Below are 56,545 nucleotides of genomic sequence, written 5' to 3' on the forward strand. Positions count from 1 at the left end.
CCGCCCCACACCACCGGCCACACGGCCGAAGCCCTGCCGTGGGGCGGGGACACGGCGGAGTGTCCCCGCAGGACGAGCGCGCAACCCAGGCCGCGCAGCACACCACGGCCGCCTCGCGCGAGCCGAGGAGACACTCCGGCGGGGCACCGCCCCACACCACGCAGCCCCGCCGACGATTGAGGCGCGGGGCCCGGGGCAGAGCCCCGCCACCACCGGCGGCAGCCACGGCCACGGCGCCAGCCGGGCAACAGCTAGCCGACGACCGGAAGCACCGCCGACACCCGGAAACCCCCCGCATCCGTCGGCCCCGACACGAACACCCCGCCCAGCCCCAGCACCCGCTCCCGCATGCCGACCAGCCCGTTCCCCCCGCTGGGAAGCCCCGGCTCGGCCGCCTTCCCGTCACACGGCCCGTTCTCCACCTGCATGGCCACCTCCCCCGACCGGTGCGCCAGCCGCACCACGACCCGCGCCCCCGGCGCGTGCTTGTGGCAGTTGGTGAGAGCCTCCTGCACCACGCGGAACGCCGTCTGCTCGACCTCCGCCGCGTACTGCGCCCCCTCGCCGTGGACCAGCATCTCCACGGCCATGCCCGCCGCCCGCGACTGCCCCACCAGCGCCTCCAGCTCGCCGAGCGAAGGCCCGTCCTCCACACCCCCCGCGAACGCCACCGCCGCGACGGCCGGCGCGAGCACCGGAGCCGGGACCGGCTTCGGCGGCGCCCGCAGCACCCCGAGCATCTCGCGCAGCTCCGTCAGCGCCTGCCGCCCCATGTCCCCCACCAGAGCCGCGTTCTTCGCCGCCCGCACCGGATCCTTGACCGCCACCGCCTCCAGCGCGGCCGCGTGCACCACCATCAGCGACACCCGGTGGGCCACCACGTCGTGCATCTCCCGGGCGATCCGGGTGCGCTCCTCCGTACGGGCCCACTCGGCCCGCTCCTCCGCGCGGTCCGCCAGCAGCGACAGCTCCCGCTCCAGCGAGTCGGCCCGCTCCTGCAGGCTCTCCATCAACCGCCGCCGGGCCCCGATGTAGAGCCCGAACAGCACCGGCGGCACGGTCAGCGCCACCGCGACGAACACGGACAGCACGACCACCAGCGTCGGGTCGGCCTCCACGTCCCCGCGGGTGCGCATGTACATCACGACGAAGGTCGCGGCCAGCGACATCGAGGCCAGCGTCGCCGTGATCCGCCGGGGCACCTCCGAGGAAGCCAGCGTGTACATCCCGACCACCGCGAGCAGGAACCCCATCGCGGCCGGCGACACGGCGATCCCGACGAGCACCACCGCGATCGGCCACCGGCGCCGCAGTACGAGCGTGGCCCCCACCACGAACCCGAACAGCACCCCGACCACCGTCGGCAGCCCCGCCTCCGCGGCGAAGGGCACACCCTCCCAGGCGCACTCCAGGGCGGACGCCCCGCCGAGCGCCGCGTCCCACACGGCATCCCGCCGCCGCGCCCACCACAAAGGCGGACCGGCCCGGCCTTCCACATCCCCCGTTTTGGTCATGCCGTCCAGCGTACGGGCGGCCCGCGCGGCGGCCCGGGGAAATACCACGCCACCGGAAGGACGGGGACGGGTACCGTCGCGGTGAGGGCAGGTGGTACGGCATAGTAGGGACGGCCAGCTTGATCGGTACGCCGAAATGTCCGATTGGGCCACATCCGCTATCCCCTGTGGTGTAATTGGCAGCACTGAGGCTTTTGGTGCCTTATGTCCGGGTTCGAGTCCTGGCGGGGGAGCTGATCGACTCCGGGTCCGGACCTTCACGGTCGGGACCCGTGTTCATTCGGGGGCACCGGCACCCCGGTATCCTTCACGGGTCCACCCCCGAAGCCGAAGGGCATCCCCGTGAGCGCCAACCGCCCGGCAGCCGTCGTCGTACTCGCAGCGGGTGAAGGCACCCGCATGAAGTCGGCGACTCCCAAGGTTCTCCACGAGATCTGCGGGCGCTCGCTCGTCGGTCACGTCGTCGCCGCCTCCCGTGAGCTGGACCCCGAGCACCTCGTCGTGGTCGTCGGGCACGCCCGGGAGCAGGTCACCGCGCACCTGGCCGGCATCGACGCCGACGTCCGCACCGCCGTCCAGTACGAGCAGAACGGCACCGGGCACGCCGTCCGCATGGCCCTCGAAGAGCTCGGCGGCGGCATCACGGGCACCGTGATCGTCGTCTGCGGCGACACCCCGCTGCTGACCGGGGAGACCCTGGCCGGGCTCGCGCGGACGCACGAGGCCGACGGCAACGCCGTCACCGTGCTGACCGCCGAGGTGCCGGACTCCACGGGCTACGGGCGCATCGTCCGCGACGCCGGCGGCGCCGTGACGGCCATCGTCGAGCACAAGGACGCCTCCGACGCCCAGCGTGCGATCCGCGAGATCAACTCGGGCGTCTTCGCCTTCGACGGCGCCCTGCTCGCCGACGCCCTCGGCAAGGTCCGTACCGACAACAGCCAGGGCGAGGAGTACCTCACCGACGTCCTCGGCATCCTGCGCGAGGCCGGGCACCGCGTCGGCGCGGCCGTCGGCAGCGACCACCGGCAGATCCTCGGGATCAACAACCGCGTCCAGCTCGCCGAGGCCCGCGCGCTGCTGAACGCGCGCCTGCTGGAGCAGGCCATGCTCGCGGGCGTCACGGTCGTGGACCCGGCCGGCACGTTCGTGGACGTGACCGTGACCTTCGGGCAGGACGCGATCGTGCACCCCGGTACGCAGCTGCTGGGTGCGACGCACATCGCCGAGGGCGCGGAGGTCGGTCCGAACACCCGGCTGAAGGACACCCACGTGGGCGCGGGTGCCCGGGTGGACAACACCGTCGCCGAGAGCGCGGTCGTGGGCCCGCAGGCGAGTGTGGGTCCGTTCGCGTACCTGCGGCCCGGTACGAACCTCGGCGCCAAGGCCAAGGCGGGTACGTACGTCGAGATGAAGAACGCGACGATCGGTGAGGGCACCAAGGTCCCCCACCTGTCGTACGTGGGTGACGCGACGATCGGCGAGTACACGAACATCGGCGCCGCGAGCGTCTTCGTGAACTACGACGGCGAGCACAAGCACCACACCACCGTCGGCTCACATTGCAAGACGGGCTCGGACAACATGTTTGTGGCTCCCGTCACCATCGGGGACGGCGCCTACACGGCGGCCGGCTCCGTGATCACCAAGGATGTGCCGCCCGGCGCCCTGGCCGTGGCCCGTGGCCAGCAGCGGAATATCGAGGGCTGGGTGGCCCGTAAGCGTCCGGGCAGTGCCGCTGCCACGGCGGCGCAGTCGGCGGCCCCGGAGGACGCCGAGCGCCCCTGAGGTGAACTGACCGGAAACACGTACGCCCGCGACGGCGTACCGTGATAGGTGCACGCAATTCGGCTGGCTCACCGTGTGCGGGACGGACGCACATGGGGGCGAGCAGCTTCAACACGTCTGAGGAGACTGTGCTGTGACCGGGATCAAGACGACCGGCGAGAAGAAGCTGATGCTCTTCTCCGGCCGCGCCCACCCCGAGCTGGCCGAGGAGGTTGCGCACCAGCTGGGCGTCGCCCTCGTGCCGACCAAGGCTTTCGACTTCGCGAACGGTGAGATCTACGTCCGCTTCCAGGAGTCGGCTCGTGGCGCGGACTGCTTCCTGATCCAGAGCCACACGGCTCCGATCAACAAGTGGATCATGGAGCAGTTGATCATGATCGACGCGCTGAAGCGTGCGTCGGCCCGCTCGATCACCGTGATCATCCCGTCCTACGGGTACGCCCGTCAGGACAAGAAGCACAAGGGCCGTGAGCCGATCTCGGCGCGTCTGGTCGCGGACCTGCTGAAGACCGCGGGTGCTGACCGGATCCTGACGGTCGACCTGCACACGGACCAGATTCAGGGCTTCTTCGACGGCCCGGTGGACCACCTCTCGGCCCTGAACGTCCTCGCGGACTACGTGGGCGCCAAGGTGGACCGCACCAAGCTGACGATCGTCTCCCCGGACGCCGGCCGCGTGCGCGTGGCCGACCGCTGGTGCGACCGGCTGGACGCGCCGCTGGCGATCGTGCACAAGCGCCGTGACAAGGACGTCGCGAACCAGGTGACCGTCCACGAGGTCGTCGGTGAGGTCAAGGGCCGCGTCTGCGTCCTGGTCGACGACATGATCGACACCGGTGGCACGATCTGCGCCGCGGCCGACGCGCTGTTCGCGCACGGCGCGGAGGACGTCATCGTGACGGCCACGCACGGCATCCTGTCGGGCCCGGCGGCCGACCGTCTGAAGAACTCCAAGGTCAGCGAGTTCGTGTTCACGAACACGCTGCCGGACCCGTCCGACCTGGAGCTCGACAAGATCACGGTGCTGTCGATCGCCCCGATGATCGCGCGTGCGGTGCGCGAGGTGTTCGAGGACGGCTCGGTCACCAGCCTCTTCGAGGAGCAGCAGTAGAGCCTGAGGTGACCGCTCCGCGGTAGATCCTTTTGGTGCGGCCTTCCCCGCCGGGTACACTCCTTGAGTTGCTCGGCGAGGGAGGCCGTACCTGTTTTCCGGTACGGATGCTCCGTTATCGACGCGCTCTTCGTAGCAGGCCGTTTCGGCCGGGTGACTTCCGTTCTGTTCCGTCACCCCACGAGGAGTGAGCATGTCCGAGGTCAAGCTTTCCGCCCAGCTCCGTGACACCTTCGGCAAGGGCTCTGCCCGCCAGGCCCGTCGCGACGCCCTGGTTCCGGCCGTCATCTACGGTCACGGCAACGACCCGAAGCACGTCAACGTCGAGGGCCACGGCCTGCTGCTGGCGCTGCGTACCCCGAACGTCCTGATCTCCCTGGACATCGCGGGCGACGGCACCGAGCTGGTCATCCCGAAGGCCGTGCAGAAGCACCCGCTGAAGCGCACGATCTCCCACGTCGACTTCCTGATCGTCAAGAAGGGCGAGAAGGTCACCGTCGACGTTCCCGTCGTGACCGAGGGCGAGCTGGCTGCCGGCGGCAACCTGCTGGAGACCCTGCTGGCGAGCGTTTCCGTCGAGGCCGAGGCCACCCACATCCCGACCGAGATCACCGTCTCGATCGCGGGCCTGGAGGCCGGTGCGACCGTGCACGCCTCCGACCTGGTCCTGCCGGCCGGCACCTCCCTCGCCGTCGACGGTGAGACCCCGGTCCTGCAGGTCGTGGCCCCGCAGGCCGAGGAGCCGGCCGCCGAGGCCGCCGAGGGCGAAGAGGCCTGAGCCTCACCCCGTCCCCTCAGCAGTTGCTGACCGACCGCCGTCCGGCTCCACTGGAGCGGGACGGCGGTCGTCTTCGTAGAGGAACCGAGGAGCTTTAGATGTCTGACGACGCGGCGCCCTGGCTGATCGTGGGCCTGGGGAACCCGGGGCCCGAGTACGCGGGCAACCGCCACAACATCGGGTTCATGGTGGCTGATCTGCTGGCGGAGCGGATCGGCGGGAAGTTCAAGGCGCACAAGGCGCGGGCGCAGGTGGTGGAGGGCCGGATGGGTCCGCCGGGGCCGGCGAACCGCCGGGTGGTGCTGGCCAAGCCGATGACGTTCATGAACCTGTCCGGCGGGCCGGTGACGGCGTTGCGCGACTTCTACAAGGTGCCGCTGGAGCGGATCGTCGCGGTGCACGACGAGCTGGACATCGACTACCCGACGCTGCGGCTGAAGCTGGGCGGCGGGGACAACGGGCACAACGGTCTGAAGTCGATGACGAAGTCGATGGGCGCCGACTACCACCGGGTGCGGTGCGGGATCGGGCGCCCGCCGGGCCGGATGCAGGTCGCGGATTTCGTGCTGAAGGATTTTTCGTCCACGGAGCGCAAGGAGCTGGACTGGTTCGTGGACCGGGCGGCGGACTCGGTGGAGTGCCTGGTCCAGGAGGGCCTGGAGCGGGCCCAGTCGACGTACAACTCCTGACGGGCTACATCTCGTCGAGGCGCGACAGGTCGATGCTGATGTCGAAGGGTTCGTCGGCCTTCACCTCCGTGCGGAACATGCCCGCGTGCACGTATGAACTGGTCTGCTGGTCCAGGAGGTATACGTGCACTACCGGGCGGTCCTCCGCACCGGCCATCTCCACACGCCAGAAGTTTGGGATGCCAGCCGCGGCATACTTGATCGGCTTGGTGCTCCGGTCACGCGCCTCGGAGTCCGGTGACACGACCTCGACAGCCAGGACCACGTCCTTTGCAAGGTACGAGGTCTGCCGGGGGCCGGTCACCGACGCGGCCAGAACTACGGATACATCGGGCTCGGGTCCGTTGCGCCTGTCCAGGATGACGGTCATTTCGCGCCTGACCCTGAGGTGCGGTGGAACGCTCTCACGCAGACCGGCGACCAGCAGATCGATCATGTCTGCGTGAAAGTTCCGCTGCGGACTCACGAAAACCAGGCTCCCGTCGATCAGCTCGGTGTGCGGCGGGAGGTCCGGCAGCGTGAAGAGGTCGTCCACGGTGTACCCGTCCGCCGGAGGACGGGGCCAGGTGTACTCGGCGGTCATGGCTGCTCCCATGGACGGCATTTTGCTCCTGGGAACCCACGGTAGCGCCCGGTATCCGTGTCCGTCATCACAAAGGGTGACGGGCACGGATACCGGGGCTCGGTGTCAGCCGGTGTTGCGCAGGCCCGCGGCGACGCCGTTGACGGTGAGGAGCAGGGCGCGGGAGAGCAGCGGGTCGGCTTCCTCGCCGCGGGCGGCCGCCGCGCGCTGGCGGGCCAGCAGGGAGACCTGGAGGTAGGAGATGGGGTCCAGGTAGGCGTCGCGTACGGCGAAGGTCTGCTGGAGCACCGGGTTCGAGCCGAGGAGCTCTTCGGCGCCGGTGATGCGCAGGACCTCGCGGACGGTGAGCTCGTGTTCGGCCTCGATGCGGGCGAAGACGTGCTTGAGGTGGTCGGGCACGAGGGTGTCGACGTAGTGGCGGGCGATCCGCAGGTCGGTCTTGGCCAGGGTCATCTCGACGTTGGACAGGAAGTTGCGGAAGAAGTGCCAGCGTCCGCCCATCTCGGTGAGGACGTCCTCCTGGCCGGCTTCGCGCAGGGCCTTGAGACCTGATCCGACGCCGTACCAGCCGGGCACGATCTGGCGGGACTGGGTCCAGCCGAAGACCCAGGGGATGGCGCGCAGACCGTCGAGGCCGGCGCCGGAGTCGGGGCGGCGGGAGGGACGGGAGCCGAGGTGGAGGTCGGCGAGCTGGTCGACGGGGGTCGCGGCGAAGAAGTACGAGGGCAGGTCGGGGTCTTCGACGAGTGCGCGGTAGGCGGCGTGGGCGGCGTCGGAGACGACGTCCATGGCGGCGTCCCAGCGGGTGAGGGCCTCGTCGGACTGGCGGGGGGCGGTGTGCAGGGCGGAGGCCTGCAGGGTGGCCGCGACGGTCAGTTCGAGGTTCTCGCGGGCCAGCGACGGGACGAGGTACTTGTCGGAGATGACCTCGCCCTGTTCGGTGACCTTGATCTCGCCTTCGAGGGTGCCCCAGGGCTGGGCGAGGATGGCGTCGTGCGAGGGGCCGCCGCCGCGGCCGACGGTGCCGCCGCGGCCGTGGAAGAGGCGCAGGCGTACGCCGTAGCGGTGGGCGACGTCGCGCAGTCGGCGCTGGGCGCGGTGGATCTCCCACTGGGAGGTGGTGATGCCGCCGAACTTGGAGGAGTCGGAGTAGCCGAGCATGACCTCCTGGACGTCGCCGCGCAGGGAGACGAGGCGGCGGTAGGAGGGGTCGGCGAGCATCTCGTCGAGGATGACGTCGGCGGCGCGCAGCTCGTCGGTGGTCTCCAGGAGGGGGACGATGCCGATCTTGGCCCAGCCGCCGTGGAGGTCGAGGAGGCCGGCTTCGCGGGCGAGGACGGCGGCGGCGAAGACGTCGTCGGCGCCCTGGCACATCGAGATGATGTAGGACTCGATGACTTCGGGGCCGAACTTCTCGAAGGCGTCCTTGATGGCGCCGAAGACGCCGAGGGTCTTGGCTCCGGCGGCGTCGAGGGGGGCCGGGGTGGGTGCGAGGGGGCGGCGGGAGCGCAGTTCCTTGGCGAGGAGCTTCTGCCGGTATTCGCGGGGCATGTCGGCGTAGCGCCAGGACTCCTCGCCGAGCCGGTCGAAGAGCTGGCCGAGGGCGTGGTGGTGGGCGTCGGCGTGTTCGCGTACGTCCATGGTGGCGAGCTGGAGGCCGAAGGCGGCGAGGGTGCGGATGGTGCGGTCCATGCGGCCGTCGGCGAAGAGTGCGCCGCGGTGTTCGCGCAGGGAGGTCTGGATGAGGGTGAGGTCGGTGAGGAGCTCGGCGGTGCCGAGGTAGTCGCGGCCTTCCTCGTGGGGGGTGCCCTTGGCGAGGCGTTCGCGGGTGCCCAGGAGCTTCTGCCGGATGCAGGTGGCCTTCAGGCGGTACGGCTCTTCGGCGTTGAGCCGCTTGTAGCGCGGGCTGATCTCGGGGAGGCGTTCGAGGTCGGCCTGGAGGGAGGCGAGGAGTTCTTCGGTGGCTCCGGTGTAGCGGATGGAGTTGGAGAGGAGTCCGCGCAGGTAGTCGATGAGTTCGAGGGCGTCGGTGATGCCGTGTTCGTGCTGGAGGATCAGCACGTCGCGGGTGACCTCGGGGGTGACGTTGGGGTTGCCGTCGCGGTCGCCGCCGATCCAGGTGCCGAAGGTGAGCGGGCGGGTGCCGGCGGGGATCTCGACGCCGACGCGCTGGAGTTCCGCGGCGAGGTCTTCGAGGACGTCGCCGACGGCGCCGGCGTGCAGTTCGTCGAGGTAGTAGATGGCGTTGCGGGCCTCGTCGGCGGGCTCGGGGCGCACGACGCGCAGTTCGTCGGTCTGCCAGACGAGGTCGATGTTCTCGGCGAGGCGCAGGTCGTGGCGGCGGCGGTCGCCGGCGCCGGTGACGGGCTCCTCCAGCAGGGTGGCGATGCGGCGCAGCTTGTTGAGGACGCTGCGGCGGGCCGCCTCGGTGGGGTGCGCCGTGAAGACGGGTCGGACGTTGAGGTTCTTGACCGTCTCGCGCAGGTGTTCGGGGTCGGCGTCCTTCAGCATGTCGGCGGTGCGGGCGAGGAGCCCGCCTTCGGCGGCACGGTGGGCGCGCAGTTCCTTGCCGCGGTGTACCTGTTCGGTGACGTTGGCGAGGTGGAAGTAGGTGGAGAAGGCGCGTACGAGCTTGGCGGCGGTCTCCAGGTCGGTGTCGCCGAGCAGGGCGGCGGCGGCCTCGCCGTCGGTGCGGGTGAGGGCGCGGACGCGCTCGACGAGGTCGAGGAGGTCCTGGCCCTCCTGGCGTACGAGGGTCTCCCCGAGGAGGTCGCCGAGGCGGCGGATGTCCGCGCGCAGTTCCGCGTTGGCGGTCTCGGCCTGGGTGACGGGGGCCTGGCCCTGGGGGGCCTGGTCAGCACTGCTCACAGGTGCGGCTCCTTGCAGTGTTCGAGCGCTACTGGGCGGTGGGCTCCCGGCGGCGTGCGGTGATGCCGTGCCCGGACTCGGTCCGGGTGCGGGATCTCCGCTCCTGATGCGCAGCTCGGGCTGCCCGTGCGGACCGCGCTGTCCGACGGGACCCAGGATAGGTGGCCGGGGCGTGTGCCTGGGCAAACGTCTCACCAGGCGGCGCGTGAACGCTTCGCGCGCGCTCCTCCTCCCGGCGCTGCCCCTCTTGTCTGGGTACCGGGCTGCGCCATACTTACGATGCCGTAGGTTACGGGTCCGTAGGGTTCGTGGCCCGGGAGCCCGCCGACTTCTCTCACCCCCCAGGGGACACCCATGACCACCAGTCCCGATCTGATCGAGGGTGCGTCAGCGCCCTCCGACACGTCAGTGCCGTCCGCGACCCTCGGCGGCGAGAACAAGCGCTCCATCGAGCAGATCGCTCTGCTGCTGTTCATCACCGTGCCCTTCGTGGCCCTGCTGGCGGCGGTCCCGCTGGCGTGGGGGTGGGGGGTGACCTGGCTGGATCTCGGCCTGATGGTGTTCATGTACTTCCTGGCCTGCCACGGGATCACGATCGGTTTCCACCGCTACTTCACGCACGGTTCCTTCAAGGCGAAGCGGCCGCTGCGGATCGTGCTCGCCGTGATGGGGTCGATGGCGGTGGAGGGGCCGCTGGTGCGCTGGGTGGCGGATCACCGCAAGCACCACAAGTTCTCGGACCACGAGGGTGACCCGCATTCGCCGTGGCGGTTCGGGGAGACGCTGCCGGCTCTGATGAAGGGGCTGTGGTGGGCGCACATCGGGTGGCTGTTCGACGAGGAGCAGACCGATCAGCAGAAGTACGCGCCCGACCTGGTCAAGGACCCGGCGATCCGGCGGATCTCGCGGGACTTCATCTTCTGGACGATGTTCTCGCTGGCGATCCCGCCGCTGGTGGGCGGTCTGGTGACGATGTCCTGGTGGGGCGCGTTCACGGCGTTCTTCTGGGGCTCCCTGGTCCGGGTCGCGCTGCTGCACCACGTGACGTGGTCGATCAACTCGATCTGCCACGCGGTGGGCAAGCGGCCGTTCAGGTCCCGGGACCGCAGTGGCAACGTGTGGTGGCTGGCGGTGCTCTCGTGCGGCGAGTCCTGGCACAACCTGCACCACGCCGACCCGACCTCGGCGCGCCACGGTGTGCTGCGCGGCCAGGTGGACTCCAGCGCGCGGCTGATCCGCTGGTTCGAGCAGCTGGGCTGGGCGACGGACGTCCGCTGGCCGTCGGCGGCCCGCATCGACGCCCGACGCAGGGAAAACGAGTCGAACGCGGCATGATGGGGGGCGTGGCGATCGACGGCGGTAATTCCAGCAGCGACAAGCCCAGGCGCGGCCGCCGGGTACGGATGACGGGCGCGGAGCGGCGCCAGCAACTGCTGGACATCGGCCGGACGCTGTTCGCGGAGAAGGGCTTCGAAGGCACCTCGGTGGAGGAGATCGCGGCGAAGGCCGGGGTGTCGAAGCCGGTGGTGTACGAGCACTTCGGTGGCAAGGAGGGCCTGTACGCGGTCGTCGTGGACCGGGAGATGCGGCAGCTGCTGGACGGGGTGACGGGTGCGCTGACGGCCGGGCATCCGCGGGAGCTGCTGGAGCAGGCGGCGTTCGCGCTGCTGGACTACATCGAGTCGTACACGGACGGTTTCCGGATCCTCGTGCGGGATTCCCCGGTGGCGCAGTCGACCGGTACGTTCGCGTCGCTGATCAGTGACATCGCCACGCAGGTCGAGGACATCCTGGGTCTGGAGTTCAAGGCGCGGGGGTTCGATCCCAAGCTGGCCCCGCTGTACGCGCAGGCGCTGGTCGGGATGGTGGCGCTGACCGGGCAGTGGTGGCTGGACGTGCGCCGGCCCAAGAAGGCCGAGGTGGCGGCGCACCTGGTGAATCTGGCCTGGCACGGGCTGGACGGGCTGGAGTCGAAGCCGCAGCTGGTGGGCCGCCGCAAGAACTGAGCCCTGTGGGCGGAACACGACGGCGCCCCGTCACCGGAGATCCGGTGGCGGGGCGCCGTCGTGTGGGACGTCCTACGCGCAGGGTTCCAGCGCCGCGGGTTCGGGGCTGTGCCGCTCCAGGAATTCGAGCCGGTTGCCGACGGGGTCCTCCGAGTAGAAGCGGCGGTGGCCCGGCAGGTCGTCGTCCCAGACCACCTTGGCTCCCCGCTCCTGCAGTCTGTTCGCGTACGCCTCGATGTCGGTCACCCGCAGCCCCGGGTGGGCCTTGCGGGCGGGCCGGAAGTCCTCTTCGACGCCGAGGTGCAGCTGGACGGGCCCGGCGGCGAACCAGCAGCCCCCGCGGGCGGCGAGGACGGGCGGCTTGGGGATCTCCGTCATGCCGAGGACGTCGGTGTAGTACGCGCGGAGCCGGTCCTCCGAGTCCGGCGGCGCGGCGAGTTGTACGTGGTCGACTGCGGTCAGCACGGTCATGCCTCCTTGCGGGCTACGGCGAAGATGCGGCGGAACGGGAAGACGGTGCCGCGCGGGCCCGTCGGGTAGGCGGCGCGCAGCCGGTCGCGGTATTCGGTCAGGAAGGTGTCGATGGCGTCGTGGTCGTCGCCGAGGGCGGTGAGCACGGGGCGCAGGGCGGTGCCCTTGACCCAGTCGAGTACGGGGTCGGGGCCCTGGAGCAGTTGGTGGTAGGTGGTCTCCCAGATGTCGGCGGCGCAGCCGAGCTCGGTGAACCGGGCAAGGTATTCGGCGGGTTCGAGGAGATGGATGTAGCGGGCGCCGTGGCCGGCCAGCCGGGCCCGCCAGCGCGGGGTGTCGCACTGCTGCGCGAGCAGGGCGTGGCTGGGGGCCGTGAAGTTGCCGGGGATCTGGAAGGCGAAGGTGCCGCCGGGGCGCAGGCCGTTGATCCAGGGGCCGAAGGAGCCGGGGTGGCCGGGGACCCATTGCAGGGCGGCGTTGGAGACGATCAGGTCGTAGGGCTCCTCGGGGAGCCAGGTGGCGAGGTCCCCGTGGCGGAAGTCGAGGCTGCCGCCGCCGGGGGTGGGTCCGGCGTACTCCTCGGTGGCGCGGTGGAGCATCTCCGGGGAGAGGTCGAAGCCGGTGATGCGGGCTTCGGGCCAGCGCTCGGCGAGGAGGGTGGTGACGTTGCCGGGGCCGCAGCCGAGGTCGGCGATGCGGGCGGGGCGGTGGGGGAGCTCGGGTATGCGGGTGAGCAGGTCGAGGAAGGGCCGTGTGCGGTGGCCCGAGTGCCTGAGGTACTGCTGGGGATCCCAGGTGGGGGCGGATGGCGCGGTGGACGTGGGGGTCCCGGCGCGCGCGGTATCGGAATACATGTTCGAGCCTCCCTGCTGGCGGGGCGATCGGAAGCGGAATCCGTTCCGGCCCCCTCCATGCCCCATGCTCGCTCCATTTATATCTCGATGTCAAGAAACTTGTGATCAAGATACTCGGGATGAAGAGACTTCACGTCGACAGACCCCTTACACTGATCGGCATGGAGGACGAGGTCGACCGACTGGTAGCGGCATGGCGGCGGGAGCGCCCTGACCTCGACGTGGAACCGCTCGAGGTACTGAGCCGCGTCAGCAGGCTCGCGCGCCATCTCGACCGCGCCCGCAGGCTGGCCTTCTCCGAGCACGGCCTGGAGCCGTGGGAGTTCGACGTCCTGACGTCGCTGCGCCGCGCAGGGGCGCCCTACCAGCTCTCCCCCGGCCAGTTGCTGACCCAGACCCTGGTCACCTCCGGCACCATGACCAACCGCATCGACCGGCTCGCCAAGAAGGGCCTCGTCGAACGGCTCCCGGACCCCAGCGACCGCCGGGGGGTCCTGGTGCGGCTCACCCCCGAGGGCCGGGACCGCGCCGACCAGGCCCTCGCCGGGCTGCTGGCCCAGGAACGGGCGATCCTGGCCCAGCTCTCGCAGAGCCAGCGCGGCGATCTCGCAGGGCTGCTACGCCAGTTGACCGCTCCGTTCGACAACATCCCCGGCTAGGTCCGCCGGCCGTACGCCGGCCCGCCGGGCCAGTGCCACCGCGGCCAGCGTCGAGTGCACCCCGAGCTTGCCCAGCACGTTCTGCATGTGGGTCCGGACCGTGTGCGGGGACAGGAACAGCCGGGCCGCCACGTCCTTGCGGCCCAGCCCCGCCACCATGCAGCGCAGCACCTCGTGCTCGCGCGGGGTCAGCGACTCCACCAGCCGTTCGCTGTCGGTGCGGTGCTTGCGCGCCGCGGTCAGCTCCCGGAGCACCCCGGTGAGCAGGGCGGGCGGCAGATGGGTCTCCTCGCGCAGGACCCCGCGGATCACGGCCAGCAGCCGGGACAGGGAGCAGTCCTTCGCCACCCAGCCCGAGGCGCCCGCCTGGAGCGCGAGAGCCGCCCGGCGGGGGTCGTCGCGCTCGGCGAGCACGACGGTGCGGACCCCGGGGTGGGACACCCGCACCCCTGCGACCAGCGCGATCCCGTCCGAGCCGGTCGGCGGCGGGCCGGAGCCGGACTCCCGCTGGGCGGGCACGGCCCCCGGAACCGCGCCGAGATCGGCGTCGACCAGCAGGACGTCGAAGCGGCGGCCCTCGGCGGCCGCGCGTTCGAGGCAGCGCAGCGCGGCGGGGCCGCTGCCGGCCGCGGACACGTCCACGTCCGGCTCGGCCGCGAGCGCGGCTGCGAGCGATTCGGCGAAGATGCGGTGATCGTCGACGACGAGAACCCGGATACGAACCACAAAACCCCCAAGGGTAGGGGAACGGACGACGGCGGGTACGGCGCCCGGACCGGGTGATCCGCAGCGGCCCCGGCCGCCGCCGAGACATATCTGCATTACCCCGGACCGGACGTCGTACCCGACTTGTCTCGACCCCTGAATCAACACCGGCCCCCACCGGTGTCACGCATCAGCGTAGGGCCGGGGGCGTCCGGCGGTTGGCCGAATAGCAGAAGTTTTCCTGGGGATTTTCCGGCACGGGCGTCCCGGGCCCGCGCGGTGATGGCTTGAAATCGTCTGCACCGAAGGTCCTGATGACGGCACGGGTACCGGCGTGTGCCGTGGGCAGTTGCACGGGGGGCATTTCACCCGGCGTGTGCACGCCGGGCGCCCGCGCATGGCGCCCGTCCGCAGCGCATGCCGGATACGCACACGCCCCCCGCACCGGTCGGGGGTGCGGGGGGCGCGCAGGTCCGGAAGATCCGGTAGGTCCGGTAGGTCCGGTAGGTTCAGGAGGTCCGGAAGGTTCAGGAGGCGTGCGTGCGCGCGAAGTTCCACGCGTCCGTGATGATCCCGGTGAGGTCCGAGCGGCTCGGGGTCCAGCCGAGGCGCTCGTGGGCCGTGCGCGCGGAGGCGACGAGCATCGCCGGGTCGCCGGCCCGGCGCGGGGCGACCACCTCGGGGATCTCCCGGCCGGTGACCTTGCGGACGGTCTCGACGACCTCGCGGACCGAGAAGCCGTTGCCGTTGCCCAGGTTGCAGATCAGGTGCTCCCCGGCGGTGGCGGACCGCAGGGCGGCCAGGTGGGCCTCCGCGAGGTCGGCGACGTGGATGTAGTCGCGTACGCAGGTGCCGTCGGGGGTCGGGTAGTCCTCGCCGAACACCGAGATCGACTCCCGCTCGCCCAGCGCGACCTGGAGGACCAGCGGGATCAGGTGCGTCTCGGGGGTGTGGCGCTCCCCGAACTCCCCGTAGGCGCCGGCCACGTTGAAGTAGCGCAGGGACACCGCGGCCAGGCCGTGCGCCACGCACTCCCCCGCGATCATGTGGTCGACGGCCAGCTTCGAGGCGCCGTACGGGTTGGTCGGCGCGGTCACCGAGGCCTCCGTCAGCAGGCCCTCCGTCGGCTCCCCGTAGGTGGCGGCGGTGGAGGAGAACACCAGCTTGCGCACACCCGCCCCGCGCATCGCGGCCAGCAGGGCCAGCGTCCCGCCGACGTTGTTCTCCCAGTACTTGCCCGGGTTCACCACGGACTCGCCGACCTGCGAGGAGGCCGCGAAGTGCAGCACCGCCTCGTAGGAGCCGTCCACGTACCGGGCGGCGTCCTGGATCCGGCCCTCGATGAAGGTCGCGCCCTCCGGGACCCCGACGCGAAAGCCCGTGCTCAGGTCGTCGAGGACGGTGACCTCGTGGCCGGCCTCCAGAAGGTGGGCCGCGACCACGCTGCCGACGTATCCGGCGCCACCGGTTACCAGGTACTTGCTCACTCGCCTACTGCCTCTCGCGGGGGAGCACGCGCGGGTGCGTGCGCGTGCTGGACACTGGCTTACCCGATTCGGCGCCCACGGGGAAATCGGGGCCCGGGCCCGGGGCCCGGCTCCCCGCCCCGGACGTCAGCCGCGCGCGGTGGCGGACGGCGGCGTCGGCAGCGCCCGGTCCAGCAGACCGGTGCGGGCCGCCAGCGCGGCCGCCTCCAGCCTCGACCCCACGCCCAGCTTCATCAGCACCCGCTGCACGTGCGTACGGGCGGTGCTCGGGGCGATCTCCATGCCCGCGGCGATCAGCCGGGTGTCCTCGCCCTCGGCGACCCGGACGAGCACCTCCACCTCGCGCGGGGTGAGCAGCCGCAGCAGCCGGCTCCCCTCGTCGTCGGGCTGGGCGGCGGGGTTCAGCAGGTCCGCGAATGCCCCCTGCAGCAGCTGCGGGGCGATGGCCACCTCCCCCGCCCTGGCCTTGGCCAGGGCCCGCTCCACTCCCTCGATGCGCTCGTCCTGACGGACGTACCCCGAGGCGCCGGCGGCGAAGGCGGCGGCGATCCCGCGCGGGCTGGGCACCGGGCCGAGGACGACCACGGCGATCTGCGGGCGTTCCCGCTTGATACGGACGACGGGCTCGAAGACCCCGGGTTCGGCGGGGGTGGCGGTGCCGAGCAGGCAGACCTCCGGGGCGCGGCTGATGACGAGGTCGGCCGCCCCTGCCGCCGGGGCGGCGGCGGCCAGTACCCGGTGGCCGCGCAGCTTGAGGGCAGAGGCGAGTGCCTCGGCCAGCAGCCGGTGCTCGTCGACCACCACGACCCGTACGCCCATCGAGGAAACACCCCCCACCCTTCTGCCCCGGCAAGCTACACGCTTGTTCGACGGTGCGAGGGGGATACCGCGCAGAAGCCCCCGATCGGTACGGACCGTTCGGGGGCTTTCGGCGGTGCTGTGCGACATCGGCGCGGCCGTGTCGGCCCGTGGTGTCAGCTCGCGGTGAAGGACACGAAGAGGTAAGCCGGATCGGACTTGTCCGACAGCGGCTTGCTGACCGTCGTACGCGAGATGAAGAACTTGCCGTTGTGGTAGCGGTACTCGGAGTACTCGGGCGAGAAGCCGGTCTCGGCGCGCTGGGTCTCCTTGTCCGCCGGGTTCTCCATCAGCAGGGTTTCCTTCATCGTCCTGCTGTCGATGCTGACGATCTGGCCGCCCTTGTCGTACGGGGGCTCCTTGTAGGCGATGATGTTCGACCCGTCCATGCGCAGGGGGAACATCGTGTACCGCTCGCCCGCGTCGGCGCGGTCGGTGGTCTGCTTGCCGGTCTCCAGGTCGAAGGAGAGCAGCTCGTTGGTGCGGCTGCTGGAGCTCTGGCCCTGGTGCTCGTAGGACGGCAGGTAGAGCTTGCCGTTGCCGACCACCATGTTGACGCACTTCTCGACGTCCAGGCTGCACCGGCCGTTGAAGTCGCCGGAGGCGAGCGGGATGCGGGCCTTCAGCTCGCCCTTGGGGTCGATGACGAACAGGTCGCTGATGCCCGTGGCGTTCTTGGCCGTCTTGCCGACGTCGGCGGCCACGATCAGGGGCTTGGTGGAGACGATGGAGGCGTCCTCGATGCCCTGCGAGAGCTTGTACGAGAAGGTGGGGGCGCCGGTGGACGGGTCGAGGAGCTGCCCGTACAGGGTGTAGTTGGGGCTCTGGCCGCACTTGCGGATGGCGGCGAGGGCCTCTCCGCCGCCGTAGCCCACGTCCCGGCAGCCTTCGCCGTCGATCTTGGGCAGCCACAGGGACTTGCCGTCGGTGAGGTTCCAGGCGGCGCCGCCCGCGGAGATGCCGGACGCGGCGACGGTCTTGCCGCTGAGGGTGACCGTGTTCAGGGAGACCGGCTTGTCTCCGCCGGTGGTGCTCTTGGCGTTGCCGGACCAGAGGAGCTTGCCGCTCTCCAGGTCGACGACGCCGACCTCGGTGCACTGGACGTACTTGTTCTCGGGCGTCGGCTGGGCGGCCTTGAAGAGGATGGCCGTCTTGTTCTCGCTGACGTGCTTGGTCGCGCCGCAGATCTCGCCGGGGAGGGGCAGCTCCCACTTCTTGCCGCCGTCGACGAGGTTGTAGCCGACGACCTTCGACAGGTCGGACTTGACGTAGGTGGAGTCGGTCAGCCAGGAGCCGGCGACGGTGGCGACGTCGGCGGGGACCGGGCTCGGCAGGTTGAGGAGCGTCTTCGACTTCGGGTTGCCGGGCACCTTCTCGGTGCCGGGTACCAGGTCCTGGGGCTTGTCGCCGCCCGGTGAGGCGGTCGGGTTGCCGTCGGCCTCGCTTCCGCCGCCGCTGTCGCCGGAGGTGTACCAGAGGCCGCCGCCGACGATGAGGACGATGGCCAGGAGGGCGGCGCCGACGATCATCAGCTGGTTGCGCTTGTCGTTGCCGGTGCCGGTGGCCGTGGCCGCGGGCTGGACCGGGGCCGGGGACACCGGCGGCGGGCCGTACGGCGGGGTGCCGGGCTGCTGCGGGTAGCCGTAGCCGGGGCCCGTCTGCGGGTAGCCGTACGCGGGCTGCGCGCTCGGCTGCTGCTGGGGACCGGGCTGCGGTGCGGCCGGTCCGGGCGGCGGCACGGGGGCACCGAACCCGCCCGGCGGCGGGTCCTGCGGCGCGCCGAAGCCGCCGGACGGCGGCTGGCTGGGGGGCGGCGGGATACTCATCGGTTGCTGTTGCCTCTCGGTGGGCGGCTGCTCGGACGCGTGCTCACTTGCCGAAGACCATCAGGAGCTTCTCCTCGCGGTCCGGGATGCGCAGGTGGCGGACGGAGATGAAGAACCGTCCGTCCGCGTAGTCCAGTTTCGGGTTGTAGAAGGTGCTCTCGATCGGGGCGGCGGGGCCCGAGGGGTGGCGCAGGATCGCGGTCGGGGTGCCGCCGGCGGCGGGGATGGAGAGGACCTCGCCGCCCTGTTCCTCCTCGGCCTTGCGGTAGGCGATCAGCTGCCCGTTCTCGGCCTTGAGCGGGATCAGGGTGCGCTTGTCCCCGGCCGGCACGCGCCACTTCTCCTTGCCGGTGCCCAGGTCGAAGGCGACGATGTCGTTGGCCTTGCCCTTGTCCGCCGCGGTGGGCAGGTAGAGGGTGTTGTTGTCGACGACCGATGAGGGGCACAGGGACAGGGTCCGGATGATGCCCGCGTCGCCGCAGCCGATGGCGAAGCTGCTTTCGCTGAGGACGGTGGCGGTCCGCTGCCCGTCCGGTCCCAGGACGATGATGCCGCGCTTCTTCTCCTGCTCGTTGCCGACGTCGATGACGGTCGGGTTCACCGAGTAGATGCTGGTGACCTTGGCCTTGTCGGGGAGCCGGAAGGCCCAGGTCTTCGCGCCGGTGACGGGGTCGATGCCGTGGACCTCGGCGCCGGCCTGGGCGTCCGAGCAGGTGGCGAGGGCGATCATCTTGCCGTTGCCGGCCTCGTAGGAGTCCGGGTTGCAGCCCTTGCCCCGGGGGCTCGCGAAGAGCTTGTCACCGTTGCTGATCCTGAAGGCGCTGGCGGCGCCGTCGCGGCTGACGGCGACGGTGTCGCCGGTGATGGCCAGGGTGGGGCCGACGAAGATGTCGAAGAGCCCTTCCTCCGGTACTTCCTTCGACCAGACTTCCTTGCCCGTCTTGAGGTCGGCCACGCGCAGCTGGTTGCAGGTGGTGTTCTCCCCCTCGCCGTTGCGGTACATCACGGCCGTGCGGCCCTCGGCGGTGGTCTGCGCGGCGACGGCGCAGATCTCAGCGGGGAAGGGGAGCGTCCATTTCTCCTTGCCGTCGGTGACGGAGTAGCCGGTGAGGTTCTTCCAGACGCTCTTGACGACGGTGTCGCCGACGACCCACTGGCCGACGGCGTCGACGCCCTTGCCGGGGCCGTCCACCTTGGTGGTCTTGAGCCACAGGACCTTGTCCTCGCCCTGCTTGCGGCCGGAGTTGAGGTCCTGCTGCTGGGGGCCCGCGTCGCCGTTGCCGTCGCCCTTGTCCACGGACGGGTATGCGGAGGGCTTGGCGTCGGCGGGCTGCTGTGCGGTCGGCTTCGCGTCCTCGTCGTCGCCGGAGAACGCGACGTAGCCGATGCCGCCCAGGACGAGGGCGGCGGCCAGCGCGGCGGCGGTCAGGACGGCGCGCTTCTTGCGGGGCGGTGTGCCGGGGCCGCCGCCGGGCGGCGGCGGGTGGCCGGGGCCCGCGGCCTGCTGCTCGACGGTGGGCGGCTGCGGCGGGTGGCCGGGCGACTGGGCGTACGGGTTCTCGCCCTGGGGCGGGAACCCGTACCCCTGCTGCGGCGGGCCGGGCAGGTGACCGTAACCGGAAGGTGTCGGCGGCTGGTTCGGCGGCTGGGGCAGCTCGGTCATCAGCGCACGCTTTCGGCATCGGGAAGGTCGGGGAGGATGACCTTTCTATCACTGACGGCGCACGTACACCGGGCCGGTCCGTCCCCTGTTCCCAAGGGAGGACCGGCCCGTGACGCCGCCGTTATCCGGCCAGTTGCTCCCCGGTGACCGGCGCGATCCGTGCCTTCCCGGCCGTCCCGTCTCCGCGCGCCGCCAAATCCGCGCGGTCCGGGTGGAGTTCGCCGGGGGCTGCTCCGGCCCGGACGGGTGCTCACTTCCCGAAGACCATGAGGACCTTCTCGTCCTGGCCCTGGGCCCGCAGGCGGGTGGAGGAGATGAAGAACCGTCCGTCCGCGTAGTCCAGCTTCGGGAGGGTGAAGGTCCGCTCGATCGGGGCGGCGGGGCCCGAGGGGTGGCGCAGGATCGCGGTCGGGGTGCCGCCGGCGGCGGGGATCGAGAGGACCTCGCCGCCCTGTTCCGCCTCGGCCTTGCGGTAGGCGATCAGCTGCCCGTTCTCGGCCTTGAGCGGGATCAGGGTGCGCTTGTCCCCGGCCGGCACGCGCCACTTCTCCTTGCCGGTGCCCAGGTCGAAGGCGACGATCTCGTTGGCCTTGCCGGTGCCCACCGTGGTGGGCAGGTAGAGGGTGTTGCCGTCGACGACCGCCGTGGGGCAGGTCACCAGGGACCGGAAGAGGCCCGTGTCGCCGCAGCCGACGGCGAAGTCGCCCTCGCCGGCGAGGGTGGCGGCCGGCTTCCCGTCGGGTCCCAGGACCACGACGGAGTGCTTCTTCTCCTTCTCGTTGCCGATGTCGACGACGGTCGGGTTCACCGAGTAGATGCTGGTGACCTTGAACTTCGGGGGGAGCCGGTAGGCCCAGGCCCTGGCGCCGGTGACGGGGTCGATGCCGTGGACCTCTGCGGTGGCGTCCTCGTCCGAGCAGGTGGCGAGGCCGATCATCTTGCCGTTGCCGGCCTCGTAGGAGTCCGGGTTGCAGCCGTCGCCGATGGCGGCCGCGAAGAGCTTGTCACCGTTGCTGATCCTGAAGGCGCTGGCGTTGCCGCCGCGGCTGACGGTGACGGTGTCGCCGGTCATGGACAGGGTGGGGCTCGTGAAGATGTCGAAGAGCCCCTCCTTGGGCACCTCCTTCGACCAGACCTCCTTGCCCGTCTTGAGGTCGACCACGCGCATCTGGGTGCAGGAGGTGTTCTCGCCTTCGCCGTCGCGGTACATGACGACGGTCCTGCCCTCGGCCGTGGTCTGCGGGGAGACGGAGCAGATCTGCGCGGGGAAGGGGAGTGTCCACTTCTCCTTGCCGTCGGTGACCGCGTAGCCGGTGAGGTTCTTCCAGACGCTCTTGACGACGGTGTCGCCGACGACCCACTGGCCGGCGGATTCGACGCCCATGCCGGGGCCGTCGATCTTGGTGGTCTTGAGCCACAGGACCTTGTCCTCGCCCTGCTTGCGGCCGGAGTTCAGGTCCGTGGGCGGACCGCCGCCGGCGCCGTTGCCGTCGCCCTTGTCCACGGACGGGGATCCGGAGGGCTTGGCGTCGGCGGGTGGCTGCTGCGCGGTCGGCTTCGCGTCCTCGTCGTCGCCGGAGAACGCGACGTAGCCGACGCCGCCCAGGACGAGGGCGGCGGCCACCGAAGCCGCCACCAGCAGGATCGACTTCTTCTTCGCTGCCGGTCCCCGGCCTGGACCGGGGCCGCCGGAGCCCGCGGCCTGCCAGTGCGGCTGCTGCTGCACGGTGGGCGGCTGCGGCGGGTGGAGGGGCTGGGCGTACGGGTTCCCACCCTGCGGCGGGAACCCGTACCCCTGCTGCGGCGGACCGGGCAGGTGACCGTAACCGGAAGGTGTCGGCGGCTGGTTCGGCGGCTGGGGCAGCTCGGTCATCAGCGCACACCTTCGGCATCAGGAGGTCGGGGAGGACGACCTTTCTATCACCGATGCGGCCCGGTCCCGCTCAGGCCTCCTCGGCCAGCTCCAGCCAGCGCATCTCCAGATCGTCGCGGTCCGAGAGGAGTTCGCGCAGCTCGGCGTCGAGCTTGGCCACCTTGTCGTAGTCGGTGGAGTTCTCGGCGATCTGGGCGTGCAGGTTGCCCTCGCGGTCGGACAGCTTGTTCAGCTGCCGCTCGATCTTCTGGAGCTCCTTCTTCGCGGCGCGCGAGTCCCCCGAGGCGGTGGACTTCGCGGCGCCCGCGGACGGGGCGGGCGCCGGGGCGGCCGCCTCGATCATCCGCTGCCGGCGCTCCAGGTACTCGTCCAGGCCGCGCGGCAGCATGCGCAGGCTCGCGTCGCCGAGCAGCGCCATCACCGTGTCGGTGGTGCGCTCGATGAAGAAGCGGTCGTGGGAGATCACGATCATCGAGCCGGGCCAGCCGTCGAGGAGGTCCTCCAGCTGGGTCAGGGTCTCGATGTCGAGGTCGTTGGTGGGCTCGTCGAGGAAGAGGACGTTGGGCTCGTCCATCAGCAGGCGCAGGATCTGCAGCCGGCGGCGCTCGCCGCCGGAGAGGTCGCCGACCGGCGTCCACTGCTTCTCCTTGGTGAAGCCGAACTGCTCGCAGAGCTGGCCCGCCGTCATCTCGCGGCCCTTGCCGAGGTCGACGCGGTCCCGCACGCGCTGGACGGCCTCCAGGACGCGCAGGGACGGGTCGAGCTCGCCGACCTCCTGCGAGAGGTACGCCAGCTTGACGGTCTTGCCGACGATGATCTTTCCGGCGGCGGGCTGGACGTCGCCCTGGGTGCGGGCGGCCTCGGCGAGGGCGCGCAGCAGGGAGGTCTTGCCGGCGCCGTTGACGCCGACGAGGCCGACGCGGTCTCCGGGGCCCAGGTGCCAGGTGAGGTGCTTGAGGAGTTCCTTCGGGCCGGCGTGGACGCTGACGTCTTCGAGGTCGAAGACCGTCTTGCCGAGGCGGGCGTTGGCGAAGCGCATCAGTTCGGAGGTGTCGCGCGGCGGCGGCACGTCGGCGATGAGCTCGTTGGCGGCCTCGATGCGGTAGCGCGGCTTGGAGGTCCGGGCGGGGGCGCCGCGGCGCAGCCAGGCCAGCTCCTTGCGCATCAGGTTCTGCCGCTTGGACTCCTCGGTCGCGGCGATGCGGTCGCGCTCGGCGCGGGCGAAGACGTAGTCGCTGTAGCCGCCCTCGTACTCGTGCACGTCACCGCGCTGCACGTCCCACATGCGGGTGCAGACCTGGTCGAGGAACCAGCGGTCGTGGGTGACGCACACGAGCGCGGAGCGGCGGTCCTGGAGGTGCTTGGCCAGCCAGGAGATGCCCTCGACGTCGAGGTGGTTGGTGGGCTCGTCGAGGACCAGGAGGTCCTGGTCGGCGATGAGCAGCTTGGCGAGGGCGATCCGGCGGCGCTCGCCACCGGAGAGCGGACCGATGACGGTGTCGAGGCCCTGGCCGAAGCCGGGCAGGTCCAGGCCGCCGAAGAGGCCGGTGAGGACGTCACGGATCTTGGCGTTGCCGGCCCACTCGTGGTCGGCCATGTCCCCGATGATCTCGTGGCGGATGGTCGCCCGGGGGTCGAGGGAGTCGTGCTGGGTGAGGACGCCCATCCGCAGGCCGCCGGACTGGGTGACCCGGCCGGTGTCGGGCTCCTCCAGCTTGGCGAGCATCCGGATGAGGGTGGTCTTGCCGTCGCCGTTGCGGCCGACCACACCGATCCGGTCTCCCTCGGACACGCCGAGGGAGATGCCGTCCAGCAGGGTACGTGTGCCGTACACCTTGCTGACTGCCTCGACATTGACCAGATTGACGGCCATCAGACGCGCTCCAGGGAAAGGGTGTGGATCAGCCCCTCAGCCTAACCCTCCGCGCCGGGGCAGACCGTTCTACGAGGTACCAGCCGCCCAGTGCCATCGCGATCGCGGCCGGCGCGGTGACGGGCAGGGCGATCAACGTGGCGCTGTGCCCGTCGAGCAGGCCGCCGAGGCCGGTCATGGACAGCCCGAGGATGCCGAGCAGGCACAGGGTGATCCCGAGGGCGGCGACGGGGCCGCCGGAGCTGCGTGCGGGGGCGGGCGCCGCGGTCCGGGGCGCCTCGAAGCGGCGGAACAGCGCGACGAGGACACCGGTCAGCGCGGCCGCGGCGAGCATCCGCACCGGGACCTGCGCCCACCAGGCGGCCGTGGCGGGGGCCGGCAGGCCGAAACCGAGGGCGAGCTGGGCCGCGTACACACCGAGCATGGCGGTCAGGTGCCACAGGAAGGCGGTCATCGCGAGTCCGTTGGCCGCGACCACCGCGCGCCAGACGCGCGGGCGGCGCAGCCAGGCGGTGGCGGGCCGGGCCGCCAGCTGGACGGCGCCGACGAGCCACAGGCCGTGGCAGAGCAGGGCGAGGGTGGGCGGGGCCATGTTGGAGACCTTCTCGCCGGGCATGCCGACCATGGACAGCGGGTACGGGCCGAAGGCGACGAGCAGGGCGGCGCCGGCGAGTCCGGCGGCGGCGAGGACGGCGGGCCTGCGGATGCGGCCGTCGGCACGCAGGAAGCCGAGCTGGTGGACGGCGAGCCAGACGAGGGCGAAGTTCAGGAACTCCACGTAGGGCACGCCGAAGGCGAAGCGCAGTACGTCGACCAGTGCGGCCGCCCCGGCCAGGGCGGCGAAGGCGGCCCAGCCGTGGCGCTCGTGCAGCTTCAGCAGCGGCGGGGTGAAGGCGACCATGGCGAGGTAGATCCCGATGAACCACAGCGGCTGGGTGACCAGGCGCAGCGCGGCCCCGGTCAGTGTTCCGCCGCCGTGGCCGGCGAGCTGCACGGCCAGCGCGGCCGCGGCCCACACCAGGACGAAGACGAGGGTGGGGCGCAGCAGCCGCTGGAGCCGGGCGCGCAGGAAGGCGGCGTAGACGGGACCGTCGGTGCGGCGGGCCAGGGAGCGGTAGGACAGGGCGTGCGAGAACCCGCCGACGAAGAAGAAGACGGGCATGATCTGCAACCCCCAGGTGAGCGCCTGGAGGGCGGGCACGAGGGCGAGCAGATTCCCTATGCCGTCGCCGCTGACGGCGGCCATCAGCCAGTGTCCGGCGACGACGGTGCCGAGCGAGGCGACGCGCAGCAGGTCGACGTACCGGTCACGGTCGGCGGGGGTGGCCTCGGCGATTGCGCTGGCGCTGGCTGTCATGGGGCCACGGTGTCCCCCGCCGGGTGTCTCCCGACAGGGCGCGGATACTCAACTCCGGCCTAGGTACTGCTACCGGGGCTCCGCCCCGACCCCCGCGCCTCAAACGCCGGCGGGGCTGAAGGGCAGGACCGTGGCTCCCGGGGCCGGGCTCGACGCCACGCGCGTGGCCCGGCAGGTGCCCGAGGCTTCGAGCGCCGCCGCGACCTTGGCGGCCGCCTCCTCGTCCGCGACGAGGAACGCCGTCGTCGGGCCCGAGCCCGAGACCAGCGCGGCGAGCGCACCGCCCTCCACACCCGCGTCCAGCGTTGCGGCCAGGGACGGGCGCAGGGAGAGCGCCGCCGGCTGGAGGTCGTTGGCCAGCGCCGCGGCCAGCGCGTCCGGATCGCCCGAGGCCAGGGCCGCCAGCAGCGCCGGGGAGGCCTCCGGTTCGGGGATCTCCGTACCCGCGGCCACGGCGAGGCGGTCGAACTCGCGGAAGACCGCCGGGGTGGACAGCCCGCCGTCGGCCACCGCGAAGACCCAGTGGAACGCCCCCGCCCCGACCGGCGTGAGCAGCTCACCGCGGCCCGTGCCGAGCGCGGCCCCGCCGACGAGGCTGAAGGGGACGTCGCTGCCGAGCTCCGCGCAGATGTCGAGGAGCTCGGCGCGCGGGGTGTTCAGGCCCCACAGGGCGTCGCAGGCCAGCAGGGCCGCCGCGCCGTCCGCGCTGCCGCCCGCCATGCCGCCGGCGACCGGGATGTTCTTCGCGATGTGCAGGTGGACGGCGGGTTCGATCCCGGCCCGGGCCGCGAGCAGCTCGGCGGCGCGGGCCGCGAGGTTGGTGCGGTCCAGGGGGACCTGGTCGGCGTCGGGGCCGGCGCAGGTGATGCTCAGGGCCTCGGCCGGGGCCGCCGTCACCTCGTCGTACAGCGACACCGCGAGGAAGACGTTGGCCAGGTCGTGGAAGCCGTCGGGGCGGGCCGCGCCCACCGCCAGCTGGACGTTGACCTTCGCGGGGACCCGTACGGTCACGGGCGCCTGGTGCGCGCTCACAGTGCGGGCCTCTCCGCCTCGGGCTTGTTCTCGGCGATCGCCGCGAACTCCTCGACCGTCAGGGACTCCCCGCGGGCCTGCGGCGAGACACCGGCGGCGACCAGCGCGGCTTCCGCGCCCGCCGCCGAGCCGGCCCAGCCGGCCAGTGCGGCGCGCAGCGTCTTGCGGCGCTGGGCGAAGGCGGCGTCGACGACCGCGAAGACCTCGGCCTTGGTGGCGGTGGTCTTGATCGGTTCGGTGCGGCGGACCAGCGAGACGAGACCGGAGTCGACGTTCGGGGCGGGCCAGAACACCTTGCGGCCGATGGCACCGGCCCGCTTGACGTGCGCGTACCAGTTGGCCTTGACGGAGGGCACCCCGTAGACCTTGTTGCCCGGTTCGGCGGCCAGCCGGTCGGCGACCTCGGACTGCACCATCACCAGCGTGCGCTCGATGGTCGGGAACCGGTCGAGCATGGTGAGCAGGACGGGCACGGCCACGTTGTAGGGCAGGTTCGCGACGAGCGCGGTCGGCGCCGGGCCGGGCAGTTCGGTCACCAGCATCGCGTCGGAGTGGACCAGCGCGAAGCGGTCCTTCTTCGCGGGCATCCGGGCCTCGATGGTGGCGGGCAGGGCGGCGGCGAGGATGTCGTCGATCTCGACGGCGACGACCCGGTCCGCGGCCTCCAGCAGCGCGAGCGTCAGCGAGCCGAGCCCCGGGCCGACCTCGACGACCACGTCGTCCGGGCGGACCTCGGCGGTGCGCACGATCCGGCGGACCGTGTTGGCGTCGATGACGAAGTTCTGCCCCTTCTGCTTCGTCGGGCGTACGCCGAGGGCGGCGGCCAGCTCCCTGATGTCGGCCGGGCCGAGGAGGGCGTCGGGCGCGGCGGGGGAGGTGTTCTCGGTGTTCTCGGGCTGCTGCTCTGCGGTGCTCACCGGTAAAGCGTACGGCCGCAGTGCGGCCACGGACTCGCCCCCCGCTGCACGTAGAGCTTCTTCGCCCGGTACGTCTGTTCCGCGCCCGGGGCGTCCTGCGGGCGTCCGCTGCCGCCGAGGCCCTGCCAGGTCCGGACGTCGAACTGGTACAGCCCGCCGTAGGTCCCCGAGGCGTCGGTGGCGGCGGGACGTCCACCGGACTCGCACTGGGCGAGGGCCGCCCAGTTGAGGCCGTCCGCGCCGGCGACGGAGCTCGGCAGTGCCCTGGTGCCGACCTTGACGAGCTGGGTGACGGGTTCGCGGACGACCTCGTCGGCGATGGGCCGTGGCTTCTGCCGGACCCCGTTGACGGTGCGCAGGCTGTACGTGACCCTGCGCGCCCCGGGGCGGCCGACGCGCTCGACGACCTCGGTGCCGGCGAACAGCGCGGGGTCCTTGACCTTCTCCGTCTCGTACGGGATCCGCTCCTCGCGGACCTCGCGGGTGCCGGTGATGCGGAGCACGGTGACGGTCTGGCCGTCGCGCGGGAAGTCGGTGGGCGGTACGGAGGTGGTGTCCTGGCCCTGGAGGGTGATGCCGGCCTGGTCGAGGGCTTCCCGGACGGTGGCGGCGTTGGTGCGGATGGTGCGTTCGCGGCCGTCCGCCATGAAGGTGACGCTGCGTTCGGTGCGGACGCTGAGGGCCAGCCCGGCGCGCGGGACGGGTGCGGTGCGGGGGGCGGAGAGGTAGGCGCCCTCGGCGCGGACGCCGAACTGGTGCAGGGCGCCCTCGACGGTGCGGGCGGTGGTCCACACCTGGCGCTGCTGTCCGTCGAGGGTCAGGTGCAGGGGGCGGCCGTAGCGGACGACGATCTCCTCGCCGTCTTCGAGGGGTTCGCCGGGGGCGGGGGCGACGAGGTCGTGGGGGCCGACGCCGAGGCCTTCGGCGGCGAGCAGTTCGCCGATGTCGTCGGCGAAGGTGTGGAGGTTGCGCGGGACGCCGTCCACGGTGAGCCGTACGGCCTTGTCGGCGGCGACGAACGCCGTGGTGCCGCCCGCGAGGAAGGCGACGACGAGGGCCTGCGGCACGATCCGCCGCCAGTTCCCGCCGAGGGTCTCGGCGGGGGCGCCCCGGCCCCGGGCGCGGCGGCGGCCCGGCACGGCGGGGGCGGGGGCGGCCGGGGCCGGGGCGGGGGGTGCGGCCGGGGCCGCGGCGGCGGCCACCGGAGCCGCGGCCCTGCGTCGGCCCGGGCCGGGCGCGGCGGGGGCCCCGGCCAGTGTGTCGGCCTCCGACAGCTCGGCCGGTGACAGGCCGGCCCGGCGGCGGCGCCCGCCGCGCGGGGCCGGGACCGCACCCGGGACCGGCACCGGGGCCGTGTCGGGGTGCTCCGGGTCCCACGCGGCGGGCCCGGGATCACCCGTACCGGGCGGCCAGCCCACGGGCGGGGCCGAGGGCTGGGCCAAGGGCTGGGCCTCGTACGCCTCGGGGACGGGACCGCCACGGCGGTGACTGCCCTGCGTATCGCTCACGACGCTCGCTCCACTGTGATCCGGCACCCTCCGGTGCGGGCACGGCACCCTAGCGGAGGAGTCGTCACTCTCCAAAGCGAGTCGGCTACGCAGTGTGGCCGGACGGGCGTGGGATCAGTATCCGAAGGCCCGGGCCGTGTTGGCCGCCAGCGCGCTGGCCATCGCGTCCTCGTCGATGCCCCGGACCGCGGCCATCGCGCGGACCGTCAGCGGAATGAGGTACGGCGCGTTGGGCCGTCCGCGGTACGGCGCCGGGGTGAGGTAGGGCGCGTCCGTCTCGACCAGCACCAGCTCCAGCGGGGCCACGGCGAGGGCCTCGCGCAGCGGTGCGGCGTTCTTGAAGGTGACGGTGCCGGCGAAGGACATGTAGTACCCGGCGGCGGCGCACTCGCGGGCCATGTCGGCGTCTCCGGAGTAGCAGTGGAAGACGGTCCGCTCCGGGGCGCCCTCCTCGCGCAGGATGCGCAGCACGTCCGCGTGGGCGTCCCGGTCGTGGATGACGAGCGCCTTGCCCTGCCGCTTGGCGATCTCGATGTGCGCGCGGAAGGAACGCTCCTGCGCGGCCATGCCCTCCGGGCCGGTGCGGAAGTAGTCCAGGCCGGTCTCGCCGACCGCCTTGACGTGGTCCAGGGCGGCCAGTGCCTCGATCTCGGCGAGCGCCCCGTCCAGCGCGGCCTCGCCGCCGCCGGCCCGTGCGCCCTGGCGCGACCATCCGTCGGGGTCCCCCAGCACGATCCGCGGCGCCTCGTTCGGGTGGAGGGCGACGGCCGCGTGGACGTTGTCGTACGCGGCCGCGGTCTCGGCGGCCCACCGGGAGCCCTTCACGTCGCAGCCCACCTGGACGACGGTGGTCACGCCCACCGAGGCGGCCTTCGCGAGGCCCTCCTCGACGGTTCCCGCCTGCATGTCGAGGTGGGTGTGCGAGTCCGCCACCGCCACCCGGAGGGGCTCGGGCAGCGGCGGCGGTGCGTCCTTGTGCTGCGTCTTGTCCACGCGTGTGCTCATACGGCCGATCTTATGACCGGCGGAAGAGCCCCTTCAGGCGCGAGAGCAGGCCCGGGCGCTCCGCGGCCGGGTCCGTGGCCACCGGCCCCGGGGAGGCGTGCGACCGGGCGGGCTTGCTCTGCTTCGGCGGCTTCGGTGTCCGCGGGACGTTCGCACCGGCCGGCACCGGTCCGGCGATCCCGGGGGCGATCTGGTGGTGGTAGATGTGGTCGATCATGCCCATCACCGAGGAGACCTGCCCGGCCCGCATGATCCGTACGACGTGTCCGCCGCAGTTCAGGCAGGTCGGGTTGGACAGGGGGGAGGGCACCCGCTCGCCGTCGACCTTGTACATGATGAACGGCTCGCCCTTGCCGTCGACGTGGTGCTCGATCGCGTACGCCTGCTCCCAGCCGTAGCCGCACCTCATGCACGCGAAGGAGTAGGCCTCGTGCACGGTGTGCACGTCGGTAGCGGTCACAGCGACGGGGACTGCGGTGGGGACGGGTACCGGGGTGTCTGCGATCTCACTCATGCCAGCTCCTCTTGTTCCACTGGTGCCATTGCCAGTGGACGCCTCAACGGGCGGGAGCGCATCAGGCCCTGTCTACTGTTGGACGGTCTTTGGGCGACTCATTCCGAAAGCGCCCGGTGCGCGGTCTGAGCTTTGCTTTTCAGGCTAGCTCTTTACCTGTCTGCGGCACCTTTCGTGCCGCGTTCTTTGCCGCGACCACAGCGTCGAACACCTCGCGCTTGGGTACGCCCGCTTCGGCCGCGATCGCCGCGATGGCCTCCTTGCGCCGCTCGCCGGCCTCCTCGCGGACCCACACCCGGCGCACCAGCTCCTCGTCGTCCACGTCCGCGGGCCCTGCGGCCGGGGCGCCCTCGACCACGACGGTGATCTCCCCGCGCACGCCTTCGGCGGCCCAGGCCGCGAGCTCGCCGAGCCCGCCGCGCTTGACCTCCTCGTAGGTCTTCGTCAGCTCGCGGCAGACGGCGGCCCGCCGGTCGGCGCCGAAGACCTCGGCCATCGCGGCCAGGGTGTCGTCGAGCCGGTGCGGGGCCTCGAAGTAGACGAGCGTGCGCCGCTCGCCCTCGACCTCGCGCAGCCGGCCCAGGCGCTCCCCCGCCTTGCGCGGCAGGAACCCCTCGAAGCAGAACCGGTCCACCGGCAGCCCGGACATGGCGAGCGCGGTGAGCACCGCGGACGGTCCGGGGACGGCGGTGACCTTGATGTCCTTCTCCACGGCGGCAGCGACGAGCCGGTAGCCGGGGTCGGAGACCGACGGCATGCCGGCGTCCGTCACCAGCAGGACGCGCGCGCCGCCGACCAGCGCCTCGACGAGCTCCGGGGTGCGCGCCGACTCGTTGCCCTCGAAGTACGACAGGACGCGCCCGGTGGTGTGCACGCCGAGCCCCTGGGTCAGCCGGCGCAGCCGCCGGGTGTCCTCGGCGGCGATCACATCGGCCCGTTCCAGCTCGGTCGCCAGCCGCGGCGGGGCGTCCGCGAGGTCGCCGATGGGGGTGCCGGCGAGCACGAGGGTGCCCGTCAGGCCGTCGGCCGTGGCTGCAGTGGTCGTGGGCTCGCTACCGCGGGGCTGGTCAGTCGTCACCCGCCCATCCTCTCAGCCCCGTGGCCCGCCGCCCCCCGCCACTGGTGGCGCACACAGATCTCTTCCCTACGATGTGCCGGTGACCAGTACCGCGACGCCGCCGCCCAGCCCCGCGGGGGCCCCGCCCGCCTCACCGGTGGGACGCGAGGACGAGCCGCCCACCTGGCTGCGCCGGCTGCGCGGCTTCGGCTACGTGCCACCCGCCGCCGCTTCCGCCCGCCCGGACGTGCGCACGCGCCTGGTGCCCCCGTACGCCAGGCCGTCCAAGCAGCTGTGGATGACCTTCGGGCTGCCGCCCGAGGTGTGGGGGACCTGGCGGCTGATCGTCTCGTGGGCGGGGCCGCTGCTGGTGGCGCTGGTCGCCGGGGTGCTGCGGTTCGTGCACCTGGGCAGCCCCAAGGCGGTGATATTCGACGAGACGTACTACGCCAAGGACGCCTGGGCCACGATCCGGCAGGGCTACGAGGCGAGCTGGCCCAAGGACATCGACGCGTCGATCCTCGCCAACCCGGACGCGGTCGCGCTGCCGGCCGACCCGGGCTACGTCGTGCACCCGCCCGTCGGCAAATGGGTGATCGGGCTCGGCGAGTGGATGTTCGGCTTCACGCCCTTCGGCTGGCGGTTCATGACCGCCGTGCTCGGCACCCTGTCGGTGCTGATGCTGTGCCGGATCGGGCGCCGCCTCTTCCGCTCGACGTTCCTCGGCTGCCTGGCGGGGGCGCTGCTGGCGGTGGACGGCCTGCACCTGGTGATGAGCCGCACGGCGCTGCTGGACCTGGTGCTGATGTTCTTCGTACTGGCCGCTTTCGGGGCCCTGCTCATCGACCGCGACCGGGCCAGAGCCCGGCTCGCGGACGCGCTGCCGGTGGACGAGGAGGGCCGGACCCGGCCGGACGCGAAGATCGCCGAGACGCTGCGGCTGGGCTGGCGGCCGTACCGGATCCTGGCCGGTGTCTGCCTGGGTCTGGCCGCGGGCACGAAGTGGAACGGCTTCGTCGTCCTCGCCTTCTTCGGTGTCCTCACCGTGCTGTGGGACGCGGCCGCGCGCCGCACCGCGGGCGCGGGTGCCCCGTACGCCTCGATGCTGCGGCGCGACGCGCTGCCCGCCTTCGTCTCCACGGTGCCGGTGGCGGTCGTGACGTACCTGGCCTCGTGGTCGGGCTGGATCCTCAGTCCGGACAACGGCAAAGGCGGTTATCTGCGCGACTGGGCGGCCAAGTACGACCAGGGCAGTCCGCTCGGGTTCCTGCCGGAGTGGCTGCGCAGCCTGTGGCACTACGAGACCGAGGTCTACAAGTTCCACGTCGGCCTCACCTCGGGGCACACCTACGAGTCCAACCCGTGGAGCTGGCTGGTCCTCGGCCGGCCCGTCTCCTACTTCTACGAGTCCCCCGAACCCGGCACCGACGGCTGCCCGGCGACCGCGGCGGGCAAGTGCGCCCGCGAGGTCCTGGCCCTGGGCACCCCGCTGCTGTGGTGGGCGGGCTGCTTCGCGCTGCTGTACGTGCTGTGGCGGTGGTTCTTCCGCCGCGACTGGCGGGCGGGCGCGATCGCGTGCGCGCTGGCGGCGGGTCTGCTGCCCTGGTTCAACTACCAGGAGCGGACGATCTTCTACTTCTACGCGGTGGTCTTCGTCCCGTACCTGTGCCTGGCGGTGGCGATGATGATCGGCGCCCTGCTGGGCCCGGCGGGATCGAGCGAGCGCCGTCGGGCGCTGGGTGCGATCGGCGCGGGCGTGCTGGTCCTGCTGATCGCGTGGAACTTCATCTACTTCTGGCCGATCTACACGGGCCAGACCCTCCCCATGGACTCCTGGCGCGGCCGCATGTGGCTGGACACCTGGGTCTAGCGGCGCACACGACGGGCCGGCACCTGAGGGTGCCGGCCCGTCGTGGTTTCGGCGGTCGCCGTCGGCGGCGTTGCGCGTGCGCCGCCCTACCGGGAGGCTTCGCAGGCCGACTGGGCGACGTCCTTGCTCGCGCCGGCCGCGACGAGGCTCGCGTCGCAGCTGGTCTGGTTGCCGATCGCGCCCTGGTAGCACGCCTCCACGGCGCCGTCCGTGGCCTTCGGGGCGTGCTTGGCGACGTACTGCTCGCAGGCCGGCACGTCCGCGTGGGCGGACGGGGCCACGACGACGGCGCCGCCTACGGCGAGGGCCAGGCCTGCCAGGATGCTGGGGATACGAGCCGACGGACGCATGCGGATGCACCTGCTCTCTGGGCGGGGCGCGCGGTCCGCCGACGCGCCGGACCGCGGGCGGGGGCGGCGGCGCGGAGCGGGTGCTCCGGGGGGCGGCCGGCTCGCGCATCGGTCACCCTCGCTCTTCCGACGCTAGAACACGGCACCGGAGCACGCACGTTCGGGTGACACGGCGGCTACGGCTTGAGCGGCCGGCCGAGCGTGACCGGCCCGAAGCCGGTCGGCAGGTGGCGCACGGCCAGCGCCGCGGCCTCGGCGGCCGACGGGAACACGCCGAGGTTCGGGGTGATGAAGCCGGTGCCCACCCCGTAGGTCCCGTCGCCGCGCGCGCTCAGGCACGGGCTGCCGAGCGTCAGGCTCGGCCGGGTGGTGGAGGAGAAGCGCAGCGTCCAGTGGCTCGTGAACGGGTAGAGGGCGCGCAGGGCCGGCTCGGCGTACGCCGCCTCGACCAGGGCCTGGTACTGCTCCTGCCAGGAGTACTCCAGCTCGCGCGCCTCCTGGAGCATGCCCTGCCACTCCGATTCCACCAGACGGACGGGATCGAGGTCGGGCACCTCGAAGCGGCCGGTCAGGTGCGTGAACGGGGCCGCCCGCCGGATGTCGTCGAGGGAGTCGCCGTCGCGCCAGGCCCGGGCGGCCCTGGCGACCTGCGCCAGGTCGTCCGTCTCGCCCTCGACGAGGCACGATTCCTGGTACGGCTCCTCTCCGCGGACCGACCAGCGCCGCCCGTGTGCCGATGCGCGGATCCGCAGGGGCTCGCGGTGCGGCAGCGTGCTCGGGACGCTCGCGTACAGCAGGGGATCGGAGTCGGGTGAGGCCGCGGGAGCGGTGTCGAGGCGGCCTGCCGCCGCGGCTCGGAGCGCCTCGGCGAGGCTGCCGAGGGCTGCGACGTCGGGGTAGAGGACGGCGGGGGCGGGAGGTGTGGTCACGGCTTCTGATTGTGCCCGGCCCCCGGGCCGGGGTTCCCGCCGGATGTCCCGGTCCGGTAACAACGGCGTACCGGACCGCTGCTCAGAGTAAAGTCCGCACCAAGGGTTCTTTGAACATGTTCAGAGAGCCGTATTCATGGGGGAAGGACTCAAGTGAACGGGGCAGCGAAGGGTGCCGTCATCGGCGGGGTGTTCCTCGCCCTGGTCGGCGGCGCCGGGTACGGGGTGTACACGCTGGTGGGAGACGCCGGCGGAGACGGGGACGGCAAGGACGGCGAGACCTCCGTCCAGGCCGAGAAGGGCAGCGGGCCGGTCAGCGAGAAGGACGCGGCGAAGACCGCCAAGGCCTTCCTGGCCGCATGGGCGGCCGGGGACGATCGGGTGGCCGCCGACCTGACGAACAACGCCGCGGCCGCGCAGGCCGCGGTCGGGGACTTCAAGACCAAGGCGTACGTGTCCAAGGCCGTGATTACACCCGGCACGCCCAACGGCACCGTCGTGCCGTTCAAGGTCGAGGCGGAGATCACGTACGAGGGCACGACCAAGCCCCTGGCCTACGACTCCCAGCTGACCGTGGTGCGCGGGGTGACCAGCGGAAAGCCGCTGGTCGACTGGCAGCCCTCGGTGATCCACCCCCAGCTGCAGAAGGACGAGAAGCTGCGCGCGGGCGCACCGCCGAACCCGCCGGTCAAGGCGGTGGACCGCAACGGCGAGGAGCTGACAGCCGAGAAGTACCCCTCGCTGCGCCAGGTCCTCGACGAGCTGCGCCAGAACTACGGCGCCAAGGCGGGCGGCAAGCCCGGGGCCGAGGTGTGGATCGAGCCGGTCGCCAAGGAGGCTCCCAAGCGGACCCTGCTGACCCTGGTCGAGGGCGAGCCGAGCACCCTCAAGACGTACCTGGACGCGAAGGTGCAGGCGGCGGCCGAGCAGGCGGTCGCCAAGTTCCCGGAGGCCTCGGTGGTCGCCGTCCAGCCGAGCAACGGGCACATCCTGGCCGTCGCGAACAACCGCAAGGACGGCTTCAACGCGGCGATGCGGGGCAACCGGGCGCCCGGATCCACGATGAAGATCGTGACGGCGGCGATGCTGATCGACCGCGGCCTGGTGGCCGCGGACAAGCCGGCACCGTGCGAGAAGACGGTGACCTGGGGCCGCGAGTTCCACAACCTGGACCACTTCGACCTGCCGCCCGGCACCAGCTTCGCGACCTCGTTCGCCCGCTCCTGCAACACCGCCTTCATCAAGCAGATCAAGCCCGTCGACGACGACTCCGCGCTGCCGAAGGAGGCCACGGAGGTCTTCGGCATCGGCCTGGACTGGAAGACGGGCATCCAGTCCACCGACGGCAAGGTCCCGCCGGCCACGGGCGCGGCGGCGGCCGCCGAGTACATCGGCCAGGGCCAGATCACCATGAACCCGCTGAACGTCGCGTCCATCACCGCGACGGCCCGCACCGGCGTCTTCCGCCAGCCGGTCCTGGTCTCGCCGGAGCTCGACGGCCGGACGATCGCGACGGCCCAGCGCCGGATGAAGTCCTCGGTGCAGCAGCAGCTGGTCTCCATGATGAAGCTGACGGCGACCAGCGGCACCGCCAAGAAGGCGATGGCTCCGGTCGGCGGCTCCGACAAGGGCGCGAAGACCGGCTCGGCGGAGGTCGGCGGCGCCGGGGAGAGCCCGGACAGCTGGTTCACCGGTTTCAGCGGTGACGTGGCCGCGGCGGCCATGGTCGAGGGCGGCGGCCACGGCGGCGAGGCGGCCGGCCCGATCGTCGCCCAGGTGCTGAACGCGGGCTGAGGACGGGCCGGCGGCGGGTCCCGGGGGCGGGCAGGAGTCGGACCCGACCGGACCCGACCGGGGCCGGCCGGCGACCGACGGCCGGCGACTCGACCGACCCGGGCCGAAATCGGTCGTCATGCCGCGCCGCGCGGCGTTAGCGTCGCGGCATGACGACCTCCACGCACCCCCTGTTCGCCGAAGCCCTGGCCGGGCTGGGCCTCGACCTCACCGTCCGGAGCTTTCCCGAAGGGACCCGTACGGCCGCCGACGCGGCCGCCGCGATCGGCTGCGAGCTGAGCCAGATCGTCAAGTCGCTGGTCTTCGCGGCGGACGGGGTCCCCGTGCTGGTCCTCATGGACGGGGCCTCACGGGTCGACGTGGAGGCCGTACGCCGCGAGCTCGGCGCCGGGAAGGTGACGCGGGCCGATGCCGCCCTGGTCCGGGAGACCACGGGCTACGCGATCGGCGGGGTCCCGCCCTTCGGGCACCGCACGCGTACGCGGGTGCTGGCCGACCGGTCGCTGCTGGCCCACGAGGAGGTCTGGGCGGCGGCCGGCACCCCGACCACGGTGTTCCCGATGGCACCCGGGGAACTCGTCTCGTACGCGGGGGCGGTGCTGGCCGACGTGCGCGAACGGCCCTCAGAGGGCTGACAGGGCCGACTTCAGCGCCCGGACCAGGGCCTGCGCCCGGGGGTCCGCGGTGACCGACTTGGCCAGGGCGTTGGTCACGTAGCCGAAGCCGATGCCCGACTCCGGGTCCGCGAAGGCCAGGGAGCCGCCGCGGCCGGGGTGCCCGAAGGACGCCGGCGAGAGCAGCGGGGAGGCCGGGCCGTGCAGCATGTAGCCGGCGCCGAAGCGGGTGTTCACGACCAGCACCCGGTCCGGTCCGGCGGAGTGCTCCCGGGCGGCCAGGGCGGTGGTGGCCGGAGTGAAGATCCGCGCCCCGTCCTCGACCACCCCGATGGCGGCCCCGTAGAAGCGGGCCAGGGCGCGCGCCGTCCCGATGCCGTTCGAGGCGGGGAGCTCGGCGGCCCGGTAGGCGGGGTCGTTCTCGTCGGGCAGCGGCTCGATCGCGGCGAAGGCGCGGCGGGTGAGGGATTCCGGGTCGGCGTAGGCCTCGGACACGTTGCGCCGCGGCCGGGTCCGGAGCGTGCCCGCGCTCTCGGGCGGCTCGACCGGCGCCACCCGGCCCACCCGGTGCTCCTCGGTCTCCGGCAGGCCGATCCAGAACTCCAGCCCCAGCGGTTCGGCGATCTCCTCCGCGAGGACCGATCCGACCGTGCGGCCGGTCGCCCGCAGCACCAGCTCGGACACCAGCCAGCTGTAGGTCTGCGCGTGGTAGCCGTGCGCGGTGCCCGGCTCCCAGAAGGGCTGCTGCGCGGCGACCGCGCGCGCCCCGGACACGCCGTCGGCGGCCTCGGCGGCGGTCAGTCCCCGGTCCAGCGCCGGTATGCCCGCGCGGTGCGCGAGCAGGTCGCGGACCAGGATCCGCTCCTTGCCGCCGGACTTGAACTCCGGCCAGTACGAGCCCACCGGCGCGTCCAGGTCCAGCAGCCCGCGCTGGTGCAGCAGCAGCGGTACGGCGGCGGCCACGCCCTTGGTGGCGGAGCGGACGATCTGCGCGGTGTCCGCGGTCCAGGGCTCGGTGCCGTCGGCGTCCTTCGTGCCGCCCCACAGGTCGACGACCTTGCGGCCGTCGCGGTACACGGCCACGGCCGCGCCCCGGTCCCCGAGCACCTCGAAGTTGCGTACGAACGCGTCCCTGACGGGCTCGAAGCCCTCCGCCACCGACCCGTGGACATCCACGTCTACTCCCCGCACCTGCCTCGGCGCCCCGACGGCGCCCACGCCACTGTGCAACGCCTGCGGGAGGGCCCTGCTTCCCGGGTCCCCCGGAACGGCTCACCGGGCCCGGCCCCCGGCCGGCGGACGGAGTCCGACGCAGCGGCTCGAAGCCCGGGGGGCGCCCCGGCGCCGATCAGCGCGAGGGGCCCGTCAGAAGGGGCGTGCGCGGGTCGAAGCCGAACGGGAGCTCCAGCCGGTGGGAGCGCATCAGCGCGTCGTCGCACAGGAGGTCCTGCGTACGGCCGTCCGCCGCGATGACCCCTTCGCTGAGGATCACCGAGCGCGGGCACAGTTCCAGCGCGTAGGGCAGGTCGTGCGTGACCATCAGCACGGTGACGTCCAGGGAGCGCAGGATGTCGGCGAGCTCACGGCGCGAGGCGGGGTCCAGATTGGAGGAGGGCTCGTCCAGGACCAGGATGTCGGGGCGCATGGCCAGGACGGTCGCCACCGCGACGCGGCGGCGCTGGCCGAAGGACAGGTGGTGCGGCGGCCGGTCGGCGAAGTCCGCCATGCCGACCTGGTCCAGGGCCGCGCGGACCCGCTCCTCCAGTTCCGCGCCCCGCATTCCGGCGGCGGCCGGGCCGAAGGCGACGTCCTCGCGGACGGTCGGCATGAACAGCTGGTCGTCGGGGTCCTGGAAGACGATCCCGACGCGGCGGCGGATCTCGGCGAGGTTGCGCTTCTCCACGGGCAGTCCGGCCACGGTGACCGAGCCGACGCCGCCGGCGAGGATGCCGTTGAGGTGCAGCACCAGTGTGGTCTTGCCCGCGCCGTTGGGTCCGAGCAGGGCGACCCGTTCGCCCTGCCCGACGGTGAGGTCCACCCCGAAGAGGGCCTGGTGGCCGTCCGGGTAGGCGTAGGCGAGGCCGGCGACTTCGAGGGAAGGAGTACGGGTTGGAGTCTGGGTCACAGGGTCCATCCCATCAGACAGACGGCGAGCGCCGTCACCGGGAGTGCGGCCGCGTAGGCCCACTGGGCGCGCGTGGCCGCGACCTCGTCGATCACCGGCATCGAGCCGGTGTAGCCGCGGCTGACCATCGCGAGGTAGACCCGCTCGCCGCGCTCGTAGGAACGGATGAACAGCGCGCCGGCGGTCTTGGCCAGCACCCCCCAGTGCCGGATCCCGCTGGCCTCGAAGCCGCGGGAGCGGCGGGCGATGGACATCCGGCGCAGCTCGTCGCCGATCACGTCGCCGTAGCGGATCATGAAGGAGGCGATCTGGACGAGCAGGGGCGGCAGCTTCAGCCGTTGCAGGCCCAGCAGCAGCGCCCGCAGCTCCGTCGTCGAGGCGAGCAGGACGGATGCGGCCACGCCGAGGGTTCCCTTGGCGAGGACGTTCCAGGCGCCCCAGAGGCCCGAGACGCTGAGCGACATGCCGAGCACCTCCACCCGCTCGCCCTCGGCGACGAAGGGCATGAGCACGGCGAAGGCGACGAAGGGCACCTCGATCAGCAGCCGCCGGAGCAGGAAGCCGGCCGGGATCCGGGCAGCGGCCGCCGCGGCCGCGACGAGGACGGCGTACAGGCCGAAGGCCCACACCGCCTCGCGCGGTGTGGACACGACGACCACGACGAAGGCCAGGGTCGCGGCGAGCTTGCAGTGCGGAGGCAGGTCGTGGACCGGCGAGGCGCCCTCGCGGTAGAGCTTGTGGGCGTGGCCGGCCCCCATGTCAGCCTGCCGAGACGGAGGTGGAGGCGGCGGTGAGGTCGTCCGTGCGACGGCGGCGCACGGACCAGAAGATCGCGGTGCCGGCGGCGACGGTCACGCCGACGCCGATGATCCCGGCGAGGCCGCCGGACAGGCGGGCGTCGTCGACGTCCTTGACGCTGTAGTCGGCGAGCGGGGAGTTCGCCGCGGCGTGCTCCTCGACCTTCTCGTCGATGCCCTTGTCCGCGGCGACCTTCTCCAGGCCGTCGGGGCTGGCGGAGGCGTAGAAGGAGACGAACCCGGCGAGCACGAGGGCGGTGACCAGGCCGGTCACCCAGACCTTCTTCGTCGAGCCGGCGCCGGCGGCAGCGCCGGCGGGGGCCGCGGCCGCGGCCGGGGCGTCGACGAGCACACCGCCGACCCGCAGCTTCAGGGGCGAGGTGAGCCCGCGGGCCCCGTGCACCAGGTCGGGACGTACGGCGATCACGGCGCCCACGGTGGCCGCGGTGATGGCGGCCTCGCCGATGCCGATGAGCACGTGCACGCCGACCATGGCGGTGAACACCTTGCCGATGGGCACGTCGGTGGTGCCGCCGACGGCGTAGACGGCGGTGAAGGCGGCGGCCGCGGCGGGCACCGAGAGCAGCGCGCCGGTGAAGGCGGCCGCGGTGACGGAGCGGCGGGTGGGCGGCAGGACCTTGAGCAGGCCGCGGAAGATCGCGTAGGCCACGATGACGGTGACGACGCCCATGACGGTGACGTTCACGCCGAGGGCGGTGAGGCCGCCGTCGGCGAAGAGGATGCCCTGCATCAGCAGGACGACGGACACGCAGAGCACGCCGGTGTAGGGGCCGACGAGTATCGCGGCGAGCGCCCCGCCCAGCAGGTGGCCGCTGGTGCCGGCCGCGACCGGGAAGTTCAGCATCTGGACGGCGAAGATGAAGGCGGCGACGAGACCGGCGAGCGGCGCGGTGCGCTCGTCGAGTTCGCGCCGGGCGCCGCGGAGGCTGACGGCCACCGCTGCGGCCGCCACCACTCCGGCGGCCACCGAGACGGGTGCGTTGATGAATCCGTCGGGCACATGCATGGAGTGGCTCCGCTTCTTACGCAGTCTTTAGCTGTTCAACCATAGTGCCCAATTGCAAATCGTTGGCAAGAGCGGGGGCATCACAAAGAGAACCGCGCGGTTTCGTGGGAATGTGCGAGGCTGGACGGGACAAACGGACACAAATGTTCCGATTTCGAGGAGTCTTGTCGATGTCAGCCACCGCCGAGAATCCACCAGCGACTGCCACCGCAAGCGCCGTCGAGGAGCGGGTGCGCGCCCGCGTCATCACGGACGATCCCCTCTACCGGACGATCCCCGTGGCCCTGCGCTTCGCCGCCGACGAGCCGCTGGCCGTACGGATCGTCTTCCCGGCGGGCCTGTCCCCCGAGGGCACCGACAACGAGTGGGTCTTCCCCCGGGCCCTCCTGGAGGCCGGCCTCCAGGCCCCGACCGGGACCGGGGACGTACGCGTCTGGCCCTGCGGCCGCGTCCAGGCGGTCGTCGAGTTCCACTCCCCCGAGGGCGTCGCCGTCGTCCAGTTCGACATCGCCGCGCTGCGCCGGTTCCTGCGGCGTACGTACGCCCCCGCGGCGGCCGCCGTCACCCGTCGGGCGTAACCGGGCCCGGCCCCGTACCGCCTGGGGGTCAGGCGGTACGGGGCCGGGTCGTCCTGTCGGCAGGTGCGGGGCCGACGGGGTCGGGCGGGGTCAGGCGTTGACCAGTTCGCGGTCCTTGTCCAGGCCCTCCGGGGAGTCCGCGGACTCCTCCAGGTGCTTGCGCAGGCTCTCACCCTCCACGTCCACGTTCGGCAGCAGCCGGTCCAGCCACTTCGGCAGCCACCAGGCCTTGTGCCCGAGCAGGGCGAGGACCGCGGGGACGATCGCCATGCGGACCACGAACGCGTCGAAGAAGACGGCGACGGCCAGACCGAAGCCGATCATCTTGACCATCTGGTCGCTGGCTCCCATGAAGCCCGCGAACACCGCGATCATGATGACGGCGGCGGCCACGACGACCCGCGCGCTGTACTGGAAGCCGGTGACCACGGCCTGGCCCGGGCGCTCGCCGTGGACGTACGCCTCACGCATCCGGGTGACGAGGAAGACCTCGTAGTCCATGGCGAGACCGAAGACGACGCCCACCATGAAGATCGGCATCAGCGACATGATCGGGCCGGTCTGCTCCACCCCGAAGACCGAGCCGAGCCATCCCCACTGGAAGACCGCGACGACGGCGCCGAGGGCGGCGACGACCGAGAGCAGGAAGCCGAGGGCCGCCTTGAGCGGGACCAGGACCGAGCGGAAGACGAGCATCAGCAGCAGGAAGGCGAGGCCGACGACGAGCGCCAGGTAGGGCAGCAGCGCGTCGTTCATCTTCTGCGAGAAGTCGATGTTCATCGCGGTGGCGCCGGTGACGAGGACGTCGTCCCCGCTGCCGTCGCGGATCTCGTGGACCAGTTCCTCGGTGTGCGTCGAGGAAGGACGGTCCTTCGGGATCACGGTGATCACCGCGGCGTCGCCGGCCTTGTTGAGGGTCGGCGGGGTGACCGCGACGACCCCGTCCAGGCCCTTGATCCGGTCGACGGTGGAGTCGGCCAGCGCCTTGTCGCCGTCCACGACCACCATCAGCGGGCCGTTGAAGCCCGGGCCGAAGCCGTCGGACAGCAGTTCGTACGCCTGGCGCTGGGTGGTGGAGACCGGCTGGGCACCGTCGTCGGGCAGGCCCATCTCCAGCTTGCTCACCGGGAACGCGATGACGCCGAGGCCGATCACACCGGCCAGCAGCACCATGACGGGGCGGCGCAGGACGAAGCGGGCCCAGCGGGTGCCGCCGTTGGCCTTCTGCTCGGCGCCCGCCGGCTTGCCCTTGCCGAACAGCCGGCTCTTCTTGCCCGCGGGCAGCACCATCTTGCCCGCGAAGCCGAGGACGGCCGGGACCAGGGTCAGTGCGACGAGCACGGCGATGACCACGGTGCCCGCGGCCGCGAAGCCCATCTTGGTCAGCATGGGGAGGTTGACGACGGCCAGGCCCACCAGGGCGATGACCACGGTCAGACCGGCGAAGACGACGGCGGAGCCGGCGGTTCCGACGGCGCGGCCGGCGGCCTCGTCCCGCTCGCGGCCCTCGGCGAGTTCCGCGCGGTAGCGGGAGACGATGAAGAGGGCGTAGTCGATGCCGACCGCGAGGCCGATCATCGTCGCGAGGGTGGCGGTGGTGTTGCCGAGGTCCAGTACGTTGGCGAGCGCGGTGATGGAGGAGACGCCGATGCCCACGCCGATGATCGCGGTCAGCAGCGGCAGACCGGCGGCGACGAGCGAGCCGAAGGTGATGACGAGGACGATCGCGGCGACCGCGACGCCGATGATCTCGCCGGAGCCCGTCTCGGGGACAGGCGTCAGCGCGTCGCCGCCGATCTGGACGTTCAGCCCGGTGGCCTTGGCGGCCTCGCCCGAACTCTTGAGCGCCTCGCGGGTGTCCTTCTTCAGCTCCATGCCGCTGACGGTGTACTTGGCGCTGATGTAGGCGGTGGAGCCGTCCTGGCTCACGGCCTGGACCTCGTACGGGTCGGCGACGGAGGCGATCTCGGCCGCGCCCGGTCCGGTCTTCAGAGCCGAGACGATCTTCTGGACCTCGGCCTTGGGGCCGGGGTCGGTGACCTTGGCTCCCTCGGGGGCCTTGATGACGATGCGGGCGTTGGCGCCGTCGGCGGCCATGCCCGGGAAGCGCTCGTCCAGCAGGTCGAAGGCCTTCTGGGCCTCCGAACCGGGTATCGAGAAGGAGCCGGAGGTGGGCGCGGCCGCCGAGGCGGCGCCGAGTCCGGCGGCGAGCAGCAGCGCCACCCAGAGGAGGGCGACGAGGCCGCGGCGCCGGAAGGCGCCTCTGCCGAGTCGGTAGAGGAAGGTAGCCACGTCGGTGGTTCTCCCGTTCGGGTCGTGGGATGGATCCGGATCGGATCGGGGCATGAGGAGCCGGCCCGACGACGAGAGCGGCGTGTCAGGAGCAGCGGAGAGGCCGTGCGGGGACGGGGAGGATCGAGGATCAGACGCCGAGGGCGGGGAAGACCACGGCGTCGATGAAGTCACCGAGGAAGGCCCGGTCCACCGGGCGGTCCTCGATCAGCGGGAGCGCGATGAACGCCCCGATGAGCATGTGCGGTACGAAGTCGAGCGCCGGACAGTCCGGGCGGATCTCACCCCGGTCCACCGCACGCCGCAGCATCGCCTGGAGACCGTTGATCTCCGGGTCGACCAGCAGGTCGCGCAGGGCCTTGTGCAGCTCCGGGCTCTCGTGGACGGCATGGGCCAGTCCCCGCATCAGCGCGGTGTCCTTGGCCATCTGCGCGTCGTCGGAGTGCTCCACCATGAGGGCGAAGTCCCCGCGCAGACTGCCCGTGTCGATTTCCCTCAGCGAGACGGGCTGGGTGCATCGCAGGGCCTTGGCGACCAGCTCCGGCTTGCTCCCCCACTGGCGGTAGAGGGTGGCCTTGCTGGACTTCGTACGGGCGGCGACCGCGTCCATGGTCAGCGCCTCGTAGCCGACGTCACGCAGGAGGTCGAGGACCGCCTCGTGCAGTTCGGCCTGCCGCTCAGGGGTGATCCGGCTACGCCGGGCCGCCATCGCCTCGGTCATGTCCGTGCCTCCCGTCGGAGCGAAACTGTTCCGTACGCTTAAGACGATACCCCGCACCCAAGCGAAACGAAACCGTTCCGTTTCGCTTGGGGGAGTGTCATGGATCACCTGTACGAGTTGCCACGGCCCCCTGACGCGGAAAGCATTGGGGGGTGAGTCACGACGTCGCGTACCTCCGGTTCCCGCACCTGCACGACGACCTCCTCTGCTTCGCCACCGAGGACGACCTCTGGGTCGCCCCGCTGGTCCCCGACGGCCAGACACCCGGACGGGCCTGGCGCATCACCGTCGACCGGACCCGCGTCGGCCACCCGCGCTTCTCCCCCGACGGCAGGCACATCGCCTTCACCACCTGGCGCAGCCTCGATCCCGAGATCCACCTCGCCCCCGTCGACGGCGGTCCCGCCCGCCGGCTGACGCACTGGGGCGCCACCGACACCCGCGTCTGCGGCTGGGACCCCGACGGCAACGTCCTGGCCGTCTCCTCGCACGAACAGCCCTTCTCCTACTTCTCCTGGGCCTACAAACTGCCCACCGACGGCAGCCCCGGCGGGCGCCTGCCCTGGGGGCCGGTGTCCGACATCCAGGTCGCCGACATCGGCGGCGAGCACAAGAGCCTGCTGCTCACGGGCAAGCCGCCGCACGAGCCGGCCGCCTGGAAGCGCTACCGGGGCGGCGCCATGGGCCGGCTCTGGCTCCACGGACGCCAGCTCCTGGAAGACCTCGAAGGGCACCTGGACGCCGCGATGTTCGTGGGGGGCCGGATCGCCTTCCTCTCCGACCACGAGGGCATCGGCAACCTCTACTCCTGCCTGCCCGACGGCACCGGCCTGCGCCGCCACACCGACCACGACGAGTTCTACGCCCGGCACGCCTCCAGCGACGGCTCCCGGGTCGTCTACCAGTGCGCCGGGGACCTCTGGCTCGTCGACTCCCTGGACCCGGGCGCCGCCCCGCGCAAGCTCCAGGTCCGCCTCGGCGGCCCGCGCGCCGGCCGGCGCACCTACCAGGTGCCCGCCGCCAGCCACGTCGACTCGCTCTCCGTGGACGCCACCGGGCGGGCCAGCGCCGTCGTGGTGCGCGGCAGCCTGTACTGGCTGACCCACCGCGACGGACCGGCCCGGACCATCGCCGACACCCCCGGCGTGCGGGTACGGCTCCCGGAGATGCTCGGCAGCGGCGGACAGGTCGCCTACGTCACCGACGCCGAGGGCGAGGACGCGATCGAGATCGCCTACCTGCCCCGGGCCTCCGGGGACCGGGAGCCGCGCCGGCTGGCCTCGGGCGGGCTCGGCCGCGTCACCGAGCTGCTCTCTGACCCGGACGGGGAGCGCCTCGCCGTCGCCTCGAACGACGGGCGGCTGCTGCTCGTCGACGCGACCGAGGACTCCGACGGCGAGGTCACCGAGCTGATCCGCTCCATCAACGGCCCCGTCACCGACCTGGCGTTCTCCCCGGACGGGGCCTGGCTGACCTGGTCGCACCCGGGCATCGGGCGCTCGCTGCGGCAGATCAAGATGGCCCGCATCTCCGGGCCCGGCGCGCGCGCCGTCGTCGACGTCACCAACGGCCGCTTCGCCGACGAGAACCCGGTCTTCACCCGGGACGGGCGCTATCTGGCGTTCCTTTCCTGGCGCGGTTTCGACCCGGTCTACGACGTGCACACCGGCGACCTGTCCTTCCCGCTGGGCTGCCGCCCGTACCTGGTGCCGCTGTCGTCGGCGACCCCCTCGCCCTTCGCGCTGTCGGCCGAGGGGCGGCCCGCGGCCGGCGGGCTGGACCCGGCCGAGGGCGACTCGGAGGGCTCGGGCGAAGGCGGCACCGTGACCGTGGAGGTGGAGGGGCTGGAGAGCCGGGTCACCCCCTTCCCGGTGAGCGCCTCCAAGTACTCGGCCCTGTACCCGGTGAACGGAGGCGGTCTGGTCTGGCTGCGCTGGCCGATCTCCGGCGCGCTCGGCGAGACCTTCGCCAACCCCAACGACATCAGCGGCAAGCCCACGCTGGAGCACTTCGACCTGACCAAGGCCCGCAAGAGCGAACTGGCTTCGGGACTGGACTGGTTCGCGGTCAGCGGCGACGGCACCCGGCTCGTGATCAACGACGACGGGGACCTGCGCGCGGTCCCCGCCACCGAGTCGGGCGACGGCGACTCGACGGTGTACCTGGACCTGCGGCGCATCCTGCACGAGGTGGACCCGGCGGCCGAGTGGCGCCAGGCCTTCGAGGAGGCCGGGCGGATCATCCGCGCGTACTTCTGGGAGCCGAACATGTGCGGCATCGACTGGGACGGCGTACTGCGCCAGTACCGCCCGCTGGTCGAACGGGTCGCGTCCCCCGACGAGTTCGCCGACCTGCTGCGGGAGGTCCTCGGTGAGCTGGGCACCTCGCACGCCTACGTCTCCCCCGCCCGCCGCAACGAGGGCCCCCCGCACTACCAGCGGGCCATCGGCTTGCTCGGCGCCAACCTGGTCTCCCGGGACGGGACATGGGTGGTGGCCCGGATCCTGCCCGGCGAGTCCTCCGACTCCAAGGCCCGCTCCCCGCTGGCCGGAACGGGCATCCGGGAGGGCGCGGTGCTCACCCACGTGGACGGCCGGCCCGTGGACCCGGTCGCCGGCCCCTACCCGCTGCTGGCGGCGGCCGGCGGCACCACGGTCGAGCTGACCTTCCAGCCGGCGGAGGGCGCGGACCGCTCCCGCCGGGTCGCCGTCGTGCCCCTCATCGACGAGCGGCCGCTGCGCTACCAGGACTGGGTGTCCAAGCGGCGCCAGGTGGTCCGGGAGCTCAGCGGCGGCCGCTGCGGCTACCTCCACATCCCCGACATGGGCGGCTCGGGCTGGGCGCAGTTCAACCGCGACCTGCGCATGGAGATGTCCCGCCCCGCGCTGATCGTGGACGTACGCGGCAACGCCGGCGGCCACATCAGCGAGCTGGTGGTGGAGAAGCTCACCCGCTCCATCCTCGGCTGGGACCTGACGCGCGACGCCCAGCCCGTCAGCTACGCCTCCAACGCACCGCGCGGCCCGATCGTGGCGCTGGCCGACGAGGCGACCTCCTCGGACGGCGACATGATCACCGCGGCCTTCAAACTGCTGGGCCTGGGACCGGTGGTGGGCCAGCGCACCTGGGGCGGAGTGGTCGGCATGACGGGCCGGCACACCCTGGGCGACGGCACGGTGATCACGGTGCCGATGAACGCCGCCTGGTTCCCGGAGTACGGGTGGTCGGTCGAGAACCACGGCGTGGAACCGGACTTCGAGATCCTGCGCACCCCGCTCGACTGGGCGGAGGGGCGGCACGCCCAGATGGACGACGCCGTGCACCTGGCGCTGGAACTGCTCGAACAGGACCCGGCCGCGATGCCGCCCGGCTACACGGACGTACCGGACCGGCGTCGTCCGAAGCTGCCGCCGAGGGAGTGATCAGGCACGCAAGCGGGAGGGGCGCGATCCCCGGAACATCGGGGATCGCGCCCCTCGGCGCTGCGTGCGGGCCCGCCGGCGGCGGGGCCGAAGCCTAGGTCCGGTCGTCGAGCTCGTCCTGGAGGTCGTCGAACGACCGCTGCGGCGAGCCCTTCGGCTGCGGCGGCTGCGGCTGCGGGGTCCGCTCGGGCTTGCCGTCCTGCGGGTTCCCGCCGGACTTCTGCGCCTTCTGCGCCTTGTCCTTGAGCTCCTGCGCCTTGTCCTGGAACTGGTCCTTGATGCCCATGCTGTTCACTCCACGAGGGGTGTAGGTGGTGGGGCCTCGACCAGACTTTCATGGGCAGACAAAGGCCGCATTTCGATCAGTGACGCTGCGTGCGCTCCCTCTCGTCCGCCTCCCCGCCGGCCCCGACGAGCCCCTTGGACACACCCCGCAGACGCGGCTCGAAGCGCTTCATCTCGCGCTGCCCGACCGCCGCGATGATCCCCGGCAGGTAGCCGCGCGTCCCCTGCATGCCGCGCAGCCACCACTGCGCGTACACGTGCGCCGAGCGCCGCTCGATGCCCGCGACGATCCGGTCGACGGCCGGCCCCAGCGGGTACGTGCGGTTCGACGGCCACGGCAGCCGCTGCCTCAACTCCCGCATGACCTCGTCCTGGTCGGCGCCGCGCACCATGTCCGTGTCGGTCCAGGAGAGGTAGCCGACACCGACCCTGACGCCCTTGTACCCGACCTCCGCGCGCAGGCAGTGCGCGAAGGCCTCGACCCCCGACTTGGAGGCGCAGTAGGCGGTCATCATCGGCGCCGGGGTGATCGCGGCGAGCGAGGCGATCTGGAGGAAGTAACCGCGGCTCTCCGTCAGTACGGGCAGGAAGGCGCGAGCGGTGACGGCCCCGCCGATCAGGTTGACCTCGATCACCCGGCGCCAGGCGTCCGGGTCCGAGTCGGCGAACGGCCCGCCGGCGGCCACGCCCGCGTTGGCGACGACGACGTCCACCTTGCCGAAGCGCTGCTTGACCTCCTCCGCCACCCGGGCCATGGCCTCGTGGTCGGTGACGTCGGCGTACCAGTGGTCGCTGTCGGTGTGCAGCCGCTCGGAGACCTCCTTGAGGGCCTCCGGCTCCAGGCCGACGAGGGCGATCTTCGCACCACGGGCCGACAGCTTGCGCGCGAGCAGCTCACCGACCCCCCGGGCGGCGCCGGTGACGACGGCGACCTGGCCTTCCATACTCCTGCGAGCGCTCACGGCGTCTTCTCCTTCGCGATGGTGTCGAGGTCGTCGAGGTCGCCGAGATAGCGCGCGGTCAGCTCGCGCACGGCGCGTGTGACGGCTTCGGGGGCCTCGACCGGGGTCATGTGCCCCATGCCGGTGAGCTCGGTGAGGCCCACGCAGTTCGGCAGCGCCGCGGCGAGCCCGCGGGCGTGCTCGATCGGAGTGAGCCGGTCGGCGCTGCCGCCGATCACGGCGGTGGGGACGGTCAGCCGTGCCACGTCGGCGTCCAGGTCCAGCCCGGCCAGCACCCGGGACCATGCGTGCCGCACCCCGGTGGGGCAGGCGTGGACGATCGCGGCGCACGCCTCGACCCGGTCGGGCGCGGAGCCGGGGCCCATGGTGGCGTACTTGAGGACCGAGCGGGCGACGGGCGTGACCGGTCCGAGCGGGGCGCGCGATCCGAGGACCGCGCCGGTGACACGGGTCCGCACCCGCCCGGCGCGCCCCGGCAGCACCGTGGCCCGCTCGACCAGCCGGGAGCTGCCGGTGCTGCACAGCAGCGCGGCCGCGGCGTGCTCGGCGAACTCCGGCCGGGCCGCGGCCGCCATGATCGTCATGCCGCCCATGGAGTGCCCGGCGACGACCGCGCGCTCCCCCGGGGCGAGGGTGGCGCCGAGCACCGCCACGAGGTCGTCGGCGAGTGCGGTGGTGCTGTGCTCGCGGGCGGCGGGGCTGCGCCCGTGTCCGCGCTGGTCGTAGGCGACGACCCGGTGGGTGGCGGCCAGGGCCCGTACCTGCGCGGCCCAGAACGCCGTGGAGCAGGTCCAGCCGTGGGCCAGCACCACCGCGGGCGCCCCCTCGTCCCCGTGCACCTCGACGTGCAGCCGTGCCCCGTCGGCGGAGACGGCGACGAGTTCGCGGCGGGCGGCGGGCGGGGCGTAGGGGCCGGAGGTGACGTGCGCCGGCCGCCTCACGCGGCGCCCTCGGCAGCCGTACCCACCTCGGCCTCACCGGTCGTGGGCTCGCCCACCCCGACCGGCGCCGCAGCCGTGACGGCCGCGGCGGCCACCGGCACCCGCTCCCGCACCCGTACGACCTCGTACTCCGCCAGGTCGACGCTGCGCGTCTCGCGGCGGAACTCGCCTGTCGTGCCGGGCCAGACCGTGGTGTTGCGGCCGTTCGCGTCCAGGTACCAGCTGGTGCAGCCGCCGGTGTTCCAGACCGTCCGCTCCATGCGGGCCTGCACGTGCCGGTTCCACTGGTGCACGGCGGAGGGGCGGGCGCCGAGCGCGACCTTCCCGCCCAGCATGCCGAGCTGCCGCAGGTAGTCGGCCATGTAGTTGAGCTGCGACTCGATCATCAGGATCATCGAGCTGTTCCCGAGCCCGGTGTTCGGCCCGATGATCGTCATCCAGTTGGGGAAGCCCGCGGCGGTGGCCCCGCGCAGCGCCTGCATCCCGTCCTTCCAGGAATCCGCGAGGGTGCGGCCTTCGGTGCCCACCACCCGGTCCGCGATCGGCATGTCCGTGACGTGGAACCCGGTGCCGAAGATGATCGCGTCGACCTCGGTCTCGGTCCCGTCGGCGGCGACCAGCACCGAGCCGCGGATCTCCTTCAGCCCGGAGGCGACCAGGTCCACATCGGGCCGGGCCAGGGCCGGGTAGTACTCGCTGGAGAGCAGGATCCGCTTGCAGCCGATCCGGTAGGAGGGCGTCAGCTTCGCGCGCAGCGCCGGGTCCTTGATCGAGCGCGCCATGTTGGCCTTGGCCAGGGACTCGATGAGGCCGAGCTGGTTCGGACGCTTGGTGAAGGCGCTGACCTGGAGCTCCCGGATCCCCCACAGCAGCCCGCGCCGCGCCGCCCGGGTGAAGGGCAGCTGACGGTGCAGCCAGCGCTCCACCGCCGTGATGGACCGGTCGGTGCGGGGCATGACCCACGGCGGGGTCCGCTGGAAGAGGGTGAGGCGCTCCACCTCGGGGGCGATGGCGGGGACGATCTGGATGGCGGAGGCGCCCGTACCGATCATGGCGACGCGCTTGCCGCGCAGGTCGTAGTCGTGGTCCCAGCGGGCGGAGTGGAAGACCTTGCCGGGGAACTCGGCGAGCCCGGGGATCTCCGGCATCTTCGGGTCGGACAGCGGTCCGGTCGCCGAGACGACGACGTCGGCGGTCAGCTCACCGGCCGAGGTCTCGATCTCCCAGCGCAGCTCGTCCGCGTCCCAGCGCATCATCCGGACCTCGGTGTCGAGCCGGATGTGCCGGCGCAGTCCGAAGGTGTCGGCGACGTGCTCCAGGTAGGCGCGGATGGCCGGCTGCCCCGAGAAGGTCCGCGGCCAGTCGGGATTGGGCGCGAACGAGAACGAGTACAGATGGGAGGGAACGTCGCACGCACACCCGGGGTAGCTGTTGTCGCGCCAGGTGCCGCCGACCGAGTCGGCCCGTTCCAGTACGACGAAGTCCGTGATCCCTTCGCGGCGCAGCCGTACGGCCGCGCCGAGCCCGCCGAATCCGGACCCGATCACCGCCACCCGTACGTGCTCGCGCCCGCCGCCCATGCCACTCGTGCCCCTCGTGCCACCCATGCCCGCCGCCTTCCGCTCATCCGCAGTAGTCCCAGCCACGCACCGCTACGCCGCACCGCACCATCGAAACACTGCCAGCAATCACTGGCACAATCGGGAGGGTAGAGCAGCCCCGTACTCATGGGTAGGGGTCCGACCCGGAAAGTTACTGCCGGTACGCCATAAGGTGCGTCTGTGGCGAAGGAAGAGACGCAAGCGAAGACGGTGCGCGAGTACCGCACGGAGGAACTGGCCGAAGCGGCCGGGATCCCGGTCCGCACCCTGCGCTTCTACCGCGAGCGCAAACTGCTCCCGCCACCGCGCCGCGAGGGGCGGATCGCCTGGTACGACGACCACCACCTGGCCCGGCTGCGCACCATCGCCGCCCTGCTGGAACGCGGCCACACCCTCGGCGGCATCGCCGAGCTGACCGCCGCCTTCGAGAACGGCCGCGACGTCGGCCAGCTCGGAGAGCTGCTCGGCATGGGCTCGTCGGAGGAGACCCGGGTCCGGCTCACCCCGGAGGCACTGGCCGACTACTTCGAGGGCGAGGTCACCCCGGAGAACCTGGCGGCCTCCCTGGATCTCGGCTACCTCGCCGTCGACGGCGACGAGATCGTGCACGTCAGCCGCCGCCTGCTGGACGTCTCCTCGGCCCTGGTCCGCGAGGGCGTCCCGCTCGCGGCCGTCCTGGAGACCGGCCGCCGCGTCCGCGAGCACGCGGACGCGATGGCCCTGCTCTTCACCGGGCTGATATCCGACCACCTCTCACCGGACGCGCTCACCCGGCTGCGCCCGCTGGCGAAGAGCGTGGTCGAGGCGGAGCTGACGATGGCGATGGACCGCCTCCTGGCGTCCACCGCCCCGCCCTCCGGTCAGACGCCGAGCTCGTAGACGACGGTCACGGGCGCGTGGTCGGACCAGCGCTCGGGGTGCGTCTCGGCCCGCTCCACGAAGGCCTTCACGGCCTTCGCCGCCAGCCCGGGAGTGGCCACCTGGAGGTCGATGCGCCAGCCGGCGTCGTTGTCGAAGGCCCGCCCGCGGTAGGACCACCAGGAGTACGGCCCCTCGGTGTCGGGGTGCAGCTCGCGCACCACGTCGACGTAGCCGGCCTCCGAGTAGACCTTCCCCAGCCACTCGCGCTCCTCGGGGAGGAAGCCGGCGTTCTTGCGGTTCGTCTTCCAGTTCTTGAGGTCGGCCTCCTGGTGACAGATGTTCCAGTCACCGCACACCACGACCTCGCGCCCGTCGGCGGCGGCCCGCACCTTCAGCTCGGCGAGGTAGGCCAGGAACTCCCCCATGAACCGGTACTTCTCGTCCTGCTTCTCCGTCCCGGCCTGGCCCGAGGGCAGGTAGAGGCTGGCCACGGTCACGCCGGGCAGATCGATCTCCAGATACCGGCCCGCGGTGTCGAATTCCTCACTGCCGAACCCCACCCGCACCCGCTCCGGCGCACGCCGCGTGTAGAGCGCGACCCCGGCCCGCCCCTTCGCGGCGGCCGGTGCGAAGACGGTGTGCCAGCCCTCGGGAGTGCGCACCTCTTCCGGGATCTGCCCCTCCTCGGCCCGTACCTCCTGCAGGCAGACCACATCGGCGTCGGATCCCGCGAGCCACGCCCCGAAGCCCTTCTTGGCGGCGGCCCGAATCCCATTCACATTCACGGAGGTCACAGTGAGCATCCCAGCACCATAGCGGGATGGTTCCGTACGATGTTCGGATGTCTCATGGGATCGACCTCCGCACCGTGCCGTACGACCACCCGGACGCGGTCAAACTCGACGACCAGGTGCAGCTCGAATACCAGGAGCGGTACCAGGGCGAGGGCGACGCCACCTTCCTGGACCCGGCGATGTTCGCCCCGCCGTACGGCCTGTACCTGCTGGCGTACGACGCCACGGGCACCCCGGTGGCGAGCGGCGGCTGGCGCACCCAGGACGAGAACGACGAGGGCTACTCGGACGGCGACGCGGAACTCAAGCGCATGTACGTCGTCCCGCAGGCCCGCGGCCTGGGCCTCGCCCGCCGCATCCTGGCCGTCCTGGAGGACGACGCCCGCGCGGCGGGCCGCCACCGCATGGTCCTCGAAACGGGCGACCAGCAGCCGGAGGCGATAGCCCTGTACCTCTCCTCGGGCTACTCCCCGTCCGCGAAGTTCGGCCACTACCGCTTCCACGAGTCCAGCCGCTGCATGACGAAGCCCCTGCTCCCCACCCCGTCCAGCCCCGCCACCCCCTCCAGCCCCGCCGGCGTTTGAGGCGCCCCTCCAGCCCCGCCGGCGTTTGAGGCGCGGGGGTCCGGGGGCAGCGCCCCCGGCAACGGCGCCGCACCCGCACCCGCACCCGCACCACCCCTACCGCGGGAGCCAGACGGCCCGGTCCGTCCCCCACCGGGACGGCCCCACCCGCCACTCCCCGAAGGGACTGGCGGCGTGCCGCAGCACCCCGTACCCCGACACCGACTCACGCAGCCACGGCTCCGCCGAGTACGAGCCCCCCGCGCCGCGGGAGACACCCCCCGCCGCCAGCCCCCGCACCAGCCACGACCCCGTCCCGGCGAGGGAGAACCGCAGCCCCCTCCCACCCCCTTCCGCCAGCGCCCGCAGCACACCCGCCGCCACCAGATAGCCCGTCCCGTGGTCCAGCGCCTGCGCCGGCAGCACCCCCGGCCTCCCGTCGGCCCCGGCACACGCGGCGGCGATCCCGTACCCCGCCTGCACCAGCGAGTCGAAGCCCCGCCGGCCCGCCCACGGCTCCGCCGCCCGCCACCCCCACGCGCACAGCTCGGCCACCACCAGCCCCGGCCACCGGTCCAGCAGCTGCCGCGCCCCGAGCCCGTACGGCTCCAGCGCGCCCGGCCGGTAGCCCGTCACCACCACGTCGGCCTCCGCGAGCAGCCCCTCGAAGACGGCCCGGTCCGCCGCCTCCGCCAGGTCCAGCAGCGCCGACCGCTTCCCGAAGCCGGTGTCCGCGTACGCGTCGTCCGCCTCCGGCAGGCCCGGCGGGTCGATCCGCAGGACGTCCGCCCCCAGCAGCCCGAGCGTGCGGGTCGCGACCGGCCCGGCGATGACCCGGGTCAGATCCAGCACCCGTACCCCCGCGGCGGGCCGGCCGGCCGGGGCGTCGCCGAGGGTCCGTCCCCGCGCCCCTGTCACCCGTACGGGCTCCACCAGCGGCTGCGGCGCCCCGTACTCCGCCGCCACGGCCACGGCGAGTCCGCCCGCCCCGTACACGAGCTCCTGCACCTCGACGGCGGTGCGTCCGGCGACCGCGGCGCGGACCGCCTCCGGCGTCGCCGACGGCAGCCGCAGGGCCCGTACCAAAGCGGCTTCGTGGTGCGGATAGTTGGCGTGCGTCCGGACCCAGCCGTCCGCCGTCCGCCAGAAGCCGGACAACGGCGCGAAGGTCACCGGTGCGCGCCCCTCGACCCGCAGGTGCCGTTCGCTGACGAACGCCGTGGCCACCGCGCCCTCGTCCACCACCAGCGCAGCCACGTCCCGCGCCCCGCCCCCGGCCCGCACCGCGGCGAGCTCTCCGGCGGCCAGTCCGCAGGCCGCGACGGTGGCGCGCGCCAACTCGGCCACCGGCAGCGGCCCTTGCCCGAGATCGCCGGTCCCGGCGAACCGGACCCGTTCCACGAGCTCTGGTGCGCCGCCGAGGGCCTCCCAGGCCTGCGCCGTCCCGGTGTCGCGTTCCCGTCTGATCGCCATGGGGGCATCCTCGCCCAGCCGACGCCTCCCCGTCCTGTCAGTGGGCGCCTCTACGGTTCTGCCGTGCCGAACTCCTACACGACCCTGTGGACCAACGACCTGTGCCGCGAGCTCGACCGCACCGGCCGTGCCGGCCAGCGCCTCACGATGCTGTTCGGCGGCCCGCACCAGTCCCTGCCGAGCTTCGTACGGGCGGGCGTCCGGCCCGGCGACACGGTCTTCCCCGTCCGCGCCTTCCGCAAGCGGCTCCACCTGCTGGGGGCCATGGAGGTGTCGCGGATCATCCCCTACAAGGACGCCGGGGCCGAACTCCACGACGACGACTACGCGAAGCTGCTGGACTGGCGGACGCTGAAGGCGGGCTGCGTCACCGAGGTGCTGCTCGGACCGCCCGGCTCCGCGCTCGGATTCGGCACGGTCGTCCCGGCCGATCTGCTGTCACGTCTCACGTACACCTCCCGCCGCGGCGAACGCACCCTCAAGCACGTCGTGGACGGGGAACTGGCCCGCTCCATCAGCGTCCAGGGCATCTACCGACTAGCTCCCGACTCGGCCACCGCCCTCCGTCAACTCGTCCTGGAGCACAGCGGCTGAGGCGAGCCGTGCGCGTACGGCCCGGAAGCGGCGGCGGCCGCCGCCACGGCCACCACTGTTCCGTTGTGCCGTTCCTCAGTCGACGCCGCTCAGATACACGCGGCTCTTGTGCTCATCGACCCGCGCCACGGCGACCTCCAGCGTGTTCAGATCGCCCTTGCAGGGTGCGCACACCGTTCCTTCCCGGACGCCGGCGAGCGAGTCCGGCTCCGGAAGACCCAGGTGTGCGAACGGCGTGGTCGCTTCTCCTTCTCCCACGAACGGCTGCTCCCGTAGACGCAGAGGCCGCTCGGGCTGCAGCTGCGCAAGGAACCCGTCCACCGCGTCAGCGGGCAGGACGAAGGACAGAAGCAGCCCGTCGTCCTGAAAGCCCTTCTGGTGCGCCGCCTTTGTCTCCGTCGCCGTCGGGGGTATCCGTACCTGCAACGTCGCGGCGACCGACTCCACGGTGGCCGCGTCAATCCAGTACGGCACCTGCGGTCCCGGCGAGCGGCCCACGTTTTGAGCGCTCCGTTCGGCCGACGACCCCATGCAGCCGGCCATGAGACCAGCCAGCAGTCCCACCGCGGCAACGATCAGCGGGCGCCGTGCCCGTACCTGTGCCGAACTCACCGGGCGTCCCCGTTGCGGCCGATATCCGTACGTGTCCCGTCACGGCCCGGTTCCTGCGGGGCGGGCCAGCTTTCGCCCGAGCCCAGATCATGCTGCTGCACGGAACTGCTGCCCCGCATGTCGAACTCCTTCGCCAGTCCCGTGGTGTGCATCCGGGCCATGTCGGCGTCGGTCACCGTGGTCGGGCCGATGGGGGTGGCCTTGCCCGGGTCCCAGTTGTACCGGTCCCATACGTTCACCTGGTAGTCGATGTTCACCTGGGGCTTGCCGTCCGGGCCGGGCACGGCTGTCACCACACCCGTCGTGTTCGACATCGCGCTGCCCACTGCCAGGTACCAGTTGCG

At 72.2% G+C, this 56,545-nt stretch carries 50 protein-coding genes and 1 tRNA gene (1 of these 51 running past the window's edge); 16 read left to right on the forward strand and 35 right to left on the reverse strand.

What is annotated here, in order from left to right; all coding sequences use genetic code 11:
- Nucleotides 1-251: 251 nt before the first annotated feature.
- Nucleotides 252-1,514, reverse strand: coding sequence for a sensor histidine kinase (locus DEJ51_RS13050; RefSeq protein ID WP_150257741.1), 1,263 nt, complete (start codon nt 1,512-1,514; stop codon nt 252-254).
- 161 nt (nt 1,515-1,675) lie between these two features.
- On the opposite strand from DEJ51_RS13050, the gene DEJ51_RS13055 reads away from it, so the two are divergent.
- From DEJ51_RS13055 to pth, 5 genes are all read left to right on the forward strand, one after another.
- Nucleotides 1,676-1,747 (forward strand) — tRNA-Gln (locus DEJ51_RS13055).
- A gap of 109 nt (nt 1,748-1,856) precedes the next feature.
- Complete coding sequence (gene glmU, locus DEJ51_RS13060; RefSeq protein WP_150257742.1) at nt 1,857-3,302, forward strand: bifunctional UDP-N-acetylglucosamine diphosphorylase/glucosamine-1-phosphate N-acetyltransferase GlmU; 1,446 nt, start codon at nt 1,857-1,859, stop codon at nt 3,300-3,302.
- A 133-nt stretch (nt 3,303-3,435) separates the two neighbouring features.
- Nucleotides 3,436-4,413 (forward strand): ribose-phosphate diphosphokinase, encoded by a 978-nt coding sequence (locus DEJ51_RS13065; RefSeq protein WP_150257743.1) that lies wholly within the window; start codon nt 3,436-3,438, stop codon nt 4,411-4,413.
- 193 nt (nt 4,414-4,606) lie between these two features.
- Nucleotides 4,607-5,191: a 50S ribosomal protein L25/general stress protein Ctc gene (locus DEJ51_RS13070; RefSeq protein WP_150257744.1), complete on the forward strand. Its 585-nt coding sequence runs from the start codon at nt 4,607-4,609 to the stop codon at nt 5,189-5,191.
- A gap of 98 nt (nt 5,192-5,289) precedes the next feature.
- Complete coding sequence (gene pth, locus DEJ51_RS13075; RefSeq protein ID WP_150257745.1) at nt 5,290-5,880, forward strand: aminoacyl-tRNA hydrolase; 591 nt, start codon at nt 5,290-5,292, stop codon at nt 5,878-5,880.
- 4 nt (nt 5,881-5,884) lie between these two features.
- Here the strand turns inward: pth and DEJ51_RS13080 are convergent, their stop codons facing one another.
- Nucleotides 5,885-6,463, reverse strand: coding sequence for a Uma2 family endonuclease (locus DEJ51_RS13080; protein ID WP_223835784.1), 579 nt, complete (start codon nt 6,461-6,463; stop codon nt 5,885-5,887).
- Between the two features lie 105 nt (nt 6,464-6,568).
- A complete protein-coding gene (gene ppc / locus DEJ51_RS13085) occupies nt 6,569-9,331 on the reverse strand; it encodes a phosphoenolpyruvate carboxylase (protein ID WP_411757307.1) in 2,763 nt (920 codons plus the stop codon).
- 354 nt (nt 9,332-9,685) lie between these two features.
- On the opposite strand from ppc, the gene DEJ51_RS13090 reads away from it, so the two are divergent.
- Together DEJ51_RS13090 and DEJ51_RS13095 are read left to right on the forward strand one after the other, a co-directional pair.
- A complete protein-coding gene (locus tag DEJ51_RS13090) occupies nt 9,686-10,666 on the forward strand; it encodes an acyl-CoA desaturase (protein ID WP_150257747.1) in 981 nt (326 codons plus the stop codon).
- A complete protein-coding gene (locus tag DEJ51_RS13095; RefSeq protein WP_384367533.1) occupies nt 10,663-11,337 on the forward strand; it encodes a TetR family transcriptional regulator in 675 nt (224 codons plus the stop codon). Before DEJ51_RS13090 ends, DEJ51_RS13095 begins: the two co-directional genes overlap by 4 nt.
- Before the next feature lie 72 nt (nt 11,338-11,409).
- Here the strand turns inward: DEJ51_RS13095 and DEJ51_RS13100 are convergent, their stop codons facing one another.
- Nucleotides 11,410-11,802: a VOC family protein gene (locus tag DEJ51_RS13100; RefSeq protein ID WP_150261881.1), complete on the reverse strand. Its 393-nt coding sequence runs from the start codon at nt 11,800-11,802 to the stop codon at nt 11,410-11,412.
- A gap of 2 nt (nt 11,803-11,804) precedes the next feature.
- Nucleotides 11,805-12,662, reverse strand: a complete 858-nt coding sequence (locus DEJ51_RS13105; protein ID WP_150257748.1) for a trans-aconitate 2-methyltransferase — start codon at nt 12,660-12,662, stop codon at nt 11,805-11,807.
- Between the two features lie 161 nt (nt 12,663-12,823).
- Between DEJ51_RS13105 and DEJ51_RS13110 the strand changes: the two genes are divergently transcribed.
- Nucleotides 12,824-13,321 (forward strand): MarR family winged helix-turn-helix transcriptional regulator, encoded by a 498-nt coding sequence (locus tag DEJ51_RS13110; RefSeq protein ID WP_030659599.1) that lies wholly within the window; start codon nt 12,824-12,826, stop codon nt 13,319-13,321.
- On the opposite strand, the gene DEJ51_RS13115 is transcribed toward DEJ51_RS13110, so the two are convergent.
- From DEJ51_RS13115 to rsmI, 14 genes are all read right to left on the reverse strand, one after another.
- Nucleotides 13,280-14,047 (reverse strand): response regulator transcription factor, encoded by a 768-nt coding sequence (locus DEJ51_RS13115; RefSeq protein ID WP_150257749.1) that lies wholly within the window; start codon nt 14,045-14,047, stop codon nt 13,280-13,282. The genes DEJ51_RS13110 and DEJ51_RS13115 overlap by 42 nt on opposite strands.
- A 506-nt stretch (nt 14,048-14,553) precedes the next feature.
- Nucleotides 14,554-15,513: a UDP-glucose 4-epimerase GalE gene (gene galE, locus DEJ51_RS13120; protein WP_150257750.1), complete on the reverse strand. Its 960-nt coding sequence runs from the start codon at nt 15,511-15,513 to the stop codon at nt 14,554-14,556.
- Between the two features lie 126 nt (nt 15,514-15,639).
- Nucleotides 15,640-16,332 carry a response regulator transcription factor gene (locus DEJ51_RS13125; protein WP_150257751.1) on the reverse strand — a complete coding sequence of 231 codons (693 nt, stop codon included), beginning with the start codon at nt 16,330-16,332 and terminating at the stop codon, nt 15,640-15,642.
- 155 nt (nt 16,333-16,487) lie between these two features.
- Complete coding sequence (locus tag DEJ51_RS13130; protein ID WP_150257752.1) at nt 16,488-18,197, reverse strand: PQQ-binding-like beta-propeller repeat protein; 1,710 nt, start codon at nt 18,195-18,197, stop codon at nt 16,488-16,490.
- Nucleotides 18,198-18,240: 43 nt separating this feature from the next.
- Entirely contained in the window at nt 18,241-19,860 is a 1,620-nt protein-coding gene (locus DEJ51_RS13135) for a PQQ-binding-like beta-propeller repeat protein (protein WP_150257753.1), read from the reverse strand.
- A gap of 250 nt (nt 19,861-20,110) precedes the next feature.
- A complete protein-coding gene (locus DEJ51_RS13140) occupies nt 20,111-21,733 on the reverse strand; it encodes a PQQ-binding-like beta-propeller repeat protein (RefSeq protein WP_150257754.1) in 1,623 nt (540 codons plus the stop codon).
- Between the two features lie 70 nt (nt 21,734-21,803).
- Nucleotides 21,804-23,606 carry an ABC-F family ATP-binding cassette domain-containing protein gene (locus DEJ51_RS13145; RefSeq protein WP_150257755.1) on the reverse strand — a complete coding sequence of 601 codons (1,803 nt, stop codon included), beginning with the start codon at nt 23,604-23,606 and terminating at the stop codon, nt 21,804-21,806.
- Nucleotides 23,607-23,634: 28 nt separating this feature from the next.
- Nucleotides 23,635-24,963: an acyltransferase family protein gene (locus DEJ51_RS13150; RefSeq protein WP_150257756.1), complete on the reverse strand. Its 1,329-nt coding sequence runs from the start codon at nt 24,961-24,963 to the stop codon at nt 23,635-23,637.
- A gap of 99 nt (nt 24,964-25,062) precedes the next feature.
- On the reverse strand, nt 25,063-25,995 hold the full coding sequence (locus tag DEJ51_RS13155; protein ID WP_150257757.1) for a 4-(cytidine 5'-diphospho)-2-C-methyl-D-erythritol kinase: 933 nt from the start codon (nt 25,993-25,995) through the stop codon (nt 25,063-25,065).
- Nucleotides 25,992-26,912, reverse strand: a complete 921-nt coding sequence (rsmA, locus tag DEJ51_RS13160) for a 16S rRNA (adenine(1518)-N(6)/adenine(1519)-N(6))-dimethyltransferase RsmA (RefSeq protein WP_150257758.1) — start codon at nt 26,910-26,912, stop codon at nt 25,992-25,994. Before rsmA ends, DEJ51_RS13155 begins: the two co-directional genes overlap by 4 nt.
- A complete protein-coding gene (locus DEJ51_RS13165) occupies nt 26,909-28,420 on the reverse strand; it encodes a ubiquitin-like domain-containing protein (RefSeq protein WP_223835785.1) in 1,512 nt (503 codons plus the stop codon). The genes rsmA and DEJ51_RS13165 overlap by 4 nt, the downstream gene beginning before the upstream one ends.
- Before the next feature lie 114 nt (nt 28,421-28,534).
- Nucleotides 28,535-29,425: a TatD family hydrolase gene (locus DEJ51_RS13170; protein ID WP_150257760.1), complete on the reverse strand. Its 891-nt coding sequence runs from the start codon at nt 29,423-29,425 to the stop codon at nt 28,535-28,537.
- A 10-nt stretch (nt 29,426-29,435) separates the two neighbouring features.
- Nucleotides 29,436-29,939 (reverse strand): hypothetical protein, encoded by a 504-nt coding sequence (locus DEJ51_RS13175; protein WP_411757308.1) that lies wholly within the window; start codon nt 29,937-29,939, stop codon nt 29,436-29,438.
- A gap of 139 nt (nt 29,940-30,078) precedes the next feature.
- Complete coding sequence (rsmI, locus tag DEJ51_RS13180; protein WP_150261883.1) at nt 30,079-30,957, reverse strand: 16S rRNA (cytidine(1402)-2'-O)-methyltransferase; 879 nt, start codon at nt 30,955-30,957, stop codon at nt 30,079-30,081.
- A 139-nt stretch (nt 30,958-31,096) separates the two neighbouring features.
- On the opposite strand from rsmI, the gene DEJ51_RS13185 reads away from it, so the two are divergent.
- The gene (locus DEJ51_RS13185) at nt 31,097-32,866 is read left to right on the forward strand and encodes a dolichyl-phosphate-mannose--protein mannosyltransferase (RefSeq protein ID WP_150257761.1); all 1,770 of its coding nucleotides are present in this window, start codon (nt 31,097-31,099) and stop codon (nt 32,864-32,866) included.
- A gap of 86 nt (nt 32,867-32,952) precedes the next feature.
- Here DEJ51_RS13185 and DEJ51_RS13190 read toward each other — a convergent pair whose 3' ends face one another.
- Together DEJ51_RS13190 and DEJ51_RS13195 are read right to left on the reverse strand one after the other, a co-directional pair.
- Nucleotides 32,953-33,216 (reverse strand): hypothetical protein, encoded by a 264-nt coding sequence (locus DEJ51_RS13190; protein WP_150257762.1) that lies wholly within the window; start codon nt 33,214-33,216, stop codon nt 32,953-32,955.
- Between the two features lie 176 nt (nt 33,217-33,392).
- Nucleotides 33,393-34,145 (reverse strand): DUF6193 family natural product biosynthesis protein, encoded by a 753-nt coding sequence (locus DEJ51_RS13195; protein ID WP_150257763.1) that lies wholly within the window; start codon nt 34,143-34,145, stop codon nt 33,393-33,395.
- Nucleotides 34,146-34,298: 153 nt separating this feature from the next.
- On the opposite strand from DEJ51_RS13195, the gene DEJ51_RS13200 reads away from it, so the two are divergent.
- Nucleotides 34,299-35,939, forward strand: a complete 1,641-nt coding sequence (locus tag DEJ51_RS13200) for a penicillin-binding transpeptidase domain-containing protein (RefSeq protein WP_150257764.1) — start codon at nt 34,299-34,301, stop codon at nt 35,937-35,939.
- Nucleotides 35,940-36,088: 149 nt separating this feature from the next.
- The gene (locus tag DEJ51_RS13205) at nt 36,089-36,574 is read left to right on the forward strand and encodes a YbaK/EbsC family protein (protein ID WP_150257765.1); all 486 of its coding nucleotides are present in this window, start codon (nt 36,089-36,091) and stop codon (nt 36,572-36,574) included.
- On the opposite strand, the gene DEJ51_RS13210 is transcribed toward DEJ51_RS13205, so the two are convergent.
- The 4 genes from DEJ51_RS13210 to DEJ51_RS13225 all read right to left on the reverse strand — a co-directional run bounded on the left by DEJ51_RS13210 (nt 36,563) and on the right by DEJ51_RS13225 (nt 40,502).
- Nucleotides 36,563-37,729 carry a serine hydrolase domain-containing protein gene (locus DEJ51_RS13210; RefSeq protein ID WP_150257766.1) on the reverse strand — a complete coding sequence of 389 codons (1,167 nt, stop codon included), beginning with the start codon at nt 37,727-37,729 and terminating at the stop codon, nt 36,563-36,565. The two genes, DEJ51_RS13205 and DEJ51_RS13210, sit on opposite strands and share 12 nt — an antisense overlap.
- Before the next feature lie 172 nt (nt 37,730-37,901).
- A complete protein-coding gene (locus tag DEJ51_RS13215) occupies nt 37,902-38,687 on the reverse strand; it encodes an energy-coupling factor ABC transporter ATP-binding protein (RefSeq protein ID WP_150257767.1) in 786 nt (261 codons plus the stop codon).
- Nucleotides 38,675-39,436, reverse strand: a complete 762-nt coding sequence (gene cbiQ, locus DEJ51_RS13220; RefSeq protein WP_150257768.1) for a cobalt ECF transporter T component CbiQ — start codon at nt 39,434-39,436, stop codon at nt 38,675-38,677. Before cbiQ ends, DEJ51_RS13215 begins: the two co-directional genes overlap by 13 nt.
- Before the next feature lies 1 nt (nt 39,437).
- Nucleotides 39,438-40,502 carry an energy-coupling factor ABC transporter permease gene (locus tag DEJ51_RS13225; protein WP_150257769.1) on the reverse strand — a complete coding sequence of 355 codons (1,065 nt, stop codon included), beginning with the start codon at nt 40,500-40,502 and terminating at the stop codon, nt 39,438-39,440.
- A 170-nt stretch (nt 40,503-40,672) separates the two neighbouring features.
- Here DEJ51_RS13225 and DEJ51_RS13230 point away from each other — a divergent pair, with 170 nt between their 5' ends.
- A complete protein-coding gene (locus DEJ51_RS13230) occupies nt 40,673-41,080 on the forward strand; it encodes an SsgA family sporulation/cell division regulator (protein WP_150257770.1) in 408 nt (135 codons plus the stop codon).
- A 90-nt stretch (nt 41,081-41,170) separates the two neighbouring features.
- Here DEJ51_RS13230 and DEJ51_RS13235 read toward each other — a convergent pair whose 3' ends face one another.
- Entirely contained in the window at nt 41,171-43,372 is a 2,202-nt protein-coding gene (locus DEJ51_RS13235; protein WP_150257771.1) for an MMPL family transporter, read from the reverse strand.
- Nucleotides 43,373-43,502: 130 nt separating this feature from the next.
- Complete coding sequence (locus tag DEJ51_RS13240; protein WP_190620349.1) at nt 43,503-44,093, reverse strand: TetR/AcrR family transcriptional regulator; 591 nt, start codon at nt 44,091-44,093, stop codon at nt 43,503-43,505.
- A 152-nt stretch (nt 44,094-44,245) separates the two neighbouring features.
- On the opposite strand from DEJ51_RS13240, the gene DEJ51_RS13245 reads away from it, so the two are divergent.
- Nucleotides 44,246-47,515 carry a S41 family peptidase gene (locus tag DEJ51_RS13245; protein ID WP_150257772.1) on the forward strand — a complete coding sequence of 1,090 codons (3,270 nt, stop codon included), beginning with the start codon at nt 44,246-44,248 and terminating at the stop codon, nt 47,513-47,515.
- Between the two features lie 94 nt (nt 47,516-47,609).
- Here the strand turns inward: DEJ51_RS13245 and DEJ51_RS13250 are convergent, their stop codons facing one another.
- The 4 genes from DEJ51_RS13250 to DEJ51_RS13265 form a co-directional block, all read right to left on the reverse strand.
- On the reverse strand, nt 47,610-47,801 hold the full coding sequence (locus DEJ51_RS13250) for a hypothetical protein (protein ID WP_150257773.1): 192 nt from the start codon (nt 47,799-47,801) through the stop codon (nt 47,610-47,612).
- Between the two features lie 76 nt (nt 47,802-47,877).
- On the reverse strand, nt 47,878-48,762 hold the full coding sequence (locus DEJ51_RS13255) for an SDR family oxidoreductase (protein ID WP_150257774.1): 885 nt from the start codon (nt 48,760-48,762) through the stop codon (nt 47,878-47,880).
- The gene (locus DEJ51_RS13260; RefSeq protein ID WP_150257775.1) at nt 48,759-49,703 is read right to left on the reverse strand and encodes an alpha/beta fold hydrolase; all 945 of its coding nucleotides are present in this window, start codon (nt 49,701-49,703) and stop codon (nt 48,759-48,761) included. The genes DEJ51_RS13255 and DEJ51_RS13260 overlap by 4 nt, the downstream gene beginning before the upstream one ends.
- Nucleotides 49,700-51,310 carry a flavin-containing monooxygenase gene (locus DEJ51_RS13265; RefSeq protein ID WP_223835786.1) on the reverse strand — a complete coding sequence of 537 codons (1,611 nt, stop codon included), beginning with the start codon at nt 51,308-51,310 and terminating at the stop codon, nt 49,700-49,702. Before DEJ51_RS13265 ends, DEJ51_RS13260 begins: the two co-directional genes overlap by 4 nt.
- Before the next feature lie 174 nt (nt 51,311-51,484).
- Between DEJ51_RS13265 and DEJ51_RS13270 the strand changes: the two genes are divergently transcribed.
- The gene (locus DEJ51_RS13270) at nt 51,485-52,183 is read left to right on the forward strand and encodes a MerR family transcriptional regulator (RefSeq protein WP_190620351.1); all 699 of its coding nucleotides are present in this window, start codon (nt 51,485-51,487) and stop codon (nt 52,181-52,183) included.
- Here DEJ51_RS13270 and DEJ51_RS13275 read toward each other — a convergent pair.
- Nucleotides 52,165-52,968 (reverse strand): exodeoxyribonuclease III, encoded by an 804-nt coding sequence (locus DEJ51_RS13275; protein ID WP_150257776.1) that lies wholly within the window; start codon nt 52,966-52,968, stop codon nt 52,165-52,167. The genes DEJ51_RS13270 and DEJ51_RS13275 overlap by 19 nt on opposite strands.
- 38 nt (nt 52,969-53,006) lie before the next feature.
- On the opposite strand from DEJ51_RS13275, the gene DEJ51_RS13280 reads away from it, so the two are divergent.
- Nucleotides 53,007-53,543, forward strand: coding sequence for a GNAT family N-acetyltransferase (locus tag DEJ51_RS13280; protein ID WP_190620353.1), 537 nt, complete (start codon nt 53,007-53,009; stop codon nt 53,541-53,543).
- A 96-nt stretch (nt 53,544-53,639) separates the two neighbouring features.
- On the opposite strand, the gene DEJ51_RS13285 is transcribed toward DEJ51_RS13280, so the two are convergent.
- A complete protein-coding gene (locus DEJ51_RS13285) occupies nt 53,640-54,995 on the reverse strand; it encodes a CoA transferase (RefSeq protein WP_150257777.1) in 1,356 nt (451 codons plus the stop codon).
- A 63-nt stretch (nt 54,996-55,058) separates the two neighbouring features.
- On the opposite strand from DEJ51_RS13285, the gene DEJ51_RS13290 reads away from it, so the two are divergent.
- Nucleotides 55,059-55,589 carry a hypothetical protein gene (locus DEJ51_RS13290; RefSeq protein WP_223835787.1) on the forward strand — a complete coding sequence of 177 codons (531 nt, stop codon included), beginning with the start codon at nt 55,059-55,061 and terminating at the stop codon, nt 55,587-55,589.
- A 75-nt stretch (nt 55,590-55,664) separates the two neighbouring features.
- On the opposite strand, the gene DEJ51_RS13295 is transcribed toward DEJ51_RS13290, so the two are convergent.
- Both DEJ51_RS13295 and DEJ51_RS13300 read right to left on the reverse strand, forming a co-directional pair.
- Nucleotides 55,665-56,201 carry a hypothetical protein gene (locus DEJ51_RS13295; RefSeq protein ID WP_150257778.1) on the reverse strand — a complete coding sequence of 179 codons (537 nt, stop codon included), beginning with the start codon at nt 56,199-56,201 and terminating at the stop codon, nt 55,665-55,667.
- Nucleotides 56,198-56,545: the 3' portion of a hypothetical protein gene (locus DEJ51_RS13300; protein WP_150257779.1), read on the reverse strand. Its footprint extends 1,077 nt past the window's final position; the window shows 348 of its 1,425 coding nt (coding positions 1,078-1,425); its start codon lies off the right edge, out of view — the gene reads right to left on this strand; its stop codon occupies nt 56,198-56,200. The genes DEJ51_RS13295 and DEJ51_RS13300 overlap by 4 nt, the downstream gene beginning before the upstream one ends.

It is taken from the genome of Streptomyces venezuelae (genome assembly GCF_008642275.1).
Taxonomy (GTDB): Bacteria; Actinomycetota; Actinomycetes; order Streptomycetales; family Streptomycetaceae; genus Streptomyces; species Streptomyces venezuelae_E.

Coding starts and splice junctions, on each gene's coding strand:
- DEJ51_RS13050 (WP_150257741.1), bottom strand. CDS start 1,514: ATGACCAAAACGGGGGATGTGGAAGGCCGGGCCGGTCCGCCTTTGTGG.
- DEJ51_RS13070 (WP_150257744.1), top strand. CDS start 4,607: ATGTCCGAGGTCAAGCTTTCCGCCCAGCTCCGTGACACCTTCGGCAAG.
- pth (WP_150257745.1), top strand. CDS start 5,290: ATGTCTGACGACGCGGCGCCCTGGCTGATCGTGGGCCTGGGGAACCCG.
- DEJ51_RS13080 (WP_223835784.1), bottom strand. CDS start 6,463: ATGACCGCCGAGTACACCTGGCCCCGTCCTCCGGCGGACGGGTACACC.
- DEJ51_RS13090 (WP_150257747.1), top strand. CDS start 9,686: ATGACCACCAGTCCCGATCTGATCGAGGGTGCGTCAGCGCCCTCCGAC.
- DEJ51_RS13095 (WP_384367533.1), top strand. CDS start 10,663: ATGATGGGGGGCGTGGCGATCGACGGCGGTAATTCCAGCAGCGACAAG.
- DEJ51_RS13105 (WP_150257748.1), bottom strand. CDS start 12,662: ATGTATTCCGATACCGCGCGCGCCGGGACCCCCACGTCCACCGCGCCA.
- DEJ51_RS13110 (WP_030659599.1), top strand. CDS start 12,824: ATGGAGGACGAGGTCGACCGACTGGTAGCGGCATGGCGGCGGGAGCGC.
- DEJ51_RS13125 (WP_150257751.1), bottom strand. CDS start 16,332: ATGGGCGTACGGGTCGTGGTGGTCGACGAGCACCGGCTGCTGGCCGAG.
- DEJ51_RS13130 (WP_150257752.1), bottom strand. CDS start 18,197: ATGAGTATCCCGCCGCCCCCCAGCCAGCCGCCGTCCGGCGGCTTCGGC.
- DEJ51_RS13135 (WP_150257753.1), bottom strand. CDS start 19,860: ATGACCGAGCTGCCCCAGCCGCCGAACCAGCCGCCGACACCTTCCGGT.
- DEJ51_RS13140 (WP_150257754.1), bottom strand. CDS start 21,733: ATGACCGAGCTGCCCCAGCCGCCGAACCAGCCGCCGACACCTTCCGGT.
- DEJ51_RS13145 (WP_150257755.1), bottom strand. CDS start 23,606: ATGGCCGTCAATCTGGTCAATGTCGAGGCAGTCAGCAAGGTGTACGGC.
- DEJ51_RS13150 (WP_150257756.1), bottom strand. CDS start 24,963: ATGACAGCCAGCGCCAGCGCAATCGCCGAGGCCACCCCCGCCGACCGT.
- DEJ51_RS13170 (WP_150257760.1), bottom strand. CDS start 29,425: ATGAGCACACGCGTGGACAAGACGCAGCACAAGGACGCACCGCCGCCG.
- DEJ51_RS13175 (WP_411757308.1), bottom strand. CDS start 29,939: ATGAGTGAGATCGCAGACACCCCGGTACCCGTCCCCACCGCAGTCCCC.
- DEJ51_RS13190 (WP_150257762.1), bottom strand. CDS start 33,216: ATGCGTCCGTCGGCTCGTATCCCCAGCATCCTGGCAGGCCTGGCCCTC.
- DEJ51_RS13205 (WP_150257765.1), top strand. CDS start 36,089: ATGACGACCTCCACGCACCCCCTGTTCGCCGAAGCCCTGGCCGGGCTG.
- DEJ51_RS13215 (WP_150257767.1), bottom strand. CDS start 38,687: ATGGACCCTGTGACCCAGACTCCAACCCGTACTCCTTCCCTCGAAGTC.
- cbiQ (WP_150257768.1), bottom strand. CDS start 39,436: ATGGGGGCCGGCCACGCCCACAAGCTCTACCGCGAGGGCGCCTCGCCG.
- DEJ51_RS13225 (WP_150257769.1), bottom strand. CDS start 40,502: ATGCATGTGCCCGACGGATTCATCAACGCACCCGTCTCGGTGGCCGCC.
- DEJ51_RS13230 (WP_150257770.1), top strand. CDS start 40,673: ATGTCAGCCACCGCCGAGAATCCACCAGCGACTGCCACCGCAAGCGCC.
- DEJ51_RS13240 (WP_190620349.1), bottom strand. CDS start 44,093: ATGACCGAGGCGATGGCGGCCCGGCGTAGCCGGATCACCCCTGAGCGG.
- DEJ51_RS13250 (WP_150257773.1), bottom strand. CDS start 47,801: ATGGGCATCAAGGACCAGTTCCAGGACAAGGCGCAGGAGCTCAAGGAC.
- DEJ51_RS13265 (WP_223835786.1), bottom strand. CDS start 51,310: ATGGGTGGCACGAGGGGCACGAGTGGCATGGGCGGCGGGCGCGAGCAC.
- DEJ51_RS13275 (WP_150257776.1), bottom strand. CDS start 52,968: ATGCTCACTGTGACCTCCGTGAATGTGAATGGGATTCGGGCCGCCGCC.
- DEJ51_RS13280 (WP_190620353.1), top strand. CDS start 53,007: ATGTCTCATGGGATCGACCTCCGCACCGTGCCGTACGACCACCCGGAC.
- DEJ51_RS13285 (WP_150257777.1), bottom strand. CDS start 54,995: ATGGCGATCAGACGGGAACGCGACACCGGGACGGCGCAGGCCTGGGAG.